Source organism: Acinetobacter sp. YH12106, assembly GCF_013418995.1.
GTDB classification, from domain to species: domain Bacteria; phylum Pseudomonadota; class Gammaproteobacteria; order Pseudomonadales; family Moraxellaceae; genus Acinetobacter; species Acinetobacter pseudolwoffii.
Genome location: NZ_VPAV01000010.1, coordinates 1 through 56,850 on the forward strand (window position 1 = coordinate 1; position 56,850 = coordinate 56,850).

A 56,850-nucleotide genomic window follows, 5' to 3' on the forward strand; every position below is an offset into this window, starting at 1 on the left:
GTTCACAGGTAACTGCACTGAAATACAAAGACCGTGCGACCGATGAAGAACATACGGTTGAACTTGCAGGAATCTTCGTACAGATTGGTTTGTTGCCGAATACCGATTTCTTAAAAGCAACAGCGGTAGAACTTTCAAATCGTGGTGAGATCCTGATTAACGAACGCAACGAAACCAATGTGAAAGGTGTATTTGCGGCGGGTGACTGTACTACTGTTCCGTATAAGCAGATCATCATTGCCACAGGTGAAGGCGCGAAAGCATCACTGTCTGCATTTGATTATATCATCCGTTCAGGTCAGTAATCCTTAACAAAACCCTAATAAAGCCCGCTTGAAGCGGGCTTTATTTTTCAATAACTACCGGTTTAGATTCAGTATATTTTATAAGCACTGCGTCCATTCATCTTCTTGCTAATCTTGTCATAAGCATGTCATTAATTTTGATTCTGTATAGATGGTCTGTAACTGTCGATAATCTCGTATTGCAAGCCTGTGAAAGCTCTCATATGATAGGGTGATAAATCATCTTTCATGATCGAAGAATAAAAAAGGATAACATCCTGGGAGAAGAACAATGCACTACCAATATCAATGTGCCTGCTGCGAAAAAGTAGTGGAATCTACAGAAAAATCATGTCCAGATTGCGGTTCGCATCATATTCGCAGTCCTTTTGGCTTCTGGATTTTGTGTCTAGTGGCCTGTCTTGCTACAGCGATCGTATTTAAAGTGGTACACGTCTATGTGCAATCACAACAACAAGAAGTTCCCGTACAACACTCTATACTCGATGTTTTACAAGAAGAAAATAAAGGCCTTCGTTAATTTTATTCAGCTCTGATTGAGAGACCTGTTCCGAAAAACAGGTCTTTTTTTATGGTGCTTTAATACCAGTATCGCTATGCAGAAAAACAGCTTCATAGCTGCCAGATTTGATTTACAATAGCAATTCTTGGAATGGGAGATATGCAATGGTTCAGTTAATTAAAAAAGGTGGATTACGCGAGCGTGCCAACCGTAGCCGTAGCTATCAGGGTTCTGAAAATACCGAAACCAGCTTAAGACCCAACCGCTATCAAACAGCGATTAAAACACAAGAAAATTTAGTGTCTTCTTCACTTAAACCCACCGAATCCACTTTGGATGATCATCCAGTTAATTCATCAAAATAAGCGCGTCATACCATAACCATAACGCAAAGAGTAAAAATAGCCCGCCTGAAACGATATCAATATAACTCCCTGAACGCTGATACAGAGCTTTAATTTTCGGCTGTGAAATCAGCAACATGAGTAAAGCGAAAGTGATAAAAGTCTGCAAGGGAATAATCACCGCGAGTTGTGCTTTCAGATATTCCGAGGCTGACGAACTCAGTGCCAGTGAAAATACGCTGCTAAAATAGATCAGCGTTTTAGGATTAGAGAGGTTGGTCCATAGACCCAACATAAAGTAATTTTTGGGTTGTGCCAGTTCATTGGAATCATCTTCGGGCTGATGTTTATTCCTAAAACTGCGCACACCACCTTTGAGCATTGCCCAGCCCATTTTTGCCAGGAATATTCCACCGAGCAGCATCAAGACCTGCTGGACCCATGGAAACTGCTCGATTAAAACGGTAAATCCGGCCAGTGTCAGTACCACCCACACGACAATACCGGCCGAAATACCTGCAATAATTTTCAGGGCATTTTGGCGTGTGGTAGATGCAGCACTTTTGGCGATCAGTAGAACATCAGGGCCAGGACTTAGTTGAGCAACAAAATGCAGAAGGCAGATGGTAAAAAGCAGAGACATTAAAATAGCGTTAAATTATAAAAAATGATTATAACGTTTGTTCAAACTAATGAGAATATTCCAATAAAAAACCGAATCATCAGATTCGGCTTAAATATAACCTTTTAAACTTTGCAGATGAATATCTTATTTTGGATTGATATCTTTCATTTCAATTTTTTTCGCTTCAGGCTTCACTTCACGCGCTTCACCATCAATGATGGTTGAATCACCACGACCTGCTTGCTGGTTTTGCATATCCTGCATTTGACGCATCATCTCGGCAAAGGGGTTCTGGCCTTGCGCACCCCCCATATCGCCCATCATGCCACCCATCATTTTTTCCATCATGGCCTGCTGACGTTTCATCATCGCCTTCATCATGGCAGCTTTAAATACCTGCTGCACGGCTGGAATCAGCATTAATACCGCCAGTACATCGCTAATTAAGCCAGGAAGAAGCAGGAAGAAGCCTGCTAAAATTTTAGGTAAATTTCCTGTTAATGCAGGATCTGCATTCATCTGCCCCATTTGCATTTGCTGCATCTGTGGCATCACACCGGCCGAATATTTACGGATCAGGTTCATACCAATAAAAAATGCAGCCACAAACCAGAAAAATACGTACCACATGCTCCCGACGAGGTCACCCACGCCAATCCAGACAAATACTTCTAGGATTAAGCCTGCAAGGATAATAAGAAATAATTTCATGAAAATTAATCTAATCTCAGTAAAATAAATAATAGGATGATGTAATCAACTGCTTCATCAGGATCAAGCTTTTTTGATACGCTTATGTAACAATATGGGCATTATTCTATTTTTAAAGTGCAGGCATGTCATTAATTATTGGGATTGACCCCGGTTCTCGTTTAACTGGTTACGGAATTATCGAAAAAGACGGCTCCAAACTGACTTTTGTCGATGCCGGTACGATCCGCACAGAAACCACGGAAATGCCTGAACGTTTAAAACGAATTTTTGCCGGTATAGAGCGGATTGTAAAATTTTATGGCCCAACAGAAGCCGCGGTAGAACAGGTCTTTATGGCACAAAACCCTGACTCTGCCTTGAAACTGGGTCAGGCCCGTGGTGCTGCTGTTGCCGCGCTGGTCAATCTGGATTTAAAAGTTGCTGAATATACGGCGCGCCAGATCAAGCAGTCTGTAGTGGGTTATGGCGCTGCCGATAAAGAGCAGGTACAGATGATGGTGATGAATATTTTGAAACTCAGCATCAAACCGCAACAGGATGCCGCCGATGCACTGGCGGCTGCCATTTGTCATGCACATGCCTCAGGTAGTATGAGTAAAATGGCGGTACTCAATGCTTTGGGCGGCATGGCACGTGGCCGCAGTCGGGTCAGCAGCCGTCGTCGTTAATGTTTAGCGCAGTATTTTAAAGCCTTGAATACCTAAGTCGGATTGCAGATGCTCTGGAATAATTGCTTGTCCGATTGCAGAAGCAGGCCCTTTGCCAACTTCGTGCAATCATTTCCTGAAGCGGTGAATCTGCGCCAACAATAACAGCCTCCACTTCGCCACTACTTAAATTTTTCACCTAGCCTTTTAAATCGAGTGCCACAGCCTGCTCAGCAAACCAGTAGCGCTAACCCACACCTTGCACTTGGCCTGAAATATTCATTTTGATGACTGGCACACTATTCTCCTTAGCGATTCACCACCTGATAAATTGCATGTTTCATGTCCTGCGCCTGCAAACCACGTTCGCCGTTTTTGGCCAGTTCATCCCCTGCCAGTGCATGCAGCGTCACAATTTCATGCAAATGAATCGATTGAGCAAATTGTGCCTTTAGACTGGCAATCATCCCGGCCAGCACATCCCCCATGCCGCCTGTTCCCATACCCGCATTCCCGGCAGTGCAAATATACAGCTGTTGTTCCAGAATCAGACTGCCTGAACCTTTTAGCACCCATTGCCCGCCATACTTCTGCCTTAAGGCATGAATCGCTTGAATCCGATCTGTTTCAATGTCCAAGGTTTTACAATCAAGTAAAGTTGCCGCTTCACCCGGATGCGGTGTAGTGTAAGTTTTAGAATTTAATTGTTGCGGCTGTTTGGCTAAAAACCACAATGCATCTGCATCTAAAACAATGTCTAAGTCTGAATTTCGAATTAAATCAAACCATGCCTGATATTGCTCTTTTGCCCATTGATCACGTCCCAAGCCCATACCAAAACAGACTGCATCGACCTGCTGAATTAAGGCTGTGCGCTGCTCTATGTTGAGAGCATTAATATCACGCAGCATAATATTCGGCGCACGAGACAAAATGGCGGTATGGTGTTTCGCATCACAGACAATGGTGACCTTACCTGCTCCGGCAGCAAATGCCGCTTCTGCTGCCATAATCACTGCTCCGCCCATTTCAGCATGCCCCCCCACCACCAGCACATGACCATAACTGCCTTTATGACCAAAGGCTTCACGTTTCGGTAATTTAATCTGCTGTGAGGAAAGTTTGGCAACTGGTTGCAGTGCGGCATCAACTGGAATGGCAGAAATCAGTTCAACCTTAGCGGCATATTCCTTAGCTTGTCCGGTAAACAGTCCTGCCTTTAAGCCCAAAACCGTATACGTAAAATCCGCTTTAACCGCAATAGGCAAAGGCTGACCGGTATTGGCATGCAGTCCACTCGGTATATCAACCGCGATTTTGAGACCTTTCTGGTCATTGATCAATTGGATGATGGATTGCCAGTTCGCATCCAGCTCACGATTTAAACCAATGCCAAATAAGGCATCGATATAAGCGTCATATTCATGCTTAAACTGAAAATGCGGCCCTACTTCCAATCCAGCATCCAGCGCTTCTTGCCAAGCTTTGGCCAAGTCCACTGATTGACCTTTTTCAGCCGCATAAATATCTACATCGAAACCGGCCTGTTTTAAATATTTTGCAATCAGATAACCATCACCAGCATTATTGCCCTGACCACAACACACCGCTATTTTCTGTATATTTTTTTCTTTAAATAGCACACTCAGACGCTGTGTGACTGACCAAGCCACCTGCTGCATCAAACCATAGGAACTATTTTGCTGCTGAAACCAACGCTGCTCCCATGCTTGAATACTTTGGCTATGATAAACAGGGCTATGGTAAACTTGTTGCTGCATTTTTTATTCCCTGTCTTTGGTTTATGACAACTCCCGATTCTTACGCACAAATTCAAGTCTATCAACAAGATCCAGCCGAGCTAAAAGCCTGGATTAAAGCGCAGGCGCTAGAATTGGGGTTTTCTGATTGTGTCATTGCCAAACCAGATGCTCAAGCAGAATTAGCGCGCTTACAGGAATATCTGGATCGTGGCTATCATGGCGACATGAAATTTCTGGAAGATAATCTGGAAAAACGTGCCAATCCTGCCTTACTTGTCCCCGGCACGCGCAGCATTATCTGCGTGCGTATGGATTATCTGGTCGAGACTCCAAAGCCACGTTACGTTCCGTATGCACCCAATTCCGCGATTATTGCGCGTTATGCCCGTGGCCGGGATTATCACAAGATCATGCGCGGTCGGCTAAAAACCTTGGCGACAAAAATCCGAGAAAAAGTTGGCGATTTTGAATCACGCCCTTTTGCCGATTCTGCACCCATTTTTGAAAAATCACTGGCTGAAAGTGCTGGCATGGGCTGGACAGGTAAACATACCCTGCTGATTCATAAAAAGTCTGGTTCTTTCTTTGTGCTTGGAGAGCTATTTACTTCTCTGGACCTCCCTTTTGATGCGCCTGCCAGTAAACATTGTGGTTCCTGTACGGCCTGTATCGACATCTGTCCAACTCAGGCCATTGTCGAGCCCTATATGCTGGATGCACGGCGATGTATTGCTTACTTAACCATCGAGTATAAAGGCATTATTCCAGAAGATTTGCGCCGCGGAATTGGTAACCGGGTTTTTGGTTGTGACGATTGCCAGCTAATTTGTCCTTGGAACAGTTTTGCCCAAATCACCCCGGTAGAAGATTTTCATCCACGACATGGTCTGGATCAGGTCAGCTTGCTAGATTTATGGCAATGGGATGAAACCACCTTCTTAAGTGCGACCGAAGGCAGTCCAATGCGTCGTACAGGTTATCAAAGCTTCATGCGCAATATCGCAATTGGTCTGGGCAATGCACCTTTTGATGAAAAGATTGTTTACGCTTTACAACATCAACGGGCATTACATGACGAAATTGTGCAGGTGCATATTGATTGGGCGATTCAGGAACAGTTGACCAAAACAGCATAAATTTTCAATTTATTACTTCGGCTCACTCGATCTCTTATAAGGCTTACACAATATTTGATCACTTTATGTCATAAAGAAAGAGATGAAAAAATGACGAGAGGGACTGAAGATGCAAGAGCAAGATAAAAAACAGCAACAGCACGAACAGCTAGATCAGCTTAAACAGCAGAAGCAACAACAGCAGCAGCCCCAACATGGGCCAATCGATTCTCCTAAGAACAATCAGCATGAGCAGGATGAACGAGTGCTGAACAAGCAGCATCGTGACGATCTGCAAAATCAGAATATTCATGGGGGTCATCGTGAATAAAAAATTTCAGGATTAAATATAATGACAAAGTCCACCCCGTGTGGGCTTTGTTGGTTATAGAAGGTCATATTTTGCTAGTGAGGCAGACACACATTTTTATTAAGATGAGGTGAATGATAAATAAGCACAAACAAGGACAGATATATGAACACGAGTAATGCAGTACGCAATGATTGGTCACGTGAAGAAATACAGGTACTGTATCAGCAGCCTTTAATGGATTTATTGTTTCAGGCGCAACAGGTTCATCGTGAGCACTTCAATGCCAATACAGTTCAGGTCAGCACCCTCCTCTCGATCAAAACAGGCAAATGCCCTGAAGACTGCAAATACTGTTCACAATCTGCGCATTATGATTCCAAGCTAGAAGCTGAAAAACGTATCGCGGTCGATAAAGTCATTCAGGAGGCTAAACAGGCACTGGCTTCTGGAAGCTCTCGTTTCTGTATGGGCGCTGCATGGCGTAACCCGCATGAGCGCGATATGCCTTATGTTCTGGAAATGGTGCAGGAAGTTAAAGCACTCGGTCTGGAAACCTGTATGACACTGGGCATGTTGAATGCATCCCAAGCAGAACGTTTGAAAGATGCCGGTCTGGATTACTACAACCACAATCTGGATACTTCTCGTGAATATTATTCACATATTATCAGTACCCGAAGCTTTGATGACCGTCTCGATACTTTGGATTATGTGCGTCAAGCCGGTTTAAAAGTATGTAGTGGCGGTATTGTCGGACTGGGCGAAAGCCGTAATGACCGGATTGGTTTATTATATGAACTTGCCACGCTGGTCATTCACCCTGAATCTGTCCCGATCAATATGCTGGTTCCAATTGAAGGCACACCAATGGCAGATGTAGAAAAACTGGATGTTATTGAATGGATTCGTACCATTGCAGTGGCGCGCCTCTTGATGCCAAAAAGCTACATCCGCCTCTCTGCGGGCCGTGAATCGTTAACCGATTCAGATCAGGCTCTGGCATTTATGGCCGGTGCCAATTCCATTTTCTCGGGTGAAAAACTTTTGACCACCCCAAATACTGCCCAAGGTCGTGACCAAAAGCTATTTGAGAAATTAGGTCTGGTTGCAGAGCAGCCTAAACCAAGTGTACGTGCATTGGCGACCGATGCGATGGCAGGCTAAGCAATATAGGAGTGAATTAAGTCGCTGAAAAGTTATGTGCAGTAATCAGTATGCCATAGCGGGCATTCAGATAATCTCCAACTCTGATTTGATCCATTCCATTGGCATGATGCACCACCAACTCCTGAGTGATTGCATCATAGCTAAAAGACTCATAACTGTCTTGATGCAGACTAAGCCAATGCAGCGTATCTGCCAGATTGCTGTCTACGATATAGGTATCTGCATGAAAATTTTTGCTCATATGCCCGATCATCAGCTTGGAATTTCACTCTAATTTTAACGGAAATTAGCCAAGTATAAGCATAAAAAAAGTGAGCCCTCGCTCACTTTTTTTTGTAAAACATCAGTCCTTATTGATCCCACACTTACGACACTCCCTGTGTTCCCCGATTTCCTGCATTTGCTCGTACTCATAGATATGCAAGCAAAATAATTTTCTTAATAGCTGAAGCATCTTGAAACTCCTGTTTAATCATTTTTTTAATACGCTTCTTAAGATATTCCTTCCTGAAACATCATGATTTCTGACTAAAAAATCATCTCTTATTTATTAGCATAATTTTCTCAGTTGTAAAATGCATTTCATCTACTTTTAATCTTATTTCCTGATATTTTTTGAAGTGCATCACAGTCCATTCATAAATATAAACTTTTTTCCTGAGGTAAAATTCTTCTAGATAAAAAATCCTCAAGAATGGCTCATAAAACTCATCTATTGAAGCCAGACCTCTTTTTTATAAGTTGATTCAAATATTGCCTAATTTTTATTTAAGTGTAATAGTTAAATTATCGTCAATGGTAAAATCATAAGCATTACGACAATACGAAATTAGTTTTTCAAATCGATTGAATATCTGTTCATTTAATTGTTTTTATTGGAAAAATCCTTTCCACTCCGAAGCAGGTATGTCTTTGAATAGACGATAACAAAATACTGGCAATATATGCTTTTCTATCGACTGATACTCTTTCTTATAAGTTTTATCAGTTCATACAGCTTGCTTTGTCTTCATCCATTTAATCAGTAAATTACCAAAAAATAGGTTCTCTTTTTGTTGAGCTTTCAATAACTTCTCATTTTTAGTTTTTAAAATGAGTTCACCATTTTAATACTTAATGGCCATTGAACATGCTTCTCTGACTGAGATTACTGGATAAGTCCCAAGCTATGTCCATTTACCAAGTGTATTCTTAAACCGCAACTGCCATGATTTTTACCTGTTACAACGACTTTTAAATACAAACCCATAATATCCGAAACCCTATACTCTAATTCTTTAGGTTTTAACACTGCAAATTGGGTATCTGTGAGCAATTTAGATTTAGCCATAAAATTATGATTTTCCTAGATTAAACTAGGCTCCTGTATCCTGAGTTATATTTTAAATTTATGATACAAACAAGGATACGAATAGGGTGTTTTTCTACGAGTCTACCTGAGTATTCTTAAGACATAAAAAAACCCTTAACTCTTTTAGAGTTAAGGGTTTAGATCTTATATAAAGCTATATAAATATAAAATTTGGTGGGCCCAGACAGACTTGAACTGTCGACCAACGGATTATGAGTCCGCTGCTCTAACCAACTGAGCTATAGGCCCTACATGCTGAAAACTTTATTTATCAATAAGTTCAAGCGTCATGAATACTAGCTAAGATTTTTTTGAAAGACAAGTACTTTTATAACCACTTGAACACTTAGGCAGCAATCATCATGACTTGATTCGAAAGAAATTCTAGTTCTTTAATACTTCAGTCTAAAGACATGCAGAAAAATGGGTATATACAGATCAATTTAAGGCAGCCTAGCCTGAAATATTGACGTCAACCTCATAGAATAAAGCATACATTTGATAGATTTGACGTCTCAGTATATTTATAAAGTATCAAAAAATATTTGATAAAATATTAAAAATGATGGAAAAGTATATGAGCTGCAGAATAAAGAAAAATTAGAATTGAGACTTCATTTCTTTTTCTTTACGCAAATCCTGCTTAATTTCGATGAAAGACCATACAATTATAAGCACTAAAATCAATAAAGAGACTACAAAGGCTGTAATGTATGTCATAGTTTTCAATCTCAGAGTAGAAAGAACAACAAAATAGAAAGGATTAATACCCCTTCTCTTCTTCGACAAAAGTCTAATAACTAAATCTTGCTCTGGATAGTCATTTTTTCACCATTTTAAGACTTTTTTTATATCTAATAATACTTTTTTAATATCAAAATTTTTTATTTATACATTTTAGCTCTTAATATTTCAGTTTAAAAAGATCAAGAAATTATAGATTTCTACATTATTTACACGTTTTATTTGCCAGCCTATTGACTGAATGGCCGAACAAGAAGAAATTATGCAATTCTCCACATATGGCTTTTACTTAATCTGTGCTTATGCTAAATAAATTCATTGGCGAATCTGCATTTAAACTTGCGGGTTGGCAATATCATGTCGAACCAGATGTACTCGAAGACAAACAGGTCATTATTGGCTTTGAACATACTTCAATGATGGATGCGGTGCTGTCGATTGCCCTCTTCCAGATTTATGATCTTAAAGTTCATACCTTGATCAAAAAAGAACTATTTAAAGGACCTTTCAAACCGCTATTAAAAGCTGTCGGCGGTATTCCTGTTGACCGCAAGGCCAATAAAGATATCGTGACCCAGATGGTGGAGCATTTTCAGAATAATGAAAAGTTTAATCTGGTGATTGCACCAGAAGCGACACGTGCCAAGCAAGGTGAAGCACGTAAACCGATCCGTACCGGCTTCTGGCATATTGCCAAAGCTGCCAATGTGCCGATTGTGTTGCTATATGCCAATTCCAGAACCAAACAAGGTGGCATTTTAGGCAAAATCTATCCAACAGATCTGGCTCAAGATCTGGCCTTAATCAAACAGCTCTATAAAGATAAAGTGGATCTGGATATTGTCATTCCGGAATAAGCTCAGTAACAGTGCTCGACATGAACAGATCCTTTGCTGTTCATGTCCTCCCAAAGCATTTGTATAAATTTGAAAAATAAAATCAAAAACTGCACTATAGCATTCCCCTTTTCTATCAATTTAATACAATTTTTTTGTTTTATCCTGAAATCTCAAATCCAGACACTTTTTTTTAAAAAAAAGCTTATGGTAGAATTTCGGCATTCTGATAGGCATACAGCCAATCTACAAGGAGCAAAGTTCGCATGGCGGGTCATTCCAAGTGGGCCAATATTAAGCATCGTAAAGCAAAACAAGATGCGAGTCGTGGTAAGCTTTTTACCAAATATATTCGTGAATTAACCACTGCGGCAAAACTCGGTGGTCCAGATGCAGGTAGCAACCCTCGTCTGCGTGCGGTGGTTGAAAAAGCATTATCTGTAAATATGACACGTGATGTGATCAACCGTGCCATTCAACGTGGTGCGGGTGGCGAAGATAACGACGACCTGAAAGAAGTGACCTATGAAGGTTATGGTGTAGGTGGTGTTGCTGTTCTGGTAGAGACCATGACAGACAACCTGAATCGTACTGTTCCTGATGTTCGCCATTGCTTCTCAAAAACCAATGGTAACTTAGGTACTGCCGGTTCAGTGGCTTATCTGTTTACCAAACGTGGCGAGATCACTTTTGAAGATGTTTCTTTAGAAGATCAAATCATGGAAGTAGCTTTGGAAGCAGGCGCGGAAGATATTGAAATTGCTGAAGATGAAATTCTGGTAATTACCACGCCTGAAAGCTTTGGTGATGTACAGGATGCGCTCACTGCAGCAGGTCTGAAGTCTGACAATGCTGAAGTGGTGATGAGCCCTTCAACCAAAGCTGAAATTACAGATGTTGATCAAGCCAAAATGATTTTGAAAATGATCGATATGTTTGAAGATTTAGATGATGTTCAAAACGTATATACCAACGTAGAGTTTACTGATGAAGTGATGGCGCAATTAGACGCTTAAGCTTGATCAAAACTAAAAACGCACCCTTGGGTGCGTTTTTTATAGTTGTCTACTACTCTCGCCTAGGATCAAACTTTATTGAGTAATCCGCTACAGTTAAAGACATTATATTCTTTAATGACAAAGCTCGAATGCAGTGCAACCACATGCTCAATTTTCCCGATACGCTTGAGTAAAATTTCACTATAATTTTCCATATCTCGCGCCACTACTTCGACAATAAAATCCGCAGACTGGCCGGTGACCAAAAAGGCATTAATCACTTCGGGAATACTTTCCAGTTCTTCCAGAAATTTAGCAAAAGTATCACTATCATGTTTACTTAGCGACACCTGTAACAGTACATGCAGCGTGAAACCTAATTTCTGATAATTAATTTCACGCTTTAAGCCACTGATAATATTTTGATCGATCAAGTGTTTGATCCGGCGATGGACTGAACTCACAGATAAATTTACCCGCTCTGACAGTTCATTCAGATTGACATCCTCATGGGTCAATATTTCTAGAATATGTTTATCGAAACGATCCAGTTCCATTTTTATACTCTTTCTTAATAATCAATAAAAATAGCAAAATATTGCACTCTCCCTGTTATACAATATTTATTTATTTTTCACAAAGTTTTCATATTCTGAAAATATTTTCCAAATCTTCTGCCATTTTATAAAGTAACTTTCAATCCTGAACCAGATAACCGTTAATCATATAATTCTAAAAAATGACCAATGTTAATTTCTATTAATTATTTATTTTTTAATAGTTTAAGTTTAATTAGTCCAGTAAAATATAAGCCAGACCTTCAAGTACCCGCACAGTTCAGCCACTTATCTTTTACAAGTGTATAGAAATAGATTAAAACAAAGCCGCACTAAAAATAAAAATAGCATTTTTCAAAAATATTAAATAAGGAATGCTCATGGCTTCTAAAATTTTAAGTTTGATTAAAACCAAGGTGAGTCCTGTCTTAACGGCTGAAACACAAACTAAAAGCCTGTTAGGTGGCTTATTCGCTGGAACAGCCTCAGGTACGCTTAGCAATCTCATTGGCAGTCTAAACGGCTCTAATTCACAATCTTCCGTGAGCTCATTATTAAACAGCCTTCTCTCTGGACATAGTCTGAACAGCGCAAATATGAGCAATTTATTAATTCAGTTGTCTGGTTCAAATGCTTCGAAGTTAGATATTCAGAGTCTGATCAGCAGCTTAACCCAATCCAATGGAGGCAGTTTTAATATTGGCCAGATCACCAACTTGTTGAATGGCCTAATGGCGAACAATAGCAGCAATCTGGATATTGGTGCTCTTTCCAAACTCGTCGGCGGTCTCATCGGCGGTAATGGCGAGATTGATATTGCACAAATCGCTCAGCTGGTCAGCGGCCTGATCGGCGGTTCTGGTGGTTTAGGTAATATCGACATTGCTGCGATTGCAGATCTGGTCAGTAACCTCATCGGCGGTAATGGCGAGATTGATATTGCACAAATTGCCCAACTGGTGAGTGGTCTCATCGGTGGTTCAAGCAACATCGACATTGCTGCAATTGCAGATCTAGTCAGCAAGCTCATCAGTGATAATGGCGAGATTGATATTGCACAAATCATTCAGTTGGTTGGTGGTCTAATCGGCGGTTCTGGCGACTTAGGTAATATCGACATTGCTGCAATTGCAGATCTGGTCAGCAACCTGATCAGTGATAATGGCGAGATTGATATTGCACAAATTGTCCAACTGGTGAGTGGTCTCATCGGTGGTTCAAGCAACATCGACATTGCTGCAATTGCAGATCTGGTCAGCAACCTCATCAGTGGTAATGGCGAGATTGATATTGCACAAATTGCCCAACTGGTGAGTGGTCTCATCGGTGGTTCAAGCAACATCGACATTGCTGCAATTGCAGATCTGGTCAGTAACCTCATCGGCGGTAATGGCGAGATTGATATTGCACAAATTGCCCAACTGGTGAGTGGTCTCATCGGTGGTTCAAGCAACATCGACATTGCTGCGATTGCAGATCTGGTCAGCAACCTCATCGGCAGTAATGGCGAGATTGATATTGCACAAATCGTTCAGCTGGTTGGTGGTCTGATTGGTGGGTCTGGTGCACTAGGTGATATCGACATCGGCGCGATTGCAGATCTGATCGGCGGTTTAATCGGCGGCAATACAGGCAATGATTTTGATATCGGTGCTATCACAGATTTAATTAGCGGTTTTGTCGGTGAGAATGCAGCGGGGGATTTTGATCTCGATGGCTTTACCGATTTACTCAGCGGCCTGATCGCGAATGGCTCAAATGGCATAGATTTAGGAGGATTATTGGGTCATCTCAATCTAGATAGTGATCTGGATCTGGGTACTCTGATCGAAGGAATTTCCTCTGCTTCAAACGGGTTTGATCCAGGGAGCATTGCCGGAGGCATTGGGCAATTGATTGATAATAGCTCTTCGATTGAATTACCCGATCCAGGTGATCTGGTCCAAGATGTGGGTGCCACAGATTCCAATATTGACTTGTCTGCTATTCTGCCTGACATTCAAGATACGATTCAAAATATCAGCAGTGGTGGTGGTTCATCCAGCTTTGATTTTGGTTCACTGTTCAATCACTTTAGTAAAAATATTGATATCGACCCAAATAATCCTTGGGGTTAATCATCATCTCATTAAAAACGCGCAAATGCGCGTTTTTAATTTTAGGATTTGCCTTGAAGCTTATACACCACGCCAGTCTACTCGCGCATTGCGTTCGGTTCGGTAAATACGACAAATATATTCACCCAGAGGCAACGCATTTAAATGCTGCTGATAATCACGATATTCTTCGGACAAGGTTTCAAAATTTTCTTTTTCCCACGGCGTCCCCGGAATCGCCAATAATGGAGCAAGCATAGAACAGACAGCAATATCCGCCAGACCTAAACGATTTCCGACAAAATAATATCCACCTTGACTAACCAGCATCTGATTGAGTTGCTGTACAGTGACATCAATATGCTGTTTGGATTCCGCCACGGTTTCCTCATTCAATGCATAACCCTTGGCGACCATCGCTTTTAATAAAGGTTTAGAAAATTTTTCAAACTGGCGCAAATAGCCCTGCTCACCAATTAAAATATCGAGAGATTCATGATCGGAAGTCAGCGCTTGAGAGAGCATCCAGCGGCGGACATGACGACCCAGCTCCAGAGTAATTTCATTAATTTCTAAGGCTTTATTTCGAAAATGTCCTTCAGCATACAATAAACGATGTTCTGGATAAGTATCATCCAGATAAAGCGCAATCTGGGTTGAATCTGCAATCCATTTGTCCTGATCGCGCAAAATAGGCAGACGATTCTGTCCTGTTTTCAGTCGGGCAAAAGCCCGATGTACGCCGGGAATCAGGTTGTGAGCAACATAGTACAGCTCTTTATGGTCCAGCATCCAACGTGCTTTTTCGCAAAAGTGAGATAAAGGAAACTGGTATAAAGTTCGCATGCATGCTCCATGTTTATCGTTATTGGATCAGGGCGTATAGGCCGCTGTTTTATTCAGATACTTTAGTCACTCAATTTTAGAAAAACAATGTGATTTTTATCCAAAAGTACAATACTGGCTGATTATTCCTCTATATTCGGCGGACTCATAATAAATCCGGGAAAGCTCAGCGGAGCTTTTAAGTTATAAGAAGCATTTGATTGCAATAAACCACAAGTGCATGACCTGACTTTAGCCGTGCTTTCATGTAAAATCGGGGGCAATTTTTATATAACGCTTTTGTGAGTTATTTCATGGGTTTTAATTGCGGTATTGTCGGCTTGCCGAACGTTGGCAAATCTACACTTTTCAATGCTTTAACCAAAGCTGCTATTGCTGCAGAAAACTTCCCGTTCTGTACCATTGAACCAAATACCGGCATCGTGCCTGTTCCTGACCCACGTTTAGACAAATTGACAGCAATTGTTAAACCGCAGCGCGTGATTCCAACGTCTATGGAATTTGTGGACATCGCAGGTCTGGTCGCTGGTGCTTCTAAAGGTGAAGGCTTAGGTAACCAGTTCCTGGCCAACATCCGCGAAACTGATGCAATCGCTCACGTGGTACGTTGTTTTGAAGATGAAAACGTCATTCATGTGAATGGTCGTATTGATCCACTGGATGATATCGCCACGATTAATACAGAACTCGCGCTTGCAGATCTCGACGCGGTGGCGAAAGCGATTACCCGTTTGACTAAATCTGCCAAAGGTGGTGACAAAGAAGCAATTGCTACTAAAGCAGTATTAGAAAAAATCCAGCCTTTACTCGATGAAGGCAAACCGGCTCGCGCAGCGGATCTGGATGATGACGAACGTAAACTGGTACGTGGCTTTGGCTTAATGACGCTTAAACCAACCATGTATATTGCCAACGTTGCTGAAGACGGTTTTGAAAATAACCCGCATTTGGATGCAGTGAGAAAATTGGCTGCTGAAGAAAATGCAATTGTCGTACCTCTTTGCAACCAGATTGAAGCGGAAATTTCATTGCTTGAAGATGAAGACCGTGCTGAATTCCTGGAAGCGATGGGCATGGAAGAACCTGGTTTAAACGTGGTGATTCGTGCAGGTTATTCACTACTTGGCTTACAAACTTACTTCACCGCAGGTGTACAGGAAGTTCGTGCCTGGACTGTGAAAGTTGGTGCAACTGCACCGCAAGCCGCTGGTGTAATTCATACCGACTTTGAAAAAGGCTTTATCCGCGCAGAATGTATTGCTTATGATGATTTCGTGCAGTACAACGGCGAAGCGGGTGCAAAAGAAGCCGGTAAATGGCGTCTAGAAGGTAAAACCTATATCGTTCAGGATGGCGACGTTTTACATTTCCGTTTTAACGTCTAAGTATTTGCTGTGTGAAAAAGCCCCTTCTGGGGCTTTTTTATTACCTAGGAAATAAGATGACCGAGCGTAGAAAACTTACAGGCAACGCATAATTCACACATATTAACAATAATGATAATTATTCTCATATAAAAATATTAAATTCAGGCGTATGTTAAATCTAATGAAAAATAACATGACTTCATTCTAGCAAAGGAATCCTGACCATGAGCTATACCCTGCCTGTACTGCCATATCCCTATGATGCCCTAGAGCCTCATATCGATAGCAAGACCATGGAAATTCATCATAGCAAGCATCATCAAACCTATATTAATAATATCAATGCAGGGATCGCAGGAACCGAATGGGAAGATTTATCGGTCGAAGCCTTAATTAGCAAATTCAATGAAGTACCGCAGCAATTAAAACAGAACGTGATCAATAATGCCGGTGGACATGCCAATCACTCCCTGTTCTGGACAGTTATGAGTCCAGACGGTGGCGGCCATCCAGAAGCTGAAATTGCAAAGGCCATTGAACATGAATTAGGCGGATTCGAGGCATTTAAAGACACCTTTACCCAGGCAGCACTGAGCCGTTTTGGTAGCGGTTGGGCCTGGCTGAGTGTTGCGCCAGATCAAACACTTATTGTAGAAAGCAGCGCCAATCAGGACTCTCCACTGATGCATGGCAATATTCCCATTTTAGGTCTGGATGTCTGGGAACATGCCTATTATTTGCACTATCAAAACCGTCGTCCGGAATATATCTCGGCTTTTTTCAATGTTGTGAACTGGCAAGAAGTGAATCGTCGTTATCTGGAAGCATTGAACACGCTTTAGCTTTAAATATTTAAGGAGATCGACCATGTCTACACCTATTCTGATTAAGCGCATAATTGGCAGCACACTCCTGATCTGTGGTGTATTTGTGATTTTATTAGAACATGTGTGGATACCCTCTTTTTAGAGTCTTGCTGTTGTCTCATCCTAAAAAAGCCAGTCTGAATGACTGGCTTTTATGCTTATAACTAAATGGCTAAAGGTTTATTGCATATTAGCAATCGCGGTACCTTTTTGTTTGGGATCAGTATTTCCCAATTCAGGATTATCAATCGCATTCTGACATTGCAGTTTATCCCGCTCATAATCCGCCTGCTTTTGTTCCAGACTGCTGCCATTGTCGATCACGGTACGCGCCCAGATTTCCAGACTGGTTAAGGCTTTACGACACAGAGCATATTTACCTTCAGTCACCGAATCGGTCATTTTGACATTAATACGCCAGTCTGTGCTCAGCTTACGTGCCGGTTGACGCACCTGGGTTTCCAGCTGATCCACTTCTTTATTATAAACCAGTGGATCGACTTTATTGATCAGTTGCCATGCCGCATTGGCATAGGTGGTCGCATCATTAGTCAATTTAGGTGCCGGTTTAATTTCTGGCTTATCAGTCGATTGACTGTCATTCCCACACGCTTGTAACAACAATGCAGTGCTCATTAAAGCAGCTGTCAGCATCGTACGTGTCTTGAACATCCACATATCAGGCTCGCCAATTTAAACATTTCGGCACTATGCTATTAAATTCACGTAGAATACACAATCTTCATTTGACCCATCGTTCAACTCTCCTTCAAGGTGTGTCATGTCTGAACAGAATCAACTCGCTACGCAACCTGCTGGCTTCTGGCAAGGTGCAAAAGATAGCCAAGCGATCATCTTCACTTATTTACCAGTGTCGTTTGCTTTTGGCGTTTCAGCCACTCAGTTTGGCTTTACGGCTTGGGAAGCGCTGTTTCTTTCCTGCTCGATGTATGCAGGTGCCAGCCAGTTCCTTGTGGTCGCACTTTTAGGCAGTGGCACATCTATCTGGATGACGGCATTAACGGTGATTGCCCTAGACATTCGGCATTTGCTCTATGGCCCTGCGCTGCAAAACCTGATTCAAGACCGGCTGAATTTAAAGAAAACTGCGATCTGGTCTTGGGGTCTGACCGATGAGGTTTTTGCTTCCGGCATGATCAAGCTCTCGCAACGGCGTCAGGAATGGTCTGAATCCTGGATGCTGGGTTTAAGCCTGTTTAGCTGGATGTCCTGGGCATTGGGATCTTTTCTCGGTGGTTTATTTGCCGATCAGGTCAGCAATCTGCCGCAATTCTTGCAAGCGGCTCTAGACTTCCTGTTACCTGCGCTGTTCCTGAGTTTCCTCTTGGCTGCTTTTGAGAAGAAACATACTTTTGTTGTGACTGTCACCATTCTGGTTTCTGCTGTGGCCTGTTACTTTATTGATCTGTCTGCCGCGATTTTCATTGGTATCAGTTCCGGTATTTTTGCCGGCCTGTTCAAGCACTATATCTTAAAACAGCCAGATCCTGAACATGCAGGAGATCAAGCATGAATCTAGAGATTATTCTGGTCGGCATTGTCGTCGGGATCGCCAATTTCGTCTCACGCTTCGGGCCTTTTTTTGTGATTCAGAAATTTCAGCAAGGCTCACAAAAACGCGGAGCATTGTGGCTAAAAATTGCCTTGGGTTCAATCGGCATTGCGGCAATCAGCTCCATGCTGGTAGTTGCTACCTTACCGCCATTATTAGAAACACCGAATAAAAGTATTGCGATGCTGGTCGGATTTATCGTACTCACTGCGTTGTACTTTAAATTCAAACGCATCGTGATGGCGACCCTGACCGCAGCACTGACCTATGGTCTGGTTTATACCTATGTGCCGATGACGTTTTAAGCTTGAACTGACTGATCAATCAAGATAAAGACTTATGCTTATGGAATAGTATAGGTCTTTATTATATAAAAATAATTAGCTGATCCCTATCATTTTTCCTGAAAGAAAAAGCTCAAATAAAATCATTTCCGTATTCTTTTATACTTTTTTAATACTCGACCAGTTGTAGATAGAAAAAAGCTATTGCCAAAACAGGATATACCGTCTTCAAATCAGTCTGACAGATCAGTGACATGACAATTACGCCTTACTTACATCCAGAAAAACTTTATAAATAAAACTGTTGGACAATATCACAATTTTGTATGAATCTTGGCTTAACTGCCGGCTCAGTTCTGCTATGCTAAAAGTCCATAAAATCAAGCATGGATGACACACATGAGCGTGACTATTGGTACTCCCCTGCAAGCTTCTGCCTATAAAGTTCTATTATTGGGTTCTGGTGAACTGGGCAAGGAAGTGGTGATTTCACTACAACGTCTTGGGGTCGAAGTTCATGCTGCTGACCGTTATGAGCATGCACCTGCCATGCAAGTCGCGCATTATTCCTATACCTTGAATATGGCCGATGCTGAAGAATTAAAACAATTGATCCATCAAATCCAGCCACATTTAATCGTTCCTGAAATTGAAGCCATTGCCACACAAGTACTGGTTGACGTTGAAGAACAAAATATTGCGACCGTCATTCCTTCGGCTAAAGCGGTCAATCTGACCATGAACCGCGAAGGCATTCGCCGTCTGGCCGCAGAAGAACTGGGGCTGCCAACTTCAGCGTACCGATTTGCTGACAGTTTAGAGTCCTTCCGTGCTGCCTGTGATGATGTCGGCTATCCAAACTTTGTCAAGCCGGTCATGTCCTCTTCTGGCAAAGGCCAGTCTCGGGTAAAAAGCTTTGCAGAGGTAGACGCGGCTTGGGAATATGCGCAAACTGGTGGACGCGTCAATCAGGGTACAGTGATTGTCGAATCGCAAATTGACTTTGATTTTGAAATTACCTTATTGACTGTTCGTGCAAAAAATCCGGCAACCGGCGAGATCGAAACCTCTTATTGCGATCCGATCGGCCATCGTCAGGACTCGGGCGACTATGTCGAAAGTTGGCAACCTCAGCCGATGACTCCGGCAGCGCTAGAGGAATCTAAACGCATTGCCCACAAAGTCACCACAGCACTGGGGGGTTGCGGAATCTTTGGTGTAGAACTCTTTATCAAAGGCGACCAAGTATGGTTTAGTGAGGTTTCTCCTCGTCCACACGATACCGGACTGGTAACACTCGCCTCTCAATTTCAAAGCGAATTTGAACTGCATGCACGTGCGATTTTAGGCCTGCCGGTCAATACCACACGGCATAGTGTGGCTGCCAGCGCGGTGATTTATGCCGGGGTAGATGATCGTAATCTTTCATTTTCTGGCCTGAATCTTGCTTTAGCAGACGGCAATACTGATTTGCGCCTGTTTGGCAAACCTGAAGGCTTCGAACGGCGTCGCATGGGCGTTGCGACTGCACGTGCTGAAAGCATTGAACAGGCACGCGAACTGGCACTTCAGGTCGCAAATCAAGTTAGCATTAATCAAAACTAAGCTGAAATACCAACGGACCACTGTTCATGATCAATACCTTACCTCTGCTGAATTACATTAAAAGTAACCATGACATTAAAGCCATCAATCAATGGCGTAGTGATGTCGAAAATCAGCTACAGGAGAGTTTTGAAAATGGACAGCCGATTCGGGATATTATTCTGGCACGTTCCAATCTGATTGATGAAGCACTGCAATTTCTCTGGAAATATGCCGAACTGGATCAAACCGATTTGGCCCTGTTTGCTGTCGGAGGTTATGGTCGCCGTGAAATGCTGCCTTATTCTGATGTCGACCTCATGATCCTGTCAGAAGACGAGATTAGTCCAGAGCAGGAACAGCTGATTTCTACCTTCATTTCATTACTCTGGGATGTCGGTAATTTCAAACCGGGGATCAGCGTGCGTACCATCAATGATTGTGTCAGTCAAGCCAGTAGTGATCTCACCGTTGCCACTACGCTAATCGAAGCACGCCTGATTATTGGCAATGAGAACCTGTGCAAATGGCCACGGCGCATCGTGTCACGCACCTGGACCGATAAAACCTTCTTTGATGCCAAAATGGATGAGCAGCATAAACGCTATGCTCAGCACAACAATACCGAAAGCAATCTGGAACCGGATATTAAAAATGCGCCGGGCGGTATCCGCGACATCAACCAGATCGGCTGGATTGCCAAACGACATTTCCGCGTCAACCGGATTTATGATCTGGTACATCTGGGTTTTATTTCTGAATTTGAACTGGGCGTGCTCGAAGAAGCTGAAAGTTTTCTCTGGGAAATTCGCCATCATCTGCACCGCCTGACCAAGCGCGATGAAAACCGCTTATTGTTTGATTATCAGCGTGATATTGCGGCTAAATTCGGCTATGTGCGTGATGAGGCGCATCATCCGAACTATCCAATTGAACAGTTTATGAAGCGCTATTATCGCAGCGCACAGCAAGTCTCTACACTCAATGAAATGCTGCTGGCCTACTTCAATGAATCTGTGATTACCCCACGTTTACCGCAATATGAACGCCAGATTGAGGAAATTAATGAAAATTTCAAACTGGTCGATGGCAAGTTAGCAGTTCAGCATCACAAGATTTTCTCGGAAAATCCAAGCGCGATTCTGGAAATTTTCTACCTGTTGGCCAATCGTCCTGAAATTCAGGGCATTCGTGCGCGTACCTTACGCCTGCTGACCTTGGCAGGAAAACGCATTGATCAGGATTTTCGTGATAATCCGGTGCATCAGGCGCTGTTTATGGCGATTATCCGCTCACCGCATCGACTCTACGACACCCTGGTGACGATGAAGCGTTATGGCGTACTGGGTAATTACATCCCGGCCTTTGGGCAAATTCTGGGCCTAATGCAATATGACCTGTTCCATATCTATACGGTCGATGCACATACCTTATTGTTGCTACGCAATTTAAATCGCTTTAAAGCACCTGAATTTGCCAAGGAATTTCCTGTGGTCAGTTCAGTGTTCCAGCGCCTGACCCGTCGTGACATTGTATATCTGGCAGCTCTTTTTCATGATATTGCCAAAGGTCGTGGCGGTGATCATAGTGAACTTGGTGCCAGCGATGCGATTAAATTCTGCCGTAGTCACGGTTTTACCGAACGTGAAAGCAACCTGGTGGCCTGGCTGATCCAGAATCATCTGGTAATGTCTGTCACCGCCCAGAAAAAAGATATTTCCGATCCGGATGTGGTCAAAGAATTCGCAGAAAAAATGGGCGACATGGAGCATCTGGATTATTTATACACCCTGACGGTAGCCGATATTAACGCCACCAATCCGAAGCTGTGGAATACCTGGCGCGCTTCCCTGATGCGCCAGCTCTATACTCAGGCGCGCGATGTAATCCGTTCCGGTCTGGGTCGTCCGGTTGATTATCAAATGCTGATTGAAGATACCAAATTTGCGGCCAGCGAACTTCTGGTTCAGGACTTTTCACTGGATGAAGTAGAAAAAGTCTGGCAGGAACTTGGTGATGACTATTTCCTAAAAGAAACAGCAGATGAAATTGCCTGGCATACCCGTGCCATCTTACAGCACGGCGACAATCCTGCTCCACTGGTGCTGATGCGGGCGCACCGTAAATATGCGCAGGATGCGGTACAGATCTTTATTTATACGCAGGATCAACCCAACCTTTTTGCCACTACGGTGGCTATTCTGGATCGCATGAATCTGGATGTACAAGACGCAAGAATTATTACTGCCACTAAAGCTTTCAGTCTGGATACCTACGTGGTATTGGACCGTTTTGGTACTTTATTGACTGATCCTGAACGCGAAGCCACAGTGATTGAAGCCCTTAAAGATGCCTTGAGTCATTCTGATGAATATCCGGGCTTGATGCAGCGCCGGATTCCACGTCAACTACGTCATTTCGATATTGAAAATACAGTCGAGATTAGTGTCAATCCTGCCTTGAATCAGAATATGGTCGAAATTGCGACCCTTGATCACCCTGGTTTACTTGCCAAAATCGGTGGTTTATTTATGATGCAAGGCCTGGACATCCACTCTGCCAAAATTGCCACACTGGGCGAACGTGCCGAAGATATTTTCTTTGTCACTAAAAAAGATGGCAACCCTATGACACCTGGAGAATCTGCTGAATTTGCAGCTGCACTTAAAACTGCGCTGGATGAAGCCTCTCATCAGGTTTGTAGTCAACACTCACATTAAAACGCGGTTACTTATTCATGAACTCTAGCTTGTCTCTACTGCATCCTTATCCGTTTGAAAAGTTAAATCAGCTTTTTGCGGATATCCAGCCTGCAAATATGCCTTTAATTCCCCTGTCGATTGGTGAACCGAAGCATCCTGCACCGGAGTTTGTGAAACAAGCGATTATCGATAACTTTAAACATTTATCGACGTATCCAAACAGTAAAGGCCTGCCTGAGCTACGCGAAAGTATTGCTCAATGGCTGACGCGCCGTTTTAAGCTAAATAGCATCAGTGCAGACAGCAATATCCTGCCTGTTTCTGGTACGCGTGAAGCGATTTTCTCGTTTGTACAGGCTTTGGTAAATCGTGAAGAGGCACCTTATGTGGTGATGCCGAATCCGTTTTATCAGATTTATGAAGGTGCAACACTGCTCGCAGGTGCAAAACCATATTTCATCAACTGTACTGAAGAAAATAACTACCTTGGTGATTTTGATGCTGTTCCGGCAGAAGTCTGGGAAAAAACGGCACTGTTATTTGTCTGTACTCCGGGCAATCCAACCGGTGCAGTGCTGTCTAAAGAACAGTTTAAAAAACTGATTGCCCTGTCGGATCAATATAACTTTGTGATTGCTTCAGACGAATGCTATTCGGAGCTGTGGTTTGATCAGGCACCTGTAGGTTTACTGGAAGTTTGTGCTGAAATCGGCCGGGATGACTATAAAAACTGCGTGGTGTTCCATTCACTGTCTAAACGCTCTAACCTTCCGGGTATGCGTTCAGGTTTTGTTGCCGGTGATGCCAGCCTGTTAAAACCTTATTTGCAATATCGTACTTACCACGGCGCAGCGATGCCGGTACAACATCAACTGGCTTCAATCGCTGCCTGGGATGATGAAGCGCATGTGGAAGAAAACCGGGTGCAATACCGTGCCAAGTTTGATTTATTTCAACAGGAACTCGGACATTTATTGCCACTCAAAAAACCGGATGCAGGTTTCTATTACTGGTTAAAAGTTGACAATGATGAAGCCTTTGCTAAACGCCTGATGGAAGAAGCACATATTAAAGTACTTCCGGGTCGTTATTTATCCCGCGATACTGAACAGGGTAATCCGGGTGAAAATCATGTACGTCTAGCACTTGTGGCCGATCTGGCGCAATGTGAAGAAGTCATTCAACGCCTGAAAGCCATCCTCTAAGTTTTAATCAAAACTAAAAAACCCACTGGTTTAAAGTGGGTTTTTTACTTGAAATCAGATGAGTTCTATTTTTATCTCATACTGAGAAAATAACACAGAGTCTTACAACACTTTTGCAATTTCATCTTCAAGATCTTCAGGCTTGGTGGTCGGAGCAAAACGGTTCAATACCTTGCCATCACGGCCGATCAGGAATTTGGTAAAATTCCATTTAATTCCATTGCCTAAAATACCTTTGGAATTATTGGTTAAATAGCGAAAAATGGCGTGCGCTTCAGGGCCTTTGACATCCACCTTGGAAAACATCGGGAAAGATACCCCGTAATTCTTCTGGCAAAATTCACCAATCTGTTCATTGGAACCCGGATCTTGACCACCAAACTGATTGCATGGAAATCCCAAAATTTCCAGACCTTGATCTTTATATTTCTCGTAAAGCTTCTCTAATCCTGAGAATTGTGGGGTAAAGCCACATTTACTTGCTGTATTCACGATTAAAAGTACCTTGCCTTCATAATCTGCAAGCTGTTTGCTTTTACCATCTAACAATTCAGCTTCAAACTGATAAATGCTGGTCATGGATAGGTTTCCTCATCATTTTTTTCTTGTGTTTCTAATTCTAAAGAAGCCGAGTTTACACAATAACGTAAGCCCGTCGGTTCTGGACCATCAGGGAAAACATGCCCTAAATGTGCGTCACAATGATGACAAACAATTTCAGTTCTGACCATCCCGTGTGAAGTATCAGGTAATTCTTCTATGACTGAACTGCTCAGGGGACGGTAAAAGCTTGGCCAGCCACAACCACTGTCAAATTTGGTTTCTGAAGTAAATAAAGGTTCACCACAACAGCGACATACGTAAACACCATCTTGTTTGGTATTCCAGTATTTCCCGGTAAATGCGGGTTCGGTTCCCTTTTGGCGTGTAATACGGAACTCTTCAGGTGATAACTCTCTTTGCCATTCTCTGTCTGTTTTATTGAGTTTTCCCATGATTGCGTACCTTTTTATCTTGCTATTTAAAATAGGATAATCCTATATTTACGTGATTCAATTTAAAAATTCTAGTGTTTATTTAACAATTTACAAAAGACCTATAATAGCCAAAAAAGCAAAAAGTAAGCAAATATGCGGAAACAAAGTAAGCAACTTATGTACTAAATGCTTTTTTGTGAGCAAATTTAGTGTTAAGCTTAGTCATATTCTTGCTCAGGATTAAAAAATGTCGCAAAAAAAGAGCGTGATTTTTAAAAATCTGTTACCTGTGATTAAACAGTATCAACAGCTAGGATTCACCCATGAAAGAATTGTTGCTTTACTCAGAGATGAACATCATCTCGATCTGGTAACAACTGAGACATTTAAAAGTTATTTATACCGTTATGCAAAAGTGACCTCCACTCTTTCCGAGAACATCAAAATGCCGAACACTCTCCAAACCCCTCGCGAAATTAAGAAATCGTCTAAGCTCGAGCATGTTTGCTACGACATTCGCGGGCCTGTGTTACGAGCGGCCATCGAGATGGAAGAAGCGGGTCATAAGATTATCAAACTGAACATCGGTAACCCCGCCCCATTCGGTTTTGAAGCACCACAAGAAATCATCAATGATGTGGCTTTAAATCTGCCAAATGCCATTGGCTATACAGATTCTAAAGGGATTTTCCCGGCACGTAAGGCGATCTGCCAGTATTACCAGCAAAAAGGCATTTTGGATATGCACGTCAATGATGTATATATCGGTAATGGTGTCTCTGAACTGATTGTCATGGCCATGCAGGGTCTATTGGATGATGGCGATGAAATGCTGATTCCAATGCCGGATTATCCGCTTTGGACTGCGGCAGTCAATCTGTCTGGCGGTACGGCGATTCATTATAAATGTGATGAAGAAAATCACTGGTATCCAGACATTGTCGATATGGAAAGTAAAATCACGCCAAATACCCGTGGTATTGTGATTATTAATCCAAACAACCCGACCGGTTCGGTTTATCCGCGTCATGTCTTGCAACAGATCGTGGACTTGGCCAAGAAGTATGACCTGATTTTATTTGCTGACGAAATCTATGACAAAATCATCTATGACGGTATCGAGCATGTCGCTGTAGCTGCCTTGGCAGGTGATCAGATTTGTGTATCATTTAACGGGTTATCAAAGGCTTATCGTATTGCTGGCTTCCGTTCTGGCTGGATGGCCATTACTGGCAATAAAACACGTGCAGCAGACTATATCGAAGGTCTGGATATGCTGGCATCTATGCGCCTGTGTGCCAACCATCAGGCGCAATATGCAATTCAGACTGCGCTGGGCGGCTATCAGTCCATTAATGACCTGATTCGTCCGGGTGGCCGTTTGTATGAACAGCGTAATATCGCTTGGGAAATGCTAAACGAGATTCCTGGGGTGTCCTGTGTCAAGCCTGAGGGTGCGATGTATTGCTTCCCGAAACTGGATCCGAACGTTTATCCAATTCAGGACGATGAAAAGCTGATGCTGGACTTGTTACGTGCCGAGAAAGTACTTCTGGTTCAAGGTACAGGCTTTAACTGGCCGACACCGGATCATTTTCGTGTGGTGTTCCTGCCGGCTGAAAATGAACTGCGTGAAGCGCTTACCCGTGTTGGCCGTTTCCTTGCCAAGATGCGTTAACTCCTGAAATAGACAACATAAAAAAACCGCATTTCTGAATGCGGTTTTTTTATTTCTCTCCATATTCAAAGTTTCGACTTATAACATTTTAAAAAGTACAAAGACTTCCTGAAGCACAAATTCCTGCACTCAACGGTTTCTTATCAAGTGATTTCTCCTTAATCACGAAGATTCATGTTATTTTTTAACCAAATATAAAACTTTATGAGTACACGGATGTCCTCACACACAATTAAACTCAGCCTGTTTCTCTGCCTTAGTATGTGCTTGGGGATTGGCATTCTTCGTTTCTCTTATACTGCGCTGTTACCGGGTACACGAGAAGCCTTTGGCTGGAGTACAGATTTTGCAGGGCTTTTGGGCAGTGCCAATTTACTGGGCTATTTAATCGGTGCCTATACCGCCATGCGTCTGCCTCAAGACCGCAGTATGAGCAGGTATATTCAAATTTCAGCTTTTGCCGGTATGTTCAGTCTGATGTGCTGTGCATTTTCTGGTTTCTCTGAAGTTTGGTATATCTTTTGGCGCGTGATTTCAGGAATCAGCGGCGGGCTGATGATGATCTTATCGCCGAGTGTAGTCGCGCAGTGCTGTGAGCTTCAGGATCGTCTTAAAATCAACTTTATCGGTTTTAGCGGAATCGGATTAGGTGTATTAATTGCAACCCTGTTTCTGCCTTATCTGGATCAGATTTCCATACAGACTGCCTGGCTGATCTTATGTGGCTTTGCCCTGCTCATTTGTCTATGTTTAAGTGGACTTATCCAAAAATTTAAGCCTTATTTGTCCGTACAAGCACCTTCGACTACCTCCAAGATATCTTTGAATAGCGTCTTTTATAGCTTACTGGCTGTCTACGCGTGTAGCGCCTTTGCCTATATACCGCATTCGCTCTTCTGGATTGATTATTTAAGCCAGCAGTTGGAATTGAGCTTGTTCTGGATTAACTTCAACTGGATTCTTTATGGATTTGGTAGTGCTTTAGGTGCCTTCAGTGCTTATGCACTGGCCAGAAAATTCGGTAATTTTGCTGCCCTAAAAATTCTTTATAGTCTTTATATTGTGGCTATTTTTATTGCGACTCTAGAGGGCCAAGCATTGCTCACGTTGAGCTCTTCCTTTTTGACCGGCATGCTAAACCCTGCTGTGGTCTTCCTGACCTCTTATACCATTTTGCAACTGTATGGGCTGGCGTATAAAAAACTCTGGAGCATTGCCACCTTGTGTTTCGCCTCTGTTCAGCTGATTGGCGGACTCAGTTTTAGTGCGCTGCAATATTTTGGCTTGAGCTATCATCAACAGTTCATATTAGCTGCATTTGTTCTTTTATTAGGAACATTGCAATTATTCTGGTGTACCCGTCCTGCCAGATTCACTCCTGAAACACACTCCCATCCAGTTTCTGCTCAAGGAGAAGGCACTAAATAAGGATATGGATTGGTCGCCCCTTGCCCGCTCAGATAAATCCCGTAATGTAGATGTGGCGGAGTATTTTTGGCATTTCCAGTATTGCCGACATAGGCAATCACTTCGCCCGCTTCAACCCAGTCGCCTTCCTGAATATGCTCAGCATAATCATCCAGATGCGCATAGTAATGCTGACTCATATTAGGCCCTGTCACCCAAATAATTTTCCCGCCCAGATTATTGGTGCCAATTTTACGTACAATCCCTTGGGTGGCACTTAAGACAGGTGTGCCACGCTGAGCAAAAATATCTGTCCCTTCATGTTTACGGCCTGCACTGCGCGCGGCACCCCACGTATCATTAATTTGACGGACTGTAATACCTTCGACCGGAATCTGTAACGGTGCTTCTAATTGAGTCTTTTTCAGTTGCCAATAAAGATAAGGACTTTTCCATCCTGCTGCTTCACCTGAAGGTGGTGGCTGACAGGCGGTCAAGACAAAGCATACAGATAAAATTAAGCTTAAAATCCGAAAAAATTTCACCAATATTATTCGCATTTATTTTAGAAAGATGGTTTTTATCTTAAGCAGAACAGCACAATTTAAAGTCGTAATCTTGTAATTTTTTGAATGATATTTTTATAAAATCAATGATATAACAACGCCCTTATGTAAGGGCGTTGTTATGGAAGGTAGCTAGGAATTACTTACGTTTTTTTGCACGGGAGGGTTTGGCTGGTTGTTGCTGTTGCTGTTGTTGCTCTTCATTCTGAGCGCTGTCCTGCTTGTCCTTTTGTTGGACCTGCTTATGTTTCGCTTTAGATTTGGCCATATTATGTACTCCTTCGGAGAAACGTCTCTATCACTGGAAGTTCCATTGATCACTCTAACGTTTTTGGAAAATATGCCAATCATCGAGCTGTATCCAAATACGTCAATGTAATAATAGGTTGGCTAAGTGATTCAACTCAGAACAAATCCTGTTCTGGCTCACTACAATCTTTACGCAAAGTTGCAGCTTGATACTCATTTTAACTTTTGGGCGTTTATCAATCAGAATTTAAGAAAATTTAATCCCCTGAGAAACCTGCGATTAATATAGGTTTTAATTAGGAGAATCAGGCTTTAATGAGTTAAGTATATCTGCAATAGTAGGATGATCAAATTCAAAAAAAGCTCGCAGTCTTGCGCTTGACCTCCAGCGCAAGACTGCGTGAATGTTCGCTCTTTGGCTATTTTTATAGCTAAAATCTTCTTTATGATCAGGTCAGGACTTCTTTCTAGTAGTTCATGTTTAACGCACAATTTAGTTCAAGGTGATTCTAGTCATGTCCATTTTTTCTCTTTGATTAACTTGATAACCTTTTTTACTTCTGACAGATTCGATATCTATCTGATCCAAGCATTTGAGGGCTTACTACTCTATGCTTTTAAACTGCAACATCTACCACAGCCTGCATCGTTGGTGTAATATCAGCACCAATTTCATTCCCTTTGATACATGGGACAATTGGATTATTTGCTAGGTTGAGGGACAGGTTTGCATTAACGGTAATTTGGCACCATCCGCAGGTACTACGATCTTTTGATATTCTATTCTTCATATTTTTCCGAATGCTACTGACAAACCTAAAAATAATTGCCAATTAGGCAATACTTTCAACTGTTCTTAACGCATAATATTCTAATCCAGATTCGTTGTTTTTGAGATTTATACGGGAAATAACCAAATTTCCCTTTAAAATAAGCCTCTACATTTTTTAAGTTTATGTAATTATAGAAGTTATTTCCTATGAAAATCGTCATTTTAAACAAACCCTATGACGTCCTCTCCCAATTCCGCCCAGATGAAAAACACCAAACCATGGCTGATTTCATCGACGACAAAGATTTACGTCTTGCTGGTCGTCTGGACATGGACTCAGAAGGTCTGGTTTTTTTAACAGATCACGGTGGTCTGAACCAGTACATCACCAATCCTGCCAATAAAAAGTTTAAAACCTATATGGTGCAGGTTGATGGTGATGTCACCGAAGAAGCACTTGAGCAGCTTCGTAAAGGTGTGGAACTTAAAGATGGCATGACCCTTCCAGCCAAAGCTGAAAAAGTATCTGAACCGGAATGGTTGTGGGAGCGTAATCCTCCTGTACGTTTCCGTGCATCTGTCCCAACGTCTTGGGTTGAGATTTCAATTTGTGAAGGCCGTAACCGTCAGGTTCGTCGTATGACCTCTGCGGTGGGCTTCCCTACACTGCGTTTAATCCGTACTAAAATTGGTGATATTGACCTTGTACGTATGGATATTAAACCGGGTGAAACCAAAGAAATTGAACCTTTACTTTATCCAGATTTCCAGAATGTTCCTGCTGAGGAGCCATACCGTTCACGTTCTTATGTGAAAAAACCGGGTGGTACGGGTGGTAAGCCAATGGTTCGCAAGAACAAAGATGGTTCAGTGAAAAAATCAGGTACCAAACGTATCTGGCAAATGGACGAAAGCGAAAAGCCGAAACGTCGTACCAATGGTACAACTCGTCCAAATACCAAAGCACCTCGTGGTCGCGGACGCGGTCGTGGTTAAAACCCAGTCTGCTCATCAGGTAGGGACAGGCTAAAGATCACGCCAGACGGTGTATTTTCTACAGTTGTCTGCCCCTGATGGAGCTGCATGATCGACTGTACAATGGCAAGGCCCAGACCACCCGTCTGGGCTTTTTCGTGCCGGCTGTCATCGATCTGATAAAAACGCTCAAATAAATGCGGATGGTGCTGCTCTGCAATCCAGACTTCTGGCGTCAACACTGATATTTTAATCCTGTGGTTGAGTCGCTGTGCAGACACAATAATCTCACTCCCAGGCTGACCATAAGTAATGGCATTGCTGATCAGATTGGCGACTGCGCGCTGTAACAATACGGTGCTGGCTGTCAGACTTAAATCTGGCGGAACATCCACTTTTAAATGCATCTGCTTCTCTTCGGCCAGAAAGCTGAAGTACTCAAGCAATTCTTGCAGCATGTCATTTAGATTGAAATGCTGTTTTTCAATCGCATATCCGCCATGTTCTACCCGGGCGATAAACAGCATACTTTCAATCATCTGGCTCAGGCGTTCGTATTCTTCCAAGTTGGAATAGAGCAGATTTTCCAGTTCAGCAGGTTCGCGCGACCGCGATAACAGAATCTGTGTCTGCCCGATTAAATTGTTTAATGGGGTGCGAAGTTCGTGTGAAATATCCTCAGAAAAACGTGCCAGCTGCTGATACGCAGCCTGAATATTAGCGAGCATATCGTTCATGGCCTGACGCAGCTCTTGAACCTCAAGCGTATTACTCTGAACATCGATGTGCTGATTGGGCTGCTGAATATTGACCTGTGCTGTAGCCAGCATCAACTGGCGCATGGACTTGAGAATATAGCGTCCTGCCAGCCAGGCCATCAAGGTCGAGAGCAGTATGCCAAGCAGACTATAGAGCACCAGTTTTGATAAATAGCTTGCCAGTATCCTTTGTCCCTCTGCCAGCTGCTTACCAGCCACCAGTTGATAACTGCGACCATCAAACTGCACCTGTTTAAAAGCCAGTCGTGTCGAAGGCTGTTCAGCCTGATTATTCTGAAACTGTAAGGCAGAGGTATAGTGCAATGCCGGAATATGAATCTGCAAAGGATTGATTTCAATCAAGCGATTATTCTGATGTTGCAGCAGCAGTAGATTATCTTCTTGCCCCAGCATGTTTTCATATAATTTGGGATGCTGAACCAAAAGCTCGAAACTCTGGGCATCTTCAAGAAATATTTCAATTCGGGAAATACGTGCAGCCAGTGCCTGATCCTGCTGAGCCTGAATCATCTGTTGCATATTTTGATAAGACAGTAACGCCACACTCAAAAAAACCACGCAGGACACCAATGCAAACGCAATACTCAAGCGTGTTGCCAGCGGTAATAAGATAGGATTGTTCATGGGTATTCATCAAGTTTATAACCCATACCGCGTACGGTATGAATCAGTTTTGGCGTGTAATGATCATCAATTTTGCTCCGCAGCCTGCGAATGGCCACATCCACCACATTGGTATCGGTATTAAAATTGATATTCCAGACCATGGAGGCAATCTGGCTCCGGGTCATCACCTGCCCCTGATGCTCCATCAACAGTTGCAACAGCGCAAATTCTTTCTGGCTTAATTCGATCTTTTGTTCATTACGATATACTTCATGCTTTAGGCGGTTCAATACCAGACCTGCAACCTGATAGGCCTCCTGCTCCAGTCGCGGCACACGGCGCAACAGACTTTTGATCCGGGCCAGTAACTCAATATAGGAAAAAGGTTTGGTCAGATAATCATCGGCGCCAAGCTCCAGGCCTTTCACCCGATCCAGCACATGATCGCGTGCAGTGAGCATCAATACCGGAATCTGGCTAAAAGTTCGCAAGGTTTTCAGCACCTGCCAGCCGTCCAGATCTGGCAGCATTACATCCAGCAGTACCAGATCAAATGACTGTTGCTGCAAACAGGCCAATGCCAACACGCCATTTTCAGCAATGGCCGTGCTATAACCTGACTCACTCAGTCCTTTTGCCAGATATTCAGCAATCTTGACTTCATCTTCTACAATTAAAATATGCATGTCAGTAGTTTAGCTGTTTTTAGCTATGCCTAGATTACAAATTGGTAATCTGATTGTCATGCTGCACTGGCGTATTTCTTTCTACAATAGCAACAGTATTCAATTGCATGAATGACAAGTATGAAAAATTCAATCGCCAAAACAACCCTAGCCTTGTTCAGCAGCTCATTACTACTCAGCTCACTGGCACATGCAGAATTAAAAACAGCACCAGTCATGTCGCTAGAAGCAGCAAAGCTTATGGCCAGCAATGTCATGTTGGCCTGCCAGAAACAGGCCAAGCCCGCAGCAGTCGTGGTTCTGGATCAGGGTGGTAATCTGCTGGCTAGTCAACGCCATGAATCTGTCGGCATTCACAACCTGATCGCAGCAGAACGCAAGGCCTTTACCGCGTATTCAACGAAAACCAGTACGCTGGATTTTATGCGCAATGCCCAGAACAATCCGGACGCACAGAACCTGAATAGTTTGCCTGAACTGCTGTTACTGGGCGGCGGTGTACCTGTTATGTACCAGAATCATATTTTAGGTGCTGTAGGTGTTGCGGGTGCAGGCGGTTCGGAACAGGATCATCAATGTGCCAATAGCGGCATTCAAAGCACTTTAAAACAGCTTTAATCTATTTAAATAAGTCTTATTGGTTTCTTTTATTCAATATTACTTCATCCATCTACTGAGGAATACAACATGAAAAAAATCCTGCTAGCAACCCTTGCGAGCACCGCAGCCACGCTTTCCTTTGCACAGAATCCACTTAGTGTGCATGTTCTGAATCAGGAAACAGGTTTACCTTCCGCAAATATTGCAGTTACTTTGGAAGCACAGCAAGGTGAGAAATGGGTCAAGCTCAATGAAGCTGAAACAGATCAAAATGGCCGTATTAAAGAGCTATATCCAAAAGATACCAATCTGCAAAAGGGTATTTATAAAGTGACCTTTAAAACGGGTGACTGGTTTAAGGCCAATAATCAGCGGACATTCTTCCCTGAAGTACCGGTGGTCTTTATGATTGATGGTGCTTTAGAGCATTATCATATTCCACTGTTATTGAGCTCTTATGGTTATTCGACTTATCGCGGTAACTAAGCTCTTTCACTTAAGGCCCATCTTATTGGGCCTTATTCTTTTACTTGTTATTCTTGTGCTGGAATGCTATTCATGACTCATATTAAATGAATTTAAAAATAAAACGTATCTCAAACAAGGAGCTTTGCAATGGATCAGCAAGTCAACCAGATGTTTAATCAGGATCGATTAATCCAGCATCTTGGTGCACACCTTGTTGCTTATAGTCACAATCACGCAAAAATTTCGCTGAAAGTCACTGAACAACATTTACAGGGTCACAAGACCTGTAACGGCGCAGTGATTTTCGCGCTTGCAGATGCGGCATTTGCCATTGCCTGTAATACAGGTGAACATCCGGCTGTTGGTCAGCATTGTGGAATTCATTACTTAAAACCGGCAGTTCTTGGCGATACATTGACTGCTGTAGCAGAACATAGGGCCAGCAGTGGCCGTAGTGGAATTTACGATATTCAGGTGATAAATCAGCATGATCAAATTGTGGCAGAGTTCCGCGGTACGTCTCGACTGATCATCAGATAATTTTCAAAACTTGATGCAATAAAAAACCGATGCCTAAGCATCGGTTTTTAAAGTTTGAAATTTAATTAAGCTTTCAACCACTTTTCAGCTTTAGTCTGATCTTCAATTTTCAGTTCAACTTCGGTCAGTTCAGAACCAGCTGCCTGAACTTCAAAGCTTATCAGCTCGTCACGACGAAAAGCATGCATGGTATAAACACCTTCCTGTTTTGCATAACTTTCCATTAACTTCATCGTTGCTTTTAAACCATCAACGGCAATAATCACATCATTGGCAGAAAGGCCAGCTACTACAGCAGTACTATCACGACGCGCCGACTGAACCAGTACACCTTCCGGCTTATCTACCAGTTTTAAACCGAAAGGCAATGACTTGTCATTTTTCAGGTTATAACCGATACCAAACTCAGGCAATAACTGATCCAGTGGCAATTCATCTGTGGTATTAATCAAGTGATTAATCTGCTCTGACCAATCATCACCGGTCAGCTCTTTGCATAATTCAAAGATCGTCCGCTCATGTACCTGAACACCCTTTTGTGCATTTTCATACAAACGGCGCATCAAGGCATCCAGACTTGAACCGCGTAAACGCAAACCTAAGTCTAGGCACAATGCAACCAAACAACCTTTGTTGTAATAGCTGGTGCCGGCATTATTCGAGTTTTCATCCTGACGGTAGAATTTCACCCAGGCATCAAAACTGGATTCAGACACCGACTGAATCGCACGACCCGGATTCTGCAAGTAACGATCAATCTGCGCTTTTAATAAAGCAATATATGATTCCTGGTTAATCACGCCACTGCGTAGCAAAATCAAATCATCATAATAAGAAGTGAAGCCTTCAAAGATCCACAGCAAAGACGTATAGCCTTCACGGTTCAAATCATAATTGACAAAATTTTCAGGGCGAATAAATTTCACCAACCAAGAATGGAAATATTCATGGCTACATAGGCCGAGGAAACGCTGATAATCTTTGGAAGGTTCTTCAGGCTCATTGGCCTTCGGCAAGTCATCGCGCGGTGAAATCAGGCTGGTCGAGTTTGGATGTTCCAGACCACCATAACTATTTCCGGTTGCCATGGTCATAAAAGTATAGTCAGCAAATGGCGCTGAACCGAACATGGAGATTTCTGTGCTACAGATTTTCTCAATGTCCTGCTGCATACGTGCTGCATTCATCGCATGCTTGCCGGACACCACAAACTCATGCGGAATACCATTCGCTTCAAAACTGAAACGGGTTTGCTCTGCCAGTTCAAACGGTGCATCAATCAATTCAGCATAGTTTTTGGCTTTCAGGGTGAAACGGCCCTTGACCAGACTTTTGGATTGCATGCCGGTTGCCAGTTGGAAATGCTTTAACTCATCTGGCAGGAAGATTTCTAATTCAATCTCTTTATTTTCCTGACCTTCTAGCCCCAAGCATGCACAGGCCGGGTTGACATAGAGACGGTTTTGATCCACATATGCACCACGAACAGACAGGTCGTAGGCATAGACATCATATTCAACCGTAATCAGCTCATGATCGGTATTGAATAAACGCCATTTGTTCTTTTCAAATTTCTGGATTTGCAGTTGACGTCCATCTTCATCATAAGCTTTGACCGCCTCAATGTGTTTGGAAAACTCTCGAATCAAATAACTTCCCGGAATCCAGGTCGGTAATGATAAGATCTGCGTCGGGTCTGCCAGAAAGCGAACAGTCACGTGAATAAGGTGCTGACGATAATCGTCAAATTCGATTTGATAATGCAACATAATGGGCGATATAAAATGAAAATAAATGAGGTATAGCTTAGCTTAGCATTTTTTAAGCCAAGATGGTTTAGCTGTCTTATTTGTCTACATTTACGACTAGCTATCTGTATAAAAAAGGCATAGCATGCCTGAAAATTTAATCGTTCAACGCCCGACGGGTTATTAAGGAACATCCTTGAAATACATCATCTCACTGATTGCGGTATTCAGCTTATTTATTTCTGCATTTTCACATGCTGCCTTACTCAATATTCTGCCTGAAAGCGTTGAAGCTGAAGCCTGGACTATTCTGGATTCACAGTCTGGTCAAGTCATTGCAGAACACAATGCCGATGTGCAACGTGCGCCGGCTTCGCTGACCAAAATGATGGTGGCTTATATTGCCTTAAAGGAAATTGAGGCCGGAAAATTAGATAAAAATGAAGTTTTAACTGCCACATCTGTGGTTAAAAATGTCATGTGGGATGAGTCACAGATGTATCTGAAAGAAGGTGATCTGATTACAGTCGATCAGCTTCTGGCGGGTTTGATTATCATGTCTGCCAATGATGCAGCGTTGACGCTGGCTGAGAAAATCTCGGGGAGTGTTCCCCAGTTTGTAGAGCGGATGAATCAGGAAGCCAAAGCACTGGGCATGCAGCATAGCAATTTCCAGAATCCGGCCGGCATTACCATGCCCGAGCATTATTCGACTGCTGCCGATTTGGCCCGACTCTCTATGGCGGTGGTGAATGAAACCCCGGATTATCTGTATTATTCCAAACAGCCAAGTTTCACTTATAACCAGCATTTCCATCGTGCCACCAACCGTGTACTTCAGGTCGACCCAAGCGTAGATGGTTTAAAAACCGGTTTTACCCGTGCGGCCGGTTATAACCTGGCGCTGACAGCCAATCGTGTTACAGCAGACTTTGAAATGCCGAAGCGCCGTCTGATTGTGGTAGTGCTAGGCACTAAAAGCGCCACAAAGCGCGCTGAGATATCGCATAAACTGATGAATCTGGCTTATACCTATACCCGCAATGAAGTCGCGATCAAAGATCAGCAACTGTTGGCTGAGTTGCCTGTGATTAAATCCACTTTAAAAATGTTTAAAGTGCAAACCAAGCAGCCGCAGATTATTACTACCTCGCTTTATGATCAGAGCTATAGCATTGACCTGAATCAGTTTGATCAGGCCCATCAGCGCGTCATGCTAAATACAGGTGATGGCGCTTTAAAAAGTATCGAGCCACTTCAGGAAACCCAGACCCATATCAATGTTGAAATGAAGGCATCTGAACTCATTGCGCCCTTAGCCAGCATGATGCCTTTGGCCACGATTCAGATTTATCAAAATAATCAGTTAATTCGCACCATTCAAATTGAAGATCATGTCGAAATTGAAGAAGCCAACCCGTTGCAGAAGTTCTTTAGCTGGCTGCAAGGTTTATTCAGTTTCTTTTCAGATTCGACACCCGGCGTAAAACTGTATCCTCTAGATCAATAATCCCTCTCAATATCCAGCAATTCCTGTTGAAGCTAGAAGACATCTTCTCTCATCTTCTAGCTGATTCATGATTCATGATTCATCCCAAATGAGGCACCCCGCCCGGAACGCAGCAATTATTACCCGCTCTCACAGAATTGCTACGTTTTGTAATGTGTATAACAATTTTAATCAAGACGCGATTTAGCACATGCCATAGTATATTTTCTCTCTATTTCTCTTATTTTTATTAAAAAAATAAACAGGTTAAGAACGCATGACAGTACATAAAATCGTGATTGTGGGTGGTGGCGCTGGTGGTCTGGAACTGGCGACACAACTGGGTGATAGCCTGGGTAAAAACGGCAAAGCCCAGATTATTCTGGTCGATCAAAAACTGACACATCTCTGGAAACCGCTGCTACATGAAGTCGCCGCAGGTACCTTAAATCCACATCAGCAAGAAACCAATTATTTTGCCCATTCTGCCGCGCATCATTATGAGTTTGTTTTGGGGACATTCACCGGTCTGGATCGCGAAGCGAAACAGATCATCGTCGAAACAGAATATTTCTCTAAAAAGAGTGAGCCCAAGAAAAATCAGCGCATTGGCTATGACACACTGGTACTGGCTTTAGGTTCAACCTCAAATGACTTTAATACCGAAGGGGTCAAACAGTTCTGTCATTTTCTCGACAGCCGTCAGCAGGCAGATATCTTTCAGCAGGATCTGCTGCACCTGTATTTAAATGCTCAACATGAGACTTCAAGCCGTGAGCTGAATATTGCCATTATTGGTGCCGGTGCGACTGGGGTAGAACTGGCAGCGGAGCTGGTAGAAGCCAAACAGAATTTCTTTCAATATGGCTTAAACAAGGTCGATCCCAACAAAGTCAAAATCACCTTGATTGAAGCCGCGGATCGTATTCTGACTGCACTCTCGCCTAAAGTTGCTGCAAATACCATGAAACAGTTAGAACAGTTCGGTATTGAAGTCTTGACCAGTCATCGAGTGGCCAAGGTCGATGAAGACAAGATTTATTTTGCCGATGGTTCCAGTCTGGATGCTGAAATCAAAGTCTGGGCTGCAGGGATCAAAGCACCGGAAGTCTTGGCACAACTCGACGATATAGAAAAAGACCATATTCATCGGCTCAAAGTTTATGCCACGCTGCAAACCAAATCTGATCCAAGTATTTTTGCATTTGGTGATTGTGCGCATTGCCAGCCTGCGGCAGATCAACCGGTATTAGGGCCGCGTGCTCAAGTGGCCAGCCAGCAAGCCAGCTTTCTGGCCAATGCTTTAAAAGCCCATGTCAATGGAGATAGCTATTTGCCGATGTTTAAATTTTCTGACAAGGGCTCCCTGATTTCCTTAAGTCAGAATAAAGCTGTGGGGGAATTGCTGGGTCAGGTCAATGTGCAAGGCTTTGTCGCCAAAACAATGTATGTCTCTTTATACCGGATTCATCAGGCGACCATTCATGGTTATGCCCATGCCGGTATTTTGACTGCAAAAGATTTAGTTACACGAAAAATCTCTCCAAAGCTGAAATTGCATTGAAATTCCAGAATTTGGCCCAATCAATGAAAAAATCGTCAATAAAATTGTCAAATTGCGTTTTTTTGCTAATTTTAGTCTACAAAAATGCAATTTCACTTTATGATGTACCCTTAAAAAATTGAATGGATCAATTCACATGACTGCTATTGCAAATAACCTCGTGGTTTCTTTCCACTACACATTGACTAACGCAGAGGGTGAAACTCTCGACCAATCTCAAGGTGAACCACTTGCCTATTTGCACGGTGCAGGTAACATCATCCCAGGTTTAGAAAACGCGTTAGAAGGCAAAACTGTGGGTGAAAAATTCACTGTTAATGTTCCTGCTGCTGAAGGTTATGGCGAATATAACCCTGACCTCGTACAAGAAGTTCCTGCGCAAATGTTCCAAGGCGTAGACAACATTCAAGCAGGTATGCAGTTCCAAGCTCAAACTGATGACGGCGTGCAAATCGTAACTGTTAAAGCAGTTGAAGGCGACAATGTTGTTGTAGATGCGAACTTCCCGCTTGCTGGTCAAGACCTGACTTTCGAAGTTGAAATTGTATCGATTCGTGAAGCTTCTCAAGAAGAATTAGATCACGGTCACGTACACGGTGCAGGTGGTCACCAGCACTAAGATCTTCTGATCAAGTGTAAAAAAGGCAAAGTGAAAACTTTGCCTTTTTTATTGCCGCCAAAATATTCATTTTAAAATGGAGAATAAAAAAGCAGGACCATGGCCCTGCTGTTTAAATCCGATCAAGAGATCCCTTTAGAGAATAATCGCTGGATTATTTGCGTTGATTATAAATCTGCATGGCTGCTGGTAACTGTTGACGCATTTGTCCAATACGCTGGCTGTTCGATGGATGCGTAGACAGGAAGGTTGCGCCATTGCTGCCACCGAGTTTGTTCATTTTTTCCCACAAGGTAATCGCTGCATTCGGGTTATAACCTGCACGTGCCATCAGCATCAAGCCACCCTGGTCAGCACGGCTTTCCAGATTACGCGAGTATGGCAGGCCAATCCCGATCTGACTTCCTAATTGCGCTGCTGCTGCGCCACCCTGGCCTACACCAGCTGCATTCAGACCAATGCCTAAAGCCAGGTCGGTGAGCGCCTGAGCACCAATTTTCTGCTTAGAATGCTCTTCTAAGGCATGCACCATTTCATGACCCATAATTGCTGCAATTTCAGCATCGGTCAGATTCAGCTTATTCACAATACCGGTATAAAATACCACTTTACCACCCGGTGCAACAAAGGCATTAACCTGATCGGACTTGAGCACAGCCAATTGCCACTGGAATGCTGTACCAGTCTGGTTCATTTGGTTCGCAATCGGCTTTAAACGGTTAAATACGGTATTAATACGTTTATAGGTCGCTGAACTGGTGTCCAGTTGACCTTTATTTCTGGCATCAGTCACCATAGCATTATAGCTTTGTGTCGCAGATGCATTTAAGGTCGCAGAATCAGCCCCGGCAATATCCGCAATAGTGGTACAACCCGACAATGTCACGGCTGCGGCAGCCGCCATACCCAATAAAAATTTATTCTTCATTATAATCAACTCTACCTTAGCCCAAGCTTAATTTACATTGTAAAAATTATAAGTGAAAGCATACAGGAGCTAAACGCTTAATTACTCCATCTTCTTATAAATTCTGTAATTTTTAAGCCAAGTACTGTATCGCCAACCAATAAATCAGACAGATAATGTTCAAGCCCAGATAAACCTGGCTTAAGGGTTTTATTTTTTGTTCCAGAATTTCATCTTTACGTTTAAAAAATAAATAGGTGTTTTGCAATAAAATAACAGGCACCAGCACACAGGCAATAATGACACTCAGGCCGACCAGTGCATTATAAATAATCTCAGGATTTTGAGTTTGCGCGCGAATAATCATCATAGCGATGGTGGGTGCCCCGCCCATGGCGAACAACAATGAATAAAACATGGTCGCCGATATATTTTTTTGCATCCTTTCGCTCATTTTTTCTTTCTTTATATATGGCTATGTTAAAGCACATTTTGTCACAGCACCGATGCAACTTTAGTCTTGAGCCAAATTTATAGTTTTTGGATATAAAAAACCCATCCGGAGATGGGTTTTATCATTCAAGCTTTAATCAAATGAAGATCAAGCATCAAACGGGTGGCGAAGAACGATAGTTTCTTCACGGTCTGGACCCGTTGAAATGATGTCGATTGGACATTCAATCAGTTGCTCAAGACGTTTTACATAGTTCAATGCAGCTTGTGGCAACTGATCCAGCGATTTTGCACCGAAAGTTGACTCAGACCAACCTGGCATTGTTTCGTAAATTGGTTTTAAAGTTTCGAATGCAAGCGCATCAGAAGAACCGACACAACCAGAATCTGCAGCTTCATAGCCTACACAGATTTTCACTTCTTCCAAACCGTCTAGAACGTCAAGTTTAGTCAGGCAAATACCAGAAAGTGAGTTTACATCGACTGAACGGCGTAGAATTTCAGCATCGAACCAGCCACAACGACGTTGACGGCCAGTAGAGGCACCAAATTCATTACCAATCGTACCGAGGTGTTTACCAATCGCATCACCTGTGTCATTTGCAGCGTCATACACCAACTCAGTTGGGAATGGACCTGCACCTACACGGGTTGTGTACGCTTTAGTAATACCCAGTACATAGTCAAGGTGCAAAGGACCCAGACCTGAACCAGAGCTTACGCCACCAGCAGTTGTATTCGAAGAAGTTACATACGGATATGTACCGTGGTCAACGTCAAGAAGTGAACCTTGCGCACCTTCGAACATGATGTTGTCACCGTTTTTACGGTAGTTATGCAACTCAGTAGTTACGTCCACAACCAGTGGAGCAACAACCTTACGCCATTCGTCACACAGTGCCAGCACATCTTCCAGTTTAACTGCTTCAACACCGTAGTATTGAGTTAACTGGAAGTTATGGTAGTCCAGAAGTTCAGTCAGCTGAGCTGTAAGATGTTCACCACCACGTACCAGGTCAGCAACACGTACTGCACGACGTGCCACTTTATCCTCGTATGCAGGACCGATACCACGACCTGTCGTACCAATCTTCGCATTACCACGTTTTTTCTCACGCGCCTGATCAAGTGCGATGTGGTTTGGCAGGATAAGTGGACAGTTTGGAGAAATGCGTAAACGTTCTTTAACAGGAACGCCTTCTTTTTCAAGAATGTCCATCTCTTTGATGAGCGCTTCAGGAGAAAGAACCACACCGTTACCAATTAAGCACAATACGTTTTCACGTAAAATACCTGATGGAATGAGGTGTAAGACAGTTTTCTTACCACCAACCACAAGAGTGTGACCTGCGTTATGTCCGCCTTGATAACGAACTACCGCTGCCGCTTGATCTGTGAGCAGGTCGACGATTTTACCTTTACCTTCGTCGCCCCATTGGGTACCAAGTACCACAACATTCTTGCCCATAATAGCCTCATTACATCATGCTGTTAAAGTTGAAAGCCCCACTCAGTGACATGAACACTGAGCCAAGCCATTAAATCGTTTTGACTGTCCACTCGCCATCGACATTCACCAGCTGGTGCGTCGCATATGGAATCGAGTTTAAATCATCATTACCCAGTAACTGAATTACACTTAAGCCTTGTGCACGAATGTTCTGAATCGCATTCAGAAGTTCTGCATCAGTGCCTTTAGGTGCAACCACAACCTGTACTGCGTCAAACTGACCTGCGCTTAAAGCATATAAGTCACAAGAGAAACCGGTTGCCGGACGCGCACGACCAAAATGTTCACCAATGCCATCATAACGGCCGCCTTGTGCCAGTGCAGCTGCACGGTTCGGTGCATAGACCGCATACATCAGGCCAGTATGATAATGGTATGAACGTAATTCAACCACATCAATACCAATACTCAAGTTTGGCCAACGGGCTTGAACTTGATCTTTGGTAATTTGTAAGGCATCAAAAGCTTGCTTGAAGGCTGGATTCGCCAACACTTCAGCACTTAAATTTGCCTGTAATGCGTCCAGATCGCTGGCATAGCGGCCCAGTGCATAAAAGTCCTGACCAAATTTCAGTTCTGCCGTAAATTCTTCCAACTCTGGCAAGGCCTTACGTTGGTATAAATCAGACAGTTTACGTTCAGCAACTTTGTTCAAACCTGCTTGAGCCACCAGACTGCGGAATAAGCCGACATGACCTAAGTCCAGATGGATTCCGTCTGCCAGACCTGTTTCCTGAATCAGACTGATCATTAAATCGACCATTTCTACATCGGCATCGATGCTGTCTGAACCAAACAGTTCGGCGCCTAACTGCAAAGGCGCACGCGAGGTATTAAAACCGCGTGGTTTGGTATGCAGAACGGTACCTGCATAGCAGTAACGCGCCACACCTTCCACTGGATGTACATGTGCATCAATACGCGCCACTTGTGGTGTCATATCGGCACGCACACCAAGCAAACGACCAGAAAGCTGATCGATGACTTTAAAAGTGGCTAAGTCTAAATCTTGATTCGATTCTGAGAGAGAAGAGAGAGATTCGATGTATTCAATGAATGGCGTGTACACCAACTGATAACCTCGAGATGCAAGGAAATCCAGTGATTTACGGCGCAAACTTTCAATGACTTGCGCTTGTTCTGGTAATACATCAGCTACACCATCAGGTAATAACCATGTCTCTGAAATGGGCATGTTGTAAACCTAAATTCTTGTCAGCGCGGAACGAATCCGCATAAAAAAATCGGGAGCACACCCGATTCCTCCTAGTCTAGCACGATAGTTTTGGCTGTGCATCGCAAAATTTTATAATTTTTACTCTCTTATGCAATGAGCCACAATTGCGTCAACTATCAGCGTTTTATCGTGTATGACCAACACGCGCTATAAACAAAAAATCATTTTAGACCAATGGCAATGCGGTGGTACTTTTTACCGTTTGCAATGGAATTTCAGTTTTTACACTTTGGATGCAGGGAATTTGAGTCAAATGATGAATCTGAAATTTACGATAGGCATCCAGATCAGCCACCACAATTCTTAAAAAGAAATCACAATCTCCCGCCATTAACTGGCATTCCACCACTTCCGGCATCTCCTTGATGGCTTCAACAAATTGATCGACCACGGCGGCTTCTTGAGATTTAAGCCAAACCCGTGCAAATACACTCATCGCCAGATTGACTTTTTGCGGATTGAGTAAGGCGACATACTGTTCAATGACCCCATCATCTTCCAGTTGCTTGACTCTTCTTAAACAGGGGGACGGCGACAAGCCAATTAATTGAGCCAGTTCATTATTTTGCAATTTTCCGTTCTTTTGCAGTTCATGCAAAATGCGTTTATCAATTTGATCCATCTTGTTACTTTAGTATTTAAAACCCCTTTAAGCCAATTTAGCGCAATTTAATTCCAAATCAAATTTAAATTGCATGCACTACAACAGCAAATAGCCCGATTATCGCTATAAAATACGGTTCAATATTGAAGTCCTCAGGTCACTGACATGCTTTTGCTCAGACAAAGCAGCACGCCCGCGCTCGCACATACAGATTTCAGCGAATTTCAGCGCGGCATGAAAGATTCTATTCCTATGCTTTTAGGAATTATTCCCTTTGCTTTGGTGCTAGGTGCGACTGCGATTCAGAAAAATTTCAGTGTGCTGGAAGTGCCTTTGCTGACTGGACTCAATTTTGCCGGCGGTTCTGAATTTGCCATTCTGGAAGTCTGGACCAGTCCACCCAATTTATTCATGCTGCTATTTATTACCTTTTTGGTGAATAGCCGGCATTTGCTGATGGGTGCCAGCCTAGTCCCGTATTTAAAACATCTCCCGAATCGCAAAGTATTGCCGGCCCTGTTTTTTATGGTTGATGAAAGCTGGGCCTTAAGTCTGGCGGATGCGCAAAGAAAACAGGCGCAGTGGGGTTATCGGGCTGCTTTTAGCATGCCCTACTATGCCGGTTTATGTTTCTGTCTTTATCTGATGTGGGTCGGTTTTACCACACTGGGCGCGATGCTTGGACCTGTTTTAGGCGATATCAACCGCTGGGGCTTTGATATGGCCTTTCCTGCTGTATTTCTGGTGTTGATGCGAAGCATGTGGAAAGGCTTGAGTGCAGCCCGGCCATGGCTAGTAAGCCTGATCTGTGCTGCCCTGGCTTATTTATATTTGCCTGCTGGCTGGTATGTGCCGATAGGTGCCCTAGCCGGCATTGTGTCTGCTTTTTTCTTGATTGGTGAGGAGGAAGCATGATTGAGATGAGTACATTACTGGCCATCCTGCTGATTGCGGCAACCACCTATCTGACCCGGATTCTGGGCTATGTCTTATTAAAAAATAAAACGCTGACACAACGTCAGCGTAAAATCATGGACGTTGTGCCCGGCTGTGTCCTGATTTCAGTCATCGCACCGTATTTTGTACGCGACAACCCTGCAGATCTGATCGCTTTGGCTTTAACCCTGTTTGCCGCTACGCGTTTTGGCTTGCTCCCCACAGTTGCCATCAGCATGGTGTCTGCAGCCGTCTTAAGAACTTTTCTTGTCTAGCCCTCAAACAGAATCCTTTATATGATTTCTAAAGGGATTCTGTTTATTTCTGTGGGTCTACGACCTTGGTGAGCAGGCTGACCAGCTCTGCATTTTGCAACTCGACCTGCTGCAGTTTGGTTGTAGTCTGATCCAGCACTTCCTGCTGTACATGCATTTTTTTAGCCAAGTCCTGCATGATTTCCAGGGTCTTTTTTAAATTTTCTTCCAGATGCGCGACTTTCTCTTCTACCGGCACGCCCTCCATGACACCTGAACCATCATTCTGATTGAACTGCAGCCAGATTAGAAAAATCACTGCCAATGTGAGCAGTATAATAAATCCCCAAACCACCATCATATGCTTGCTCTTATTTCATTTTATTGGCTTTATCTTAACGAAAAATCATGCAGATGATGCAAATAATTCAAACACTCGCGCTGCTTTTCGATCAATTACGCGCAAATTCTATTAAAACAACGCATATCAAGAATGTTTAAAGCAAAAAAAGCACCGTATATCGGCACTTTTCAGGCTTAGCAAAGTCAAACTTAATGAAAAGATTCACATAAATCCAGCAAGCGGTTGGCATAACCCCATTCATTGTCATACCAGGCAAAGACCTTGGCCTGTTGTCCCACCACTAGGGTTTGGGTCAGGTCAACGATCAAGGAATAAGGGGAATGATTAAAATCACTCGACACCAAAGGTTCATCCGTCACTGACATGATTTCGGCAAAATCCTGTCGCGCCGCCTTAATTAACACTTCATTCAGTTTATGATCGGTAATCGGTGACTGGGAAACAAAGGTCAGGTCAATTGCTGCGACATTAATGGTCGGCACCCGAATTGAATAACCGTCAATCCGATCTTCCATTTTTGGCATAACCCGCTTTAATGCACCCAGCGCACTGGATGTGGTGGGAATAATATTGTGTCCTGCTGCCCGTGCACGACGCAGATCGCGATGCGCCTGATCCAGCACAGATTGATCTGCGGTCACCGCATGGATTTCGGTCATTAACGCACTGCTGATGCCAAAAGCATCATCGAGGATTTTGACCAGCGGTACTAGGGCCTGAGTGGTACAGGACACACTGGAAATGATCTGGTCGGTGGCTTTAACTTCGTGATGATTGACACCATAGACAATCGCAGCATCGACAGTATCAAAGGGTGCTGCGCCAATAATCACCCGTTTCGCCCCTGCCTCAATATGCTGGGTCGCAGCTGCACGGGAACGGAACAGCCCGGTACATTCCAGCACCACATCTATTTCAAGTTTTTGCCAGGGAAGCTGCGCCGGGTTGGCTTCACACAAAACCTGAACTTTTAAGCTGGCATCCTGATAGCTGAGATGCAGATAAATATGTTCGGCATCATAGCTGACGTCTACCTGTCCCGGAAAACGGCCATGGGTTGAGTCATATTTAAACAGATGAATTAAGGTTTCAACATCAGCAATATCGTTAATGGCAACGATTTCAAATTTAAAATCTTTCGGATTTTCAAACCAGGCACGCAATACATTACGTCCAATACGCCCAAATCCATTGATTGCCACTCGTTGCATGACTCAACCTTTTATATGCCTATTTTAAAACTCCTCTATGTTAAAGGATTTCTTGCGCAGTACATGAAAAACTTCAGTGAAAATATTGATTTTCGATTATTTTATTTCTGATACATCGCCCAGTATTCAGATCTTTTAAAATTCTGATGCTGTGTAAATAGATGGATATAACCGAATTGTTCTGAATAGAAAATTCATTTTATGAATTCAGCACTAAACCCGAGTCAATAATTCCTTGGCAATTGGTTTTAAAATGATTGGTGCATACCGCTTTTTCCGTTATAATTTGGCGTTTTAAATTTTTAAGCCCCGCATTGCAGCAGAGCTCTCATGTGCTTGTCAGACTGTGGTGTTTTAGCCAAATCGGAAATTATGGAGTGACTTGGTTGTGAGTACTCGTTTTATGACATCAGCTGAAATTCGTGAAGCATTTTTGCGTTACTTTGAATCGCAAGGGCATACACGTGTCGCGTCGAGTTCACTAGTACCCGCCAATGATCCAACTTTACTGTTCACCAATGCGGGTATGAACCAGTTTAAAGATTGCTTCTTAGGTCTAGAAAAACGCGATTATGTCCGTGCCGTATCATCACAAAAATGCGTACGTGCAGGTGGTAAACACAACGACTTGGATAATGTCGGTTATACCGCGCGTCACCATACCTTCTTTGAAATGTTAGGTAACTTTTCATTTGGTGATTACTTCAAACGTGATGCGATCAAATTTGCCTGGGATTTTTTGACGGGCGATGACTGGTTAGCGCTACCTAAAGATAAGCTTTATGCCACTGTTTATCATACCGATGACGAAGCATTCGACATCTGGAACAAAGAAATCGGCCTAGATGCATCTCGCATTATCCGTATTGGTGACAACAAAGGTGGTCAATACGCATCAGATAACTTCTGGGCGATGGGCGACACCGGTCCTTGCGGTCCATGTTCTGAAATTTTCTTTGACCATGGCGATCACATCTGGGGTGGCCTGCCGGGCACACCTGAAGAAGATGGCGACCGTTTCATTGAAATCTGGAACAACGTTTTCATGCAGTTTAACCGCACGAGTGATGGCGTACTTCATCCGCTTCCAGCGCCTTCTGTAGATACTGGTATGGGTCTTGAGCGTATTTCTGCAGTTTTACAGCATGTCAACTCAAACTACGAAATTGATTTATTCCAGCATTTACTTAAAGCTGCGGCTGAGATCATTGGTCTGGATACTACTGCACTTGAAGCTGAAGCGGCTGAAAAAGGCACACCTGTACAATACCCTGCTTCACTTAAAGTGGTTGCTGACCATGCACGTTCATGTTCATTCCTGATTGCTGATGGCGTAAATCCTTCAAATGAAGGTCGTGGTTATGTACTGCGTCGTATCATCCGCCGTGCAGTGCGTCACGGTAACAAACTGGGTGCGACCGGTTCATTCTTCCATAAAATGTTGCAGCCGCTTATTGAAGTGATGGGCGAAGCATATCCAGAACTTGCAGCACAACAAGCACGTATCGAAGCTCAACTGCTCAAAGAAGAAGAACAATTTGCCAAAACACTTGAGCAAGGTTTGAAATTGCTTGAAGGCGAATTGGCACAGTTAAAAGGTTCTGTGATTCCGGGTGAAGTGGTTTTCAAACTTTACGATACTTACGGTTTCCCGACGGACTTAACTGCGGATATCGCACGTGAACGTGAATTAACGATTGATGAAGCTGGCTTTGAAGTTGAAATGGCAGCACAGCGTCAACGTGCGCGTGATGCAGGCAAATTCGCAATCGACTACAACAGTGTTGTCAAAGTTGAAGGCGAAACTCAATTTGATGGTTATGATGCAACTGCAGGCGAAGGCCAAATCATCGCAATCTATAAAGATGGCGAGCAAGTAGATGAAGTCGTTGAAGGCGACGAAGCTTTAATCGTACTCAACCAGACTCCTTTCTATGCAGAAAGCGGTGGTCAAATCGGTGATACAGGGATTTTCAAAAACGATACCGGGATTTTCGAAGTTCAGGACACGAAAAAATCTGGTGGTGCATTTGTACACCAAGGCATCGTGACCATGGGTAGCTTAAAAGCAACCCAATCTGTTGAAGCGACTGTGAAAGCAGACATCCGTGCAGCAACTGCGCGCAACCACTCTGCGACTCACTTGTTACATGCTGCGCTGCGTCAAATTCTGGGCTCACATGTGCAACAAAAGGGTTCATTGGTCGCATCTGATGTGTTACGTTTTGACTTTGCCAATGATCAACCGGTTAGCTTTGAACAGCTACAAGAAATTGAACGTCTGGTCAATGCTGAAGTAATTGCCAATACTGCGGTGTCTACTGAACTGCTGGATATTGAATCTGCCAAAGCCAAAGGCGCGATGATGCTGTTCGGCGAAAAATACGGTGACGAAGTCCGTGTATTGTCGATGGGTTCAGTGATTGAAGAGAAAAATTTCTCCATCGAGCTTTGCGGTGGTATTCACGTAAAACGTACCGGTGACATCGGTCTGTTCAAGATCACTTCTGAAGGTGGTGTTGCAGCAGGTATACGTCGTATTGAAGCAGTGACAGGCACGAAAGCAGTTGAAGTTGCACAAAAAGCCGATCGTGACATCAATACGATTAACGGTTTGCTCAAAGCGCAAAAAGATCAGACTTTAGAAAAAGTTGAAGCGTTAGTTGATACTGCATCGAGCTTGCAAAAACAGATCGAACAACTGAATCAGAAACTTGCTAGCCTGCAAGCCGGTGAACTTCTAAGCCAAGTTCAAACCATTGCAGGTCGTGCAACCTTGATTACAACCGTTGAAAATATGGATGCGAAAGCACTACGCAACCTGCATGACGGTGTGAAATCAAAATTAGAAAATGCAGTCATTGTGCTTGCAGGTGTAGAGGGTGACAAGGTGAGCTTGATCGCATCTGTAGCAAAAGACTTTACTGCATCTATAAAAGCGGGTGACATCATCAAACATCTGGCAACCGAGCTGGGTGGTAAAGGTGGTGGTAAACCTGACTTGGCACAAGGTGGCGCGCCACTTAACGAGAAGTTTGCTCCGGTGATGGCAGATTTAACTGCCTGGCTGGCAGCAAAATAAAACTTCAATTTTGTGTAACTGACCCTGATAGGACTATCAGGGTCATGGCTTATATGGAACAACTATGGCACTAATCGTTCAAAAATATGGCGGTACCTCTATGGGTACTCCCGAGCGCATTTTAAATGTTGCTCGTCGTGTGAAACGCTGGCATGACCATGGCCACAAGGTGGTTGTGGTTGTATCAGCGATGAGTGGCGAAACCAATCGTCTGCTTGCTCTCGCGAAAGCCATTACCGAAACCCCTGACCCACGTGAACTAGACCAGATGGTCTCTACGGGTGAGCAGGTTACGATTTCTATGTTAGCGATGGCGCTCAACTCTATTGGCGTTGAAGCAAAATCACTGACAGGTCGCCAGGTTGGCATGAAAACCGACAGCTCATTCAATAAGGCACGTATCGAATCAATTGATACTGAAGTCCTGAACTCGAATCTGGATGCTGGCCGTGTACTTGTAGTTGCAGGTTTCCAGGGTTTTGACGAGCATGGCAATACCACCACTTTAGGCCGCGGCGGTTCTGATACTTCAGGTGTCGCGATTGCTGCTGCACTAAAAGCCGATGAATGCCAGATTTATACAGACGTTGATGGCGTATATACCACTGATCCACGTGTTGCACCCAAAGCCAAGAAAGTTGACCGTATTTCCTTTGAAGAAATGCTTGAAATGGCGTCACTGGGTTCAAAAGTCCTGCAAATTCGTGCAGTTGAATTTGCCGGTAAATATCAAGTACCTTTACGCGTATTATCCAGCTTCGACAATGACAATGATGGCGCATTCGACGAAGAATTTAAGCAAAACGTGGGTACACTTATTACGACTGAATTGGAAGACAATATGGAACAGCCAATTATCTCCGGTATCGCATTTAACCGTGACGAAGCAAAATTAACGATTTTAGGTGTACCTGATGAACCGGGCATCGCCTCTAAAATTTTGTGCCCGATTGGTGATGCCAATGTTGAAGTGGATATGATTATCCAGAACGTTGAAGAAGATGGTACGACTGATTTTACTTTTACAGTCAACCGCAGCGAATTGAACAAGGCCAAAGCCATTCTCGAAGCAACCGCTCAGGAAATTGGTGCACGTGAAGTCGCTACCCGTTCAGATATCGTCAAAGTTTCTATCGTCGGTGTAGGCATGCGTTCACATGCAGGTGTTGCAAGCAAAATGTTTACCGCACTGGCAGCTGAAGGTATTAACATCCTGATGATCTCTACTTCTGAAATCAAAATTTCAGTGATTATTGAAGAAAACTATCTGGAACTTGCAGTTCGTTCACTGCATACCGCCTTCGGTCTAGACCGCGAACAAGGTGAATCAAGCGTACGCGCTTAAGAGGAATGACAAAATATTGTCATTGTTTGACAGTATTCTATAAATCTCTACAAAAATTCAGAGCCACTATAGTTTTTTTTATAGTGGCTCTGTTATATTAAGCCTGAGGATTTTTAAAAAACTGAGATAGATTAAAATCTTTCACCCAGATGACAGAATTTCTATCCAGATTTTATTTTTTAATTTTTGGTTGTGTTTTTGTTTTATATTCAATAGATTGCAGGTTTTGCATTTTGCAAGGAGAGAAACATGCTGATTTTGACTCGACGTGTCGGGGAAACTTTAATGATTGGAGACCAAGTCAGCGTGACTGTGCTTGGTGTAAAAGGTAATCAGGTTCGTATTGGGGTCAATGCTCCGAAAGAAGTCTCTGTGCACCGTGAAGAGATTTACCAGCGTATCCAGCATGAACGTGCAATGCATGAACATCTTCAGCATATCGATCAGGATTTCCAACCTTCGTATGAAGATGAAAACCAAACACAAAATAACTTTAACCGTTAATTTTTGTGTAAATCATAAAGCGGCTTTGAAGCCGCTTTTAATTGATCTATACTTTAATGAATACACATTTCAATATTCAGAACCTTTAAATTAAATAAGAATTAAAGTTCTGCGCCCTGCTGTTCCAGCAATGCTGCAACTACCTTTTTTACCGGCCCAAAACTACGACGGTGCTCATCAATCACCCCATGCAAGGCAATCGCTTCAAAATGTGCTTTGGTTGGATAGCCCTTGTGCTTGGCAAAACCAAATTGTGGATGCTTTAGATCCATCTCAATCATTTGATGATCACGGGTAACTTTGGCCAGAATACTGGCAGCAGAAATTTCTGCATGCAAAGCATCGCCACCAATGATCGCGTCACAGCTCATCGTTAGCCCCTGAGGGACTTTATTGCCATCGACCAGCACATGCTCAGGTTGAATCGCTAAAGCTTCTACAGCACGGCGCATTGCCAGTAAGGATGCCTGCAGAATATTATGCTCATCAATTTCTGCTGCTGACGCCTCAGCAATTGCCCAAGCCAGCGCTTTTTCCTGAATTTCGATAAAAAGTTTTTCACGTTTCTTTTCAGTCAGTTTTTTAGAGTCATTTAAACCTTCAATCGGGTTATTTGGATCTAAAATTACCGCGGCCGCCACCACTGAACCGACCAGCGGTCCACGCCCTGCTTCATCTACACCAGCAATTTTCATGTCATTTCCCATAAAAAATAGGCTGAACCTGTCAGCCTATTTCAATTTAATCCTGGCTTAGTTTACAGCTTCAGCCACACAAGCGTTAATGGTTTTTGCAACCACATTGCCCACGATTGTGGTACGTGCCACCGGATCAATCGCAGCAGTCGCCAAATCAACCGCTGTCACATTTTGCGGTGCTTTTTCGCTGACACAGCCACAAATTTCAGACTGGATATTTTGCTTTTGTGTTGTGGTCATTAAACGTGTTGCCGTTTGCCACGCTAGAATATTATTCAGTTCAGTGGTGCATTTTGCATTGATCGCGATTTTAAGCGCAGTGCCGCCCAGTTGTTGAGTGGTACTTGGCGCCTCAGAAGTGCCTGTCGCTGTACACGCTGATAAAACCAGAGTCAGTGGTGCAAGTACAGCCAATAATTTTTTCACAGATATATTCCTTATTCATTCATAGATGAAGACTGTCGCTATTGTGCCGAAATTCACCTGAATAAGAAATCTAAAAATCACTAAGCATGTTTAATCTACAGCCAACCAATTTAATAGATGTTGCATGAAAGCCACCATAGCGTTGCAGATTTGGAATTGCTGAATTGATTCACCCTTTGCTAAGGTTCGGCCTTATTGAAGAGCAACGGAATATCTAGATGAATAAATCACTGTATTACACACGAACAGCGCAATGGCTGCATTGGATCATGGCGGTTATTTTTATTGCGGCCTGGCTCATCGGTTTTTATAGTGGTAATTTTTTAAGTTATGAGGTTGATGGCAGCTTTAAGGGTGATGTGATTTCACTGCATAAAAATATTGCAACCACCATTATTTTCCTGCTCGTTGTTCGAATTTTCTGGCGCTATACCCATCCGGCGCCGTCACTGCCTGAGAGTATGTCACCGCGGATGAAAACGTTGGCACATGCTGGTCATCTGGCGCTGTATTTCATGCTGATTGCCCTACCCCTTACAGGTTGTTTGTATAGTTGGAGTTTGGGTTATCCAGCACCGGTGCTGTATTTATTTAACCTGCCACCCCTCATTGCCGAAAACTCGGCTGTGACCGCTATTGTTAAGCCCTTGCATATCTGGCTTTCCTGGGCAGTCGGCATTCTACTGGTTGGCCATATTGCCGCAGCCTTTAAACATCATTTTATCGATAAAGATCATGTATTAAAAAGTATGACCCAACAGGATAAATAGTTAGACCATTAATATGGGCTAAATAATGTTCCCAGTCTGTGCTTGCAGGCTGTTTCATTAAATAAATTCCTTGAGACAACTTCTGAGACTGTTTGCAATCGCTTTTTGCGTCAGTTCTTTTTTGGCTGCTTCATCAACTGTGGCTTTTAACAAAGTTTTGGCAGGCACATCTTTTAACGCATGCTCACCTACACATGAACACACATTTTTCTCAAGTTCAACTTTACTGGTGTCCTGCATTAAGTAGGTCGAAACTTTCCAAACTTTGGAATTTTGCAGCTCTTTACTGCATTGATATTCAATCAAAGGTTTTAAAGTACGTTGTGTCAATGTCATATCCGCACTAGAACAGGCAGAAATCAACAATATGCTGAGGAGCAGAATTAAACTTTTCAATTTCATATTGGCCTATAAAAATGATAAAGGCAGAGCGAACTCTGCCTTTTGTAAAAACTTAAATCAAGGCACGGATCTGGTTGATCCATTTCTCTTTTTCAGCCTCTGGAATAAACGACGCTTCAAAGGAGTGCGTTGCCAACTGCTTTAATTCCTCGTTACTCAAGTCTAGCGCTTCAGCAATGGCAATAAAGTTGTCATTCATATAGCCACCAAAATAGGATGGATCATCTGAGTTGACTGTAACATGGACACCCTGCTGCAAGAGACGACGGATATTATGCTGCTGCATATCCTCGACCACACAAAGCTTCAGATTTGACAGCGGGCACACCGTTAAGGGCATTTTTTCGCGAATCAACCGTTGCATTAACTCAGAATCTTCTTCTGAACGCACCCCATGATCAATACGATTAACTTTCAGTAAATCCAGAGCTTCCCAGACATATTCTGCCGGGCCTTCTTCGCCCGCATGTGCTACGACCAAAAACCCTACTTCACGCGCTTTGGCAAAGACACGTTCAAATTTAGAAGGTGGATGCCCGACTTCACTTGAATCCAGACCAATCGCAATAATCTGGTCTTTATAGGGCAATGCCTGCTCCAGCGTTTCAAAGGCCGCCTCTTCACTTAAATGACGCAGGAAACACATGATCAAATGTGAGCTGATTCCAAGCTTGGCCTTGGCATCATCGCAGGCTTTTTGCAGGCCATTGATGACGGTCGCAAAAGCAATTCCACGGTCGGTATGCGTTTGCGGATCGAAGAACATTTCTGTATGCACCACATTGTCTTCGGCACATTTTTCAAAATAGGCCCAAGCCAGGTCATAAAAGTCCTGTTCATGGATCAGTACATTGGCCCCGGCATAATAAATATCCAGGAAGGACTGAAGATTATGGAAATTATAAGCCTGCTTAACTTCCTCGACAGATTTATACGGGATGGCAATCTGATTACGCTGAGCGATTGCAAACATTAGCTCAGGCTCAAAAGTGCCTTCAATATGAACATGAAGCTCGGCTTTTGGCAAAGCGCGAATCAACTCAAGACGGTTCATCACTTCTCCTCGTGAAACCTTTAAATAATAAAAAAGGGCGCAAACTCAGTTTACACCCTTTCTGAATGTAGAAAAATTAGCCACCAAACAGTGCGAATTTAAGCGTCCATAGAACAGCAATAATCCAGACCATATACGGTACAGTCGCAGCCTTACCAGTCAACAACTTGATCAGTGCATAGCTGATAAAGCCCATCGCAATACCATCCGCAATCGAATAGGTAAATGGCATAAATACGATGGTTAAAAATGCCGGTACTGCCTCAGTAATATCTTCCCAGTCAATATGGACGATACCCTGAATCATCAACACACCAACAAATAACAATGCTGGCGCAGTGGCAAAACTCGGAACTGATTGTGCAAGCGGTGCCAGGAATAAACAGGCAATAAATAGTAATCCAACCACCACGGCGGTTAGACCGGTACGACCACCTGCTGCCACACCCGCAGAAGATTCAATATAAGGCGTAGTTGAAGAAGTACCCAGTGCCGCACCAGCAACAATCGCTGATGAGTCAGCAAATAAGGCTTTCTTCAAACGTGGTAATTTCCCGTCTTTTAACAGACCTGCACGATGCGAAACACCGACCAACGTCCCGGTAGAGTCAAACAGATCGACCAGGAAGAAAACAAAAATCACTCCAATTAAACTGGCAGTAAAGAGGCCTTCAAAATCCATTTGCATGAATGTTGGAGCCAGCGATGGAATATGACCCACTACACCCTGGAATTCGTTATAACCTAGTGCCGTTGCAATGGCAGTCACCACCAGAATACTGATGATAATCGCACCACGGACTTTAAACTGGTGCATTACCACAACCAACAAAAAGCCAAAAAGTGCTAATAATACAGAAGGTTGT

59 protein-coding genes, 1 tRNA gene and 1 pseudogene (1 of these 61 only partly in view) are annotated in these 56,850 nt (G+C 43.2%); 32 read left to right on the forward strand and 29 right to left on the reverse strand.

What is annotated here, in order from left to right:
* The 3 genes from FTU45_RS09190 to FTU45_RS09200 form a co-directional block, all read left to right on the forward strand.
* The coding region (locus tag FTU45_RS09190) for an FAD-dependent oxidoreductase (RefSeq protein ID WP_180076304.1) at positions 1–305 on the forward strand (305 nt) is incomplete at its 5' end.
* 271 nt (positions 306–576) lie between these two features.
* Positions 577–825, forward strand: coding sequence for a hypothetical protein (locus FTU45_RS09195; protein WP_005097376.1), 249 nt, complete (start codon positions 577–579; stop codon positions 823–825).
* 146 nt (positions 826–971) lie between these two features.
* Positions 972–1,172: a hypothetical protein gene (locus FTU45_RS09200; RefSeq protein WP_100329909.1), complete on the forward strand. Its 201-nt coding sequence runs from the start codon at positions 972–974 to the stop codon at positions 1,170–1,172.
* Here FTU45_RS09200 and FTU45_RS09205 read toward each other — a convergent pair.
* Together FTU45_RS09205 and FTU45_RS09210 are read right to left on the reverse strand one after the other, a co-directional pair.
* A complete protein-coding gene (locus FTU45_RS09205; protein ID WP_005097378.1) occupies positions 1,156–1,794 on the reverse strand; it encodes a LysE family transporter in 639 nt (212 codons plus the stop codon). The genes FTU45_RS09200 and FTU45_RS09205 overlap by 17 nt on opposite strands.
* A 126-nt stretch (positions 1,795–1,920) precedes the next feature.
* A complete protein-coding gene (locus FTU45_RS09210) occupies positions 1,921–2,487 on the reverse strand; it encodes an FxsA family protein (protein ID WP_005170309.1) in 567 nt (188 codons plus the stop codon).
* Between the two features lie 125 nt (positions 2,488–2,612).
* On the opposite strand from FTU45_RS09210, the gene ruvC reads away from it, so the two are divergent.
* Positions 2,613–3,158, forward strand: a complete 546-nt coding sequence (gene ruvC / locus FTU45_RS09215; RefSeq protein WP_159516034.1) for a crossover junction endodeoxyribonuclease RuvC — start codon at positions 2,613–2,615, stop codon at positions 3,156–3,158.
* A 287-nt stretch (positions 3,159–3,445) separates the two neighbouring features.
* On the opposite strand, the gene FTU45_RS09220 is transcribed toward ruvC, so the two are convergent.
* Complete coding sequence (locus FTU45_RS09220; protein WP_180076305.1) at positions 3,446–4,918, reverse strand: NAD(P)H-hydrate dehydratase; 1,473 nt, start codon at positions 4,916–4,918, stop codon at positions 3,446–3,448.
* 23 nt (positions 4,919–4,941) lie between these two features.
* Here FTU45_RS09220 and queG point away from each other — a divergent pair, with 23 nt between their 5' ends.
* The 3 genes from queG (at position 4,942) to bioB (ending at position 7,492) form a co-directional block, all read left to right on the forward strand.
* On the forward strand, positions 4,942–6,036 hold the full coding sequence (queG, locus tag FTU45_RS09225; protein ID WP_005097382.1) for a tRNA epoxyqueuosine(34) reductase QueG: 1,095 nt from the start codon (positions 4,942–4,944) through the stop codon (positions 6,034–6,036).
* Positions 6,037–6,145: 109 nt separating this feature from the next.
* Positions 6,146–6,346: a hypothetical protein gene (locus FTU45_RS09230; RefSeq protein ID WP_005097383.1), complete on the forward strand. Its 201-nt coding sequence runs from the start codon at positions 6,146–6,148 to the stop codon at positions 6,344–6,346.
* A gap of 144 nt (positions 6,347–6,490) precedes the next feature.
* Positions 6,491–7,492, forward strand: a complete 1,002-nt coding sequence (gene bioB / locus FTU45_RS09235; RefSeq protein ID WP_180076306.1) for a biotin synthase BioB — start codon at positions 6,491–6,493, stop codon at positions 7,490–7,492.
* A gap of 16 nt (positions 7,493–7,508) precedes the next feature.
* Here bioB and FTU45_RS09240 read toward each other — a convergent pair whose 3' ends face one another.
* From FTU45_RS09240 to FTU45_RS09250, 3 genes are all read right to left on the reverse strand, one after another.
* Positions 7,509–7,736 (reverse strand): hypothetical protein, encoded by a 228-nt coding sequence (locus FTU45_RS09240; RefSeq protein ID WP_074383544.1) that lies wholly within the window; start codon positions 7,734–7,736, stop codon positions 7,509–7,511.
* Between the two features lie 906 nt (positions 7,737–8,642).
* Positions 8,643–8,825, reverse strand: coding sequence for an Arm DNA-binding domain-containing protein (locus FTU45_RS09245; protein WP_074383277.1), 183 nt, complete (start codon positions 8,823–8,825; stop codon positions 8,643–8,645).
* Positions 8,826–9,018: 193 nt separating this feature from the next.
* A tRNA-Ile gene (locus tag FTU45_RS09250) sits at positions 9,019–9,095 on the reverse strand.
* A 797-nt stretch (positions 9,096–9,892) separates the two neighbouring features.
* Between FTU45_RS09250 and FTU45_RS09255 the strand changes: the two genes are divergently transcribed.
* Positions 9,893–10,447, forward strand: coding sequence for a 1-acyl-sn-glycerol-3-phosphate acyltransferase (locus FTU45_RS09255; RefSeq protein ID WP_005097390.1), 555 nt, complete (start codon positions 9,893–9,895; stop codon positions 10,445–10,447).
* A gap of 245 nt (positions 10,448–10,692) precedes the next feature.
* On the forward strand, positions 10,693–11,442 hold the full coding sequence (locus tag FTU45_RS09260) for a YebC/PmpR family DNA-binding transcriptional regulator (RefSeq protein ID WP_005097391.1): 750 nt from the start codon (positions 10,693–10,695) through the stop codon (positions 11,440–11,442).
* A 68-nt stretch (positions 11,443–11,510) separates the two neighbouring features.
* On the opposite strand, the gene FTU45_RS09265 is transcribed toward FTU45_RS09260, so the two are convergent.
* Positions 11,511–11,981 (reverse strand): Lrp/AsnC family transcriptional regulator, encoded by a 471-nt coding sequence (locus FTU45_RS09265; protein ID WP_100329904.1) that lies wholly within the window; start codon positions 11,979–11,981, stop codon positions 11,511–11,513.
* A 380-nt stretch (positions 11,982–12,361) separates the two neighbouring features.
* Here FTU45_RS09265 and FTU45_RS09270 point away from each other — a divergent pair, with 380 nt between their 5' ends.
* Positions 12,362–14,098, forward strand: a complete 1,737-nt coding sequence (locus FTU45_RS09270) for a hypothetical protein (RefSeq protein WP_180076307.1) — start codon at positions 12,362–12,364, stop codon at positions 14,096–14,098.
* A 60-nt stretch (positions 14,099–14,158) separates the two neighbouring features.
* Here FTU45_RS09270 and FTU45_RS09275 read toward each other — a convergent pair whose 3' ends face one another.
* Complete coding sequence (locus FTU45_RS09275) at positions 14,159–14,923, reverse strand: glutathione S-transferase family protein (RefSeq protein WP_005097394.1); 765 nt, start codon at positions 14,921–14,923, stop codon at positions 14,159–14,161.
* Positions 14,924–15,216: 293 nt separating this feature from the next.
* Between FTU45_RS09275 and ychF the strand changes: the two genes are divergently transcribed.
* Together ychF and FTU45_RS09285 are read left to right on the forward strand one after the other, a co-directional pair.
* Positions 15,217–16,308: a redox-regulated ATPase YchF gene (gene ychF, locus FTU45_RS09280; protein ID WP_005097395.1), complete on the forward strand. Its 1,092-nt coding sequence runs from the start codon at positions 15,217–15,219 to the stop codon at positions 16,306–16,308.
* Positions 16,309–16,514: 206 nt separating this feature from the next.
* On the forward strand, positions 16,515–17,132 hold the full coding sequence (locus tag FTU45_RS09285; protein ID WP_005097397.1) for a superoxide dismutase: 618 nt from the start codon (positions 16,515–16,517) through the stop codon (positions 17,130–17,132).
* 204 nt (positions 17,133–17,336) lie between these two features.
* Here the strand turns inward: FTU45_RS09285 and FTU45_RS09290 are convergent, their stop codons facing one another.
* Positions 17,337–17,834, reverse strand: coding sequence for a hypothetical protein (locus FTU45_RS09290; protein ID WP_005170291.1), 498 nt, complete (start codon positions 17,832–17,834; stop codon positions 17,337–17,339).
* 103 nt (positions 17,835–17,937) lie between these two features.
* Between FTU45_RS09290 and FTU45_RS09295 the strand changes: the two genes are divergently transcribed.
* From FTU45_RS09295 to dapC, 5 genes are all read left to right on the forward strand, one after another.
* Positions 17,938–18,690 (forward strand): AzlC family ABC transporter permease, encoded by a 753-nt coding sequence (locus tag FTU45_RS09295; RefSeq protein WP_005097401.1) that lies wholly within the window; start codon positions 17,938–17,940, stop codon positions 18,688–18,690.
* Entirely contained in the window at positions 18,687–19,034 is a 348-nt protein-coding gene (gene ygaH, locus FTU45_RS09300; RefSeq protein WP_005097402.1) for an L-valine transporter subunit YgaH, read from the forward strand. Before FTU45_RS09295 ends, ygaH begins: the two co-directional genes overlap by 4 nt.
* A 369-nt stretch (positions 19,035–19,403) precedes the next feature.
* Positions 19,404–20,618, forward strand: coding sequence for a formate-dependent phosphoribosylglycinamide formyltransferase (purT, locus tag FTU45_RS09305; protein WP_171063324.1), 1,215 nt, complete (start codon positions 19,404–19,406; stop codon positions 20,616–20,618).
* Between the two features lie 26 nt (positions 20,619–20,644).
* Positions 20,645–23,317: a [protein-PII] uridylyltransferase gene (gene glnD, locus FTU45_RS09310; protein WP_159516039.1), complete on the forward strand. Its 2,673-nt coding sequence runs from the start codon at positions 20,645–20,647 to the stop codon at positions 23,315–23,317.
* Positions 23,318–23,334: 17 nt separating this feature from the next.
* A complete protein-coding gene (dapC, locus tag FTU45_RS09315) occupies positions 23,335–24,504 on the forward strand; it encodes a succinyldiaminopimelate transaminase (protein ID WP_004278945.1) in 1,170 nt (389 codons plus the stop codon).
* 102 nt (positions 24,505–24,606) lie between these two features.
* Here the strand turns inward: dapC and FTU45_RS09320 are convergent, their stop codons facing one another.
* Complete coding sequence (locus FTU45_RS09320; protein WP_180076308.1) at positions 24,607–25,083, reverse strand: glutathione peroxidase; 477 nt, start codon at positions 25,081–25,083, stop codon at positions 24,607–24,609.
* The gene (msrB, locus tag FTU45_RS09325) at positions 25,080–25,499 is read right to left on the reverse strand and encodes a peptide-methionine (R)-S-oxide reductase MsrB (protein ID WP_005097408.1); all 420 of its coding nucleotides are present in this window, start codon (positions 25,497–25,499) and stop codon (positions 25,080–25,082) included. The genes FTU45_RS09320 and msrB overlap by 4 nt, the downstream gene beginning before the upstream one ends.
* A 229-nt stretch (positions 25,500–25,728) precedes the next feature.
* Here msrB and FTU45_RS09330 point away from each other — a divergent pair, with 229 nt between their 5' ends.
* Both FTU45_RS09330 and FTU45_RS09335 read left to right on the forward strand, forming a co-directional pair.
* Positions 25,729–27,159 carry a pyridoxal phosphate-dependent aminotransferase gene (locus FTU45_RS09330; RefSeq protein ID WP_100357731.1) on the forward strand — a complete coding sequence of 477 codons (1,431 nt, stop codon included), beginning with the start codon at positions 25,729–25,731 and terminating at the stop codon, positions 27,157–27,159.
* A gap of 216 nt (positions 27,160–27,375) precedes the next feature.
* A complete protein-coding gene (locus FTU45_RS09335) occupies positions 27,376–28,587 on the forward strand; it encodes a YbfB/YjiJ family MFS transporter (protein ID WP_005170284.1) in 1,212 nt (403 codons plus the stop codon).
* On the opposite strand, the gene FTU45_RS09340 is transcribed toward FTU45_RS09335, so the two are convergent.
* The 3 genes and pseudogenes from FTU45_RS09340 to FTU45_RS15470 all read right to left on the reverse strand — a co-directional run.
* Positions 28,566–29,126, reverse strand: coding sequence for a M23 family metallopeptidase (locus FTU45_RS09340; RefSeq protein ID WP_005097411.1), 561 nt, complete (start codon positions 29,124–29,126; stop codon positions 28,566–28,568). The genes FTU45_RS09335 and FTU45_RS09340 overlap by 22 nt on opposite strands.
* 145 nt (positions 29,127–29,271) lie before the next feature.
* Complete coding sequence (locus FTU45_RS15465) at positions 29,272–29,400, reverse strand: hypothetical protein (RefSeq protein ID WP_005170281.1); 129 nt, start codon at positions 29,398–29,400, stop codon at positions 29,272–29,274.
* Between the two features lie 601 nt (positions 29,401–30,001).
* Positions 30,002–30,165 (reverse strand): annotated as a pseudogene (locus tag FTU45_RS15470) (NADP-dependent isocitrate dehydrogenase); the annotation flags it as partial.
* 195 nt (positions 30,166–30,360) lie between these two features.
* Between FTU45_RS15470 and FTU45_RS09345 the strand changes: the two are divergent.
* The gene (locus FTU45_RS09345) at positions 30,361–31,149 is read left to right on the forward strand and encodes an rRNA large subunit pseudouridine synthase E (protein WP_005170277.1); all 789 of its coding nucleotides are present in this window, start codon (positions 30,361–30,363) and stop codon (positions 31,147–31,149) included.
* On the opposite strand, the gene FTU45_RS09350 is transcribed toward FTU45_RS09345, so the two are convergent.
* A complete protein-coding gene (locus tag FTU45_RS09350) occupies positions 31,146–32,531 on the reverse strand; it encodes a heavy metal sensor histidine kinase (protein WP_100534789.1) in 1,386 nt (461 codons plus the stop codon). The genes FTU45_RS09345 and FTU45_RS09350 overlap by 4 nt on opposite strands.
* Entirely contained in the window at positions 32,528–33,199 is a 672-nt protein-coding gene (locus FTU45_RS09355) for a heavy metal response regulator transcription factor (protein ID WP_005097421.1), read from the reverse strand. The genes FTU45_RS09350 and FTU45_RS09355 overlap by 4 nt, the downstream gene beginning before the upstream one ends.
* A gap of 120 nt (positions 33,200–33,319) precedes the next feature.
* Between FTU45_RS09355 and FTU45_RS09360 the strand changes: the two genes are divergently transcribed.
* The 3 genes from FTU45_RS09360 to paaI all read left to right on the forward strand — a co-directional run bounded on the left by FTU45_RS09360 (position 33,320) and on the right by paaI (position 34,807).
* Positions 33,320–33,817 (forward strand): heme-binding protein, encoded by a 498-nt coding sequence (locus tag FTU45_RS09360; RefSeq protein WP_100355845.1) that lies wholly within the window; start codon positions 33,320–33,322, stop codon positions 33,815–33,817.
* A 69-nt stretch (positions 33,818–33,886) separates the two neighbouring features.
* Positions 33,887–34,285 (forward strand): hydroxyisourate hydrolase, encoded by a 399-nt coding sequence (gene uraH / locus FTU45_RS09365; protein ID WP_100355846.1) that lies wholly within the window; start codon positions 33,887–33,889, stop codon positions 34,283–34,285.
* Between the two features lie 129 nt (positions 34,286–34,414).
* Entirely contained in the window at positions 34,415–34,807 is a 393-nt protein-coding gene (paaI, locus tag FTU45_RS09370; protein WP_180076309.1) for a hydroxyphenylacetyl-CoA thioesterase PaaI, read from the forward strand.
* Between the two features lie 65 nt (positions 34,808–34,872).
* Here the strand turns inward: paaI and FTU45_RS09375 are convergent, their stop codons facing one another.
* Positions 34,873–36,576 (reverse strand): M61 family metallopeptidase, encoded by a 1,704-nt coding sequence (locus tag FTU45_RS09375; RefSeq protein ID WP_180076310.1) that lies wholly within the window; start codon positions 36,574–36,576, stop codon positions 34,873–34,875.
* Positions 36,577–36,751: 175 nt separating this feature from the next.
* Between FTU45_RS09375 and FTU45_RS09380 the strand changes: the two genes are divergently transcribed.
* From FTU45_RS09380 to slyD, 3 genes are all read left to right on the forward strand, one after another.
* Positions 36,752–38,065, forward strand: coding sequence for a D-alanyl-D-alanine carboxypeptidase PBP6B (locus tag FTU45_RS09380; RefSeq protein ID WP_005170266.1), 1,314 nt, complete (start codon positions 36,752–36,754; stop codon positions 38,063–38,065).
* A 256-nt stretch (positions 38,066–38,321) separates the two neighbouring features.
* Positions 38,322–39,608: an NAD(P)/FAD-dependent oxidoreductase gene (locus FTU45_RS09385; protein ID WP_180076311.1), complete on the forward strand. Its 1,287-nt coding sequence runs from the start codon at positions 38,322–38,324 to the stop codon at positions 39,606–39,608.
* Positions 39,609–39,744: 136 nt separating this feature from the next.
* Positions 39,745–40,227: a peptidylprolyl isomerase gene (slyD, locus tag FTU45_RS09390; protein ID WP_005097432.1), complete on the forward strand. Its 483-nt coding sequence runs from the start codon at positions 39,745–39,747 to the stop codon at positions 40,225–40,227.
* A 154-nt stretch (positions 40,228–40,381) separates the two neighbouring features.
* Here the strand turns inward: slyD and FTU45_RS09395 are convergent, their stop codons facing one another.
* The 5 genes from FTU45_RS09395 to FTU45_RS09415 all read right to left on the reverse strand — a co-directional run bounded on the left by FTU45_RS09395 (position 40,382) and on the right by FTU45_RS09415 (position 44,956).
* Positions 40,382–41,155, reverse strand: coding sequence for a M48 family metallopeptidase (locus FTU45_RS09395; RefSeq protein WP_005097433.1), 774 nt, complete (start codon positions 41,153–41,155; stop codon positions 40,382–40,384).
* Positions 41,156–41,267: 112 nt separating this feature from the next.
* Complete coding sequence (locus FTU45_RS09400) at positions 41,268–41,576, reverse strand: hypothetical protein (protein WP_180076312.1); 309 nt, start codon at positions 41,574–41,576, stop codon at positions 41,268–41,270.
* Between the two features lie 159 nt (positions 41,577–41,735).
* Positions 41,736–43,055, reverse strand: coding sequence for an adenylosuccinate synthase (locus FTU45_RS09405; protein ID WP_180076313.1), 1,320 nt, complete (start codon positions 43,053–43,055; stop codon positions 41,736–41,738).
* A gap of 70 nt (positions 43,056–43,125) precedes the next feature.
* A complete protein-coding gene (locus tag FTU45_RS09410) occupies positions 43,126–44,292 on the reverse strand; it encodes an ATP phosphoribosyltransferase regulatory subunit (protein ID WP_180076314.1) in 1,167 nt (388 codons plus the stop codon).
* A 208-nt stretch (positions 44,293–44,500) separates the two neighbouring features.
* The gene (locus tag FTU45_RS09415; protein WP_004645552.1) at positions 44,501–44,956 is read right to left on the reverse strand and encodes an Lrp/AsnC family transcriptional regulator; all 456 of its coding nucleotides are present in this window, start codon (positions 44,954–44,956) and stop codon (positions 44,501–44,503) included.
* 147 nt (positions 44,957–45,103) lie between these two features.
* Between FTU45_RS09415 and FTU45_RS09420 the strand changes: the two genes are divergently transcribed.
* Positions 45,104–45,853: an AzlC family ABC transporter permease gene (locus FTU45_RS09420; RefSeq protein WP_074383298.1), complete on the forward strand. Its 750-nt coding sequence runs from the start codon at positions 45,104–45,106 to the stop codon at positions 45,851–45,853.
* Positions 45,850–46,149, forward strand: coding sequence for an AzlD family protein (locus FTU45_RS09425; protein ID WP_005170250.1), 300 nt, complete (start codon positions 45,850–45,852; stop codon positions 46,147–46,149). The genes FTU45_RS09420 and FTU45_RS09425 overlap by 4 nt, the downstream gene beginning before the upstream one ends.
* A 43-nt stretch (positions 46,150–46,192) precedes the next feature.
* On the opposite strand, the gene FTU45_RS09430 is transcribed toward FTU45_RS09425, so the two are convergent.
* Both FTU45_RS09430 and gap read right to left on the reverse strand, forming a co-directional pair.
* A complete protein-coding gene (locus tag FTU45_RS09430; RefSeq protein WP_159138600.1) occupies positions 46,193–46,489 on the reverse strand; it encodes a hypothetical protein in 297 nt (98 codons plus the stop codon).
* Between the two features lie 191 nt (positions 46,490–46,680).
* A complete protein-coding gene (gene gap / locus FTU45_RS09435; RefSeq protein WP_180076315.1) occupies positions 46,681–47,703 on the reverse strand; it encodes a type I glyceraldehyde-3-phosphate dehydrogenase in 1,023 nt (340 codons plus the stop codon).
* Between the two features lie 388 nt (positions 47,704–48,091).
* On the opposite strand from gap, the gene alaS reads away from it, so the two are divergent.
* The 3 genes from alaS (at position 48,092) to csrA (ending at position 52,634) form a co-directional block, all read left to right on the forward strand.
* Positions 48,092–50,785: an alanine--tRNA ligase gene (gene alaS, locus FTU45_RS09440; protein ID WP_180076316.1), complete on the forward strand. Its 2,694-nt coding sequence runs from the start codon at positions 48,092–48,094 to the stop codon at positions 50,783–50,785.
* Positions 50,786–50,849: 64 nt separating this feature from the next.
* Positions 50,850–52,130 (forward strand): aspartate kinase, encoded by a 1,281-nt coding sequence (locus FTU45_RS09445; RefSeq protein WP_005097443.1) that lies wholly within the window; start codon positions 50,850–50,852, stop codon positions 52,128–52,130.
* Positions 52,131–52,379: 249 nt separating this feature from the next.
* A complete protein-coding gene (gene csrA / locus FTU45_RS09450; protein ID WP_005097444.1) occupies positions 52,380–52,634 on the forward strand; it encodes a carbon storage regulator CsrA in 255 nt (84 codons plus the stop codon).
* Positions 52,635–52,735: 101 nt separating this feature from the next.
* On the opposite strand, the gene rnhB is transcribed toward csrA, so the two are convergent.
* Both rnhB and FTU45_RS09460 read right to left on the reverse strand, forming a co-directional pair.
* On the reverse strand, positions 52,736–53,329 hold the full coding sequence (gene rnhB, locus FTU45_RS09455) for a ribonuclease HII (RefSeq protein ID WP_005170243.1): 594 nt from the start codon (positions 53,327–53,329) through the stop codon (positions 52,736–52,738).
* A gap of 57 nt (positions 53,330–53,386) precedes the next feature.
* Positions 53,387–53,758: a hypothetical protein gene (locus FTU45_RS09460; RefSeq protein WP_100329010.1), complete on the reverse strand. Its 372-nt coding sequence runs from the start codon at positions 53,756–53,758 to the stop codon at positions 53,387–53,389.
* A 218-nt stretch (positions 53,759–53,976) separates the two neighbouring features.
* Between FTU45_RS09460 and FTU45_RS09465 the strand changes: the two genes are divergently transcribed.
* Positions 53,977–54,528 carry a cytochrome b gene (locus FTU45_RS09465; RefSeq protein ID WP_074383302.1) on the forward strand — a complete coding sequence of 184 codons (552 nt, stop codon included), beginning with the start codon at positions 53,977–53,979 and terminating at the stop codon, positions 54,526–54,528.
* Between the two features lie 57 nt (positions 54,529–54,585).
* On the opposite strand, the gene FTU45_RS09470 is transcribed toward FTU45_RS09465, so the two are convergent.
* The 3 genes from FTU45_RS09470 to FTU45_RS09480 form a co-directional block, all read right to left on the reverse strand.
* Positions 54,586–54,930, reverse strand: coding sequence for a hypothetical protein (locus tag FTU45_RS09470; RefSeq protein WP_074383303.1), 345 nt, complete (start codon positions 54,928–54,930; stop codon positions 54,586–54,588).
* Between the two features lie 52 nt (positions 54,931–54,982).
* Positions 54,983–55,984 (reverse strand): adenosine deaminase, encoded by a 1,002-nt coding sequence (locus FTU45_RS09475; protein ID WP_074383304.1) that lies wholly within the window; start codon positions 55,982–55,984, stop codon positions 54,983–54,985.
* Positions 55,985–56,060: 76 nt separating this feature from the next.
* Positions 56,061–56,850: the 3' portion of an NCS2 family permease gene (locus tag FTU45_RS09480; protein WP_005097450.1), read on the reverse strand. The gene runs 533 nt beyond the window's last position; only the last 790 of its 1,323 coding nucleotides appear in the window; its start codon lies off the right edge, out of view — the gene reads right to left on this strand; the stop codon is at positions 56,061–56,063.

Excerpts from the sequence above, each read along its gene's own strand:
- ychF (WP_005097395.1), top strand. The coding sequence starts at position 15,217 with ATGGGTTTTAATTGCGGTATTGTCGGCTTGCCGAACGTTGGCAAATCT.
- FTU45_RS09395 (WP_005097433.1), bottom strand. The coding sequence starts at position 41,155 with ATGAAGAATAAATTTTTATTGGGTATGGCGGCTGCCGCAGCCGTGACA.
- paaI (WP_180076309.1), top strand. The coding sequence starts at position 34,415 with ATGGATCAGCAAGTCAACCAGATGTTTAATCAGGATCGATTAATCCAG.
- FTU45_RS09430 (WP_159138600.1), bottom strand. The coding sequence starts at position 46,489 with ATGATGGTGGTTTGGGGATTTATTATACTGCTCACATTGGCAGTGATT.
- purT (WP_171063324.1), top strand. The coding sequence starts at position 19,404 with ATGACACACATGAGCGTGACTATTGGTACTCCCCTGCAAGCTTCTGCC.
- FTU45_RS09265 (WP_100329904.1), bottom strand. The coding sequence starts at position 11,981 with ATGGAACTGGATCGTTTCGATAAACATATTCTAGAAATATTGACCCAT.
- FTU45_RS09200 (WP_100329909.1), top strand. The coding sequence starts at position 972 with ATGGTTCAGTTAATTAAAAAAGGTGGATTACGCGAGCGTGCCAACCGT.
- bioB (WP_180076306.1), top strand. The coding sequence starts at position 6,491 with ATGAACACGAGTAATGCAGTACGCAATGATTGGTCACGTGAAGAAATA.
- slyD (WP_005097432.1), top strand. The coding sequence starts at position 39,745 with ATGACTGCTATTGCAAATAACCTCGTGGTTTCTTTCCACTACACATTG.
- FTU45_RS09205 (WP_005097378.1), bottom strand. The coding sequence starts at position 1,794 with ATGTCTCTGCTTTTTACCATCTGCCTTCTGCATTTTGTTGCTCAACTA.
- FTU45_RS09195 (WP_005097376.1), top strand. The coding sequence starts at position 577 with ATGCACTACCAATATCAATGTGCCTGCTGCGAAAAAGTAGTGGAATCT.
- FTU45_RS09245 (WP_074383277.1), bottom strand. The coding sequence starts at position 8,825 with ATGGCTAAATCTAAATTGCTCACAGATACCCAATTTGCAGTGTTAAAA.
- FTU45_RS09220 (WP_180076305.1), bottom strand. The coding sequence starts at position 4,918 with ATGCAGCAACAAGTTTACCATAGCCCTGTTTATCATAGCCAAAGTATT.
- dapC (WP_004278945.1), top strand. The coding sequence starts at position 23,335 with ATGAACTCTAGCTTGTCTCTACTGCATCCTTATCCGTTTGAAAAGTTA.
- FTU45_RS09295 (WP_005097401.1), top strand. The coding sequence starts at position 17,938 with ATGTCTGAACAGAATCAACTCGCTACGCAACCTGCTGGCTTCTGGCAA.
- FTU45_RS09240 (WP_074383544.1), bottom strand. The coding sequence starts at position 7,736 with ATGAGCAAAAATTTTCATGCAGATACCTATATCGTAGACAGCAATCTG.
- FTU45_RS09285 (WP_005097397.1), top strand. The coding sequence starts at position 16,515 with ATGAGCTATACCCTGCCTGTACTGCCATATCCCTATGATGCCCTAGAG.
- FTU45_RS15465 (WP_005170281.1), bottom strand. The coding sequence starts at position 29,400 with ATGGCCAAATCTAAAGCGAAACATAAGCAGGTCCAACAAAAGGACAAG.
- FTU45_RS09465 (WP_074383302.1), top strand. The coding sequence starts at position 53,977 with ATGAATAAATCACTGTATTACACACGAACAGCGCAATGGCTGCATTGG.
- FTU45_RS09375 (WP_180076310.1), bottom strand. The coding sequence starts at position 36,576 with ATGTTGCATTATCAAATCGAATTTGACGATTATCGTCAGCACCTTATT.
- FTU45_RS09415 (WP_004645552.1), bottom strand. The coding sequence starts at position 44,956 with ATGGATCAAATTGATAAACGCATTTTGCATGAACTGCAAAAGAACGGA.
- glnD (WP_159516039.1), top strand. The coding sequence starts at position 20,645 with ATGATCAATACCTTACCTCTGCTGAATTACATTAAAAGTAACCATGAC.
- FTU45_RS09470 (WP_074383303.1), bottom strand. The coding sequence starts at position 54,930 with ATGAAATTGAAAAGTTTAATTCTGCTCCTCAGCATATTGTTGATTTCT.
- FTU45_RS09350 (WP_100534789.1), bottom strand. The coding sequence starts at position 32,531 with ATGAACAATCCTATCTTATTACCGCTGGCAACACGCTTGAGTATTGCG.
- FTU45_RS09420 (WP_074383298.1), top strand. The coding sequence starts at position 45,104 with ATGCTTTTGCTCAGACAAAGCAGCACGCCCGCGCTCGCACATACAGAT.
- FTU45_RS09345 (WP_005170277.1), top strand. The coding sequence starts at position 30,361 with ATGAAAATCGTCATTTTAAACAAACCCTATGACGTCCTCTCCCAATTC.
- FTU45_RS09445 (WP_005097443.1), top strand. The coding sequence starts at position 50,850 with ATGGCACTAATCGTTCAAAAATATGGCGGTACCTCTATGGGTACTCCC.
- FTU45_RS09340 (WP_005097411.1), bottom strand. The coding sequence starts at position 29,126 with ATGCGAATAATATTGGTGAAATTTTTTCGGATTTTAAGCTTAATTTTA.
- FTU45_RS09275 (WP_005097394.1), bottom strand. The coding sequence starts at position 14,923 with ATGCGAACTTTATACCAGTTTCCTTTATCTCACTTTTGCGAAAAAGCA.
- FTU45_RS09475 (WP_074383304.1), bottom strand. The coding sequence starts at position 55,984 with ATGAACCGTCTTGAGTTGATTCGCGCTTTGCCAAAAGCCGAGCTTCAT.
- FTU45_RS09230 (WP_005097383.1), top strand. The coding sequence starts at position 6,146 with ATGCAAGAGCAAGATAAAAAACAGCAACAGCACGAACAGCTAGATCAG.
- FTU45_RS09355 (WP_005097421.1), bottom strand. The coding sequence starts at position 33,199 with ATGCATATTTTAATTGTAGAAGATGAAGTCAAGATTGCTGAATATCTG.
- FTU45_RS09260 (WP_005097391.1), top strand. The coding sequence starts at position 10,693 with ATGGCGGGTCATTCCAAGTGGGCCAATATTAAGCATCGTAAAGCAAAA.
- gap (WP_180076315.1), bottom strand. The coding sequence starts at position 47,703 with ATGCAACGAGTGGCAATCAATGGATTTGGGCGTATTGGACGTAATGTA.
- FTU45_RS09255 (WP_005097390.1), top strand. The coding sequence starts at position 9,893 with ATGCTAAATAAATTCATTGGCGAATCTGCATTTAAACTTGCGGGTTGG.
- FTU45_RS09360 (WP_100355845.1), top strand. The coding sequence starts at position 33,320 with ATGAAAAATTCAATCGCCAAAACAACCCTAGCCTTGTTCAGCAGCTCA.
- queG (WP_005097382.1), top strand. The coding sequence starts at position 4,942 with ATGACAACTCCCGATTCTTACGCACAAATTCAAGTCTATCAACAAGAT.
- FTU45_RS09385 (WP_180076311.1), top strand. The coding sequence starts at position 38,322 with ATGACAGTACATAAAATCGTGATTGTGGGTGGTGGCGCTGGTGGTCTG.
- FTU45_RS09290 (WP_005170291.1), bottom strand. The coding sequence starts at position 17,834 with ATGTGGATGTTCAAGACACGTACGATGCTGACAGCTGCTTTAATGAGC.
- msrB (WP_005097408.1), bottom strand. The coding sequence starts at position 25,499 with ATGGGAAAACTCAATAAAACAGACAGAGAATGGCAAAGAGAGTTATCA.
- FTU45_RS09270 (WP_180076307.1), top strand. The coding sequence starts at position 12,362 with ATGGCTTCTAAAATTTTAAGTTTGATTAAAACCAAGGTGAGTCCTGTC.
- rnhB (WP_005170243.1), bottom strand. The coding sequence starts at position 53,329 with ATGAAAATTGCTGGTGTAGATGAAGCAGGGCGTGGACCGCTGGTCGGT.
- FTU45_RS09210 (WP_005170309.1), bottom strand. The coding sequence starts at position 2,487 with ATGAAATTATTTCTTATTATCCTTGCAGGCTTAATCCTAGAAGTATTT.
- FTU45_RS09335 (WP_005170284.1), top strand. The coding sequence starts at position 27,376 with ATGTCCTCACACACAATTAAACTCAGCCTGTTTCTCTGCCTTAGTATG.
- uraH (WP_100355846.1), top strand. The coding sequence starts at position 33,887 with ATGAAAAAAATCCTGCTAGCAACCCTTGCGAGCACCGCAGCCACGCTT.
- FTU45_RS09400 (WP_180076312.1), bottom strand. The coding sequence starts at position 41,576 with ATGCAAAAAAATATATCGGCGACCATGTTTTATTCATTGTTGTTCGCC.
- FTU45_RS09405 (WP_180076313.1), bottom strand. The coding sequence starts at position 43,055 with ATGGGCAAGAATGTTGTGGTACTTGGTACCCAATGGGGCGACGAAGGT.
- FTU45_RS09410 (WP_180076314.1), bottom strand. The coding sequence starts at position 44,292 with ATGCCCATTTCAGAGACATGGTTATTACCTGATGGTGTAGCTGATGTA.
- csrA (WP_005097444.1), top strand. The coding sequence starts at position 52,380 with ATGCTGATTTTGACTCGACGTGTCGGGGAAACTTTAATGATTGGAGAC.
- FTU45_RS09330 (WP_100357731.1), top strand. The coding sequence starts at position 25,729 with ATGTCGCAAAAAAAGAGCGTGATTTTTAAAAATCTGTTACCTGTGATT.
- FTU45_RS09320 (WP_180076308.1), bottom strand. The coding sequence starts at position 25,083 with ATGACCAGCATTTATCAGTTTGAAGCTGAATTGTTAGATGGTAAAAGC.
- ruvC (WP_159516034.1), top strand. The coding sequence starts at position 2,613 with ATGTCATTAATTATTGGGATTGACCCCGGTTCTCGTTTAACTGGTTAC.
- ygaH (WP_005097402.1), top strand. The coding sequence starts at position 18,687 with ATGAATCTAGAGATTATTCTGGTCGGCATTGTCGTCGGGATCGCCAAT.
- FTU45_RS09425 (WP_005170250.1), top strand. The coding sequence starts at position 45,850 with ATGATTGAGATGAGTACATTACTGGCCATCCTGCTGATTGCGGCAACC.